Source organism: Acinetobacter sp. ANC_7682 (genome assembly GCF_056779795.1).
The window spans coordinates 1-57671 of the sequence record NZ_JBWYIQ010000019.1; the positions used below are offsets into that span (position 1 = coordinate 1).

Here is a 57671-nt window from a genome sequence, read left to right on the forward strand (position 1 = left end):
TTGGCTAAGGCGGATGTGCGTGAACAACTCAAACAGATTTCGATTCCTGTATTGATTATTACAGGTCAACAAGACCCTGTGACCACTGTGGCAGATGGTCAGTTTATGCAAGCCGCGATTGCGGGTAGTCAACTTGTTGAGATTAATACTTCGCACATTTCGAATGTTGAACAACCACAGGCATTTAACCAAGCTGTCGCTGAATTTATTCAGGCTTAAGTTCAGAACAACTCAAGACTAAACTCAGGAACATCACCTGTCACGGGTGACTCATCTTGACGCTTTGCCAGATTGCTCCACCAGTCTGGCTTTTTTTATGCCCTAGACTTCAATCATTTATTCAGTAAATTTTAAGAAATAAAACCTAATCTCAGCGTAGTTAAATATTAGAACTCATCGTATGCGCTACACATCTATCATTCAGCAATGGAAAAAAACAACGTTAAGCCTAGCACTATTCAATTTAGTACTCTCAGTATGGGTTGGCATTGGTTTAAATATTGCTTTCTACAAACAACTTACTTCACTCACACCTTATCAAGGTTACCCAGCAATTCTTTTTTTAATAGGTTCATCTGTCTTAATCACAGCCGCTTATTTTTTTATTTTCAATCTTATTCATTGGAGATTGAACGTAAAGATATTTGCAAGTATCTGGATTGTATTAGGCGGTATGTCTGCATATTTTGTAAGTAGTTTAGGCATTATTATTAATGCTGATCAGATTCAAAATATGATGCAAACCAATACGATGGTAGCACTTGATCTGATAAATATAAGATTATTTATTTGGGTTGTATTTTTTATTTTAGCGCCTCTTTTTTTTATTTATTGGGTGAATATCAAAAAATCAACGTTTTCTCATACCCTTTGCAGGAAAATGTTACACAGTGCAATCAGTTTAGTTTTAGTGTTAGGTTGCGTTTATTTATATTATGTTGACTATGCAGCTATTTTTAGAGAAAACAGAGAGTTGAAAGGGATGATCAGTCCTCAAAATGTCGTTGCAGCGTCCTTCAGTTATTATAAACATCTTCAACCCCCCAAAAATACGACTATTCACCCCTACGGACGTGATGCACACCAATTTATTCAAACGGCGACCCATCAAACTCCAAAACTGATGGTTTTAGTGATAGGAGAAACAGCACGTGCAGAAAGTTTTCAGTTGAATGGATATGATCGAGCTACAAATCCAGAATTAAGCAAATTAAATATAATCAATTTTCGTAACGTCAGTTCCTGTGGTACTGCAACGGCGGTATCCGTACCTTGTTTATTTTCTGGTATGACTCGACAAGCATATACAGAAGAAGTCGCAAGACAACGGGAGAACTTACTCGATATTATTCAACGTGCGGGCTACAAAGTAACGTGGATCAATAACAATTCAGGATGCAAAGAGGTTTGTAATCGGGTTGAGCGTTATGAAATTCCCGAATCTATTCATAAGCAATGGTGCGATTCTAAGGGTGAATGTAAAGATGAAATATTGATTGATAGCCTTAATGCCTATATTCAAGCCATTCCCAAAAATGATAAAACGCCAAGACTTATCGTACTCCATCAAATGGGAAGTCACGGCCCAGCTTACTATAAACGGTCCACTCATCAATACACACCCTTTCAGCCGACTTGTAACACCAGCGCAATTCAGGGATGTAGTCAACAAGCTCTGATCAATACTTATGATAATTCAATTGTATATACAGACCATATTCTCGCTTCGACAATCAATTTATTAAACAAACAAACTCAATTTCAATCCGCTTTATGGTATTTATCAGATCATGGTGAATCCACGGGTGAACATGGAATGTATTTACACGGCGCGCCTTATCAAATTGCACCATCACAACAAACTCATGTTCCGATGATCATGTGGTTTTCAACAGCATGGCGAAAACATGAAGCGTCAACTGTACGATGCATTGAATCTCAGAAAAATGATGTACTTAGCCAAGACAATCTCTTTCACACCATGCTAAGTTTATTGAATATTCATACTAGAACATTACAACCCGCATTAGACCTCAGCCAACAATGCAAACCTCAATTATAGAACAGAGCCTAATATGAATAAAATCCTGATGATTGAAGATGACTTTATGATTGCAGAGTCATCTCAAAAGTTGCTCCAATATCAATCATTTGAAGTAGTCTGGGTCAATAATGGCATCAATGGCTTCAAACAATTAAATCAACAAGCATTTGATTTAGTGCTGCTCGATCTTGGATTACCTATGATGGATGGCATGCAAGTACTCAAACATCTTCGCTCACTATTTCCTTCAATTCCTGTACTCATTATTTCAGCAAGAGATCAACTTCAGCACCGTATCGATGGATTAAATCAAGGCGCTGATGATTATCTAGTAAAACCATACGAGTTTGAGGAGTTATTAGCGCGTATTCACGCCATACTCAGACGTGCATCTCAACAAAATACACCCCAGATAAAACAAATTTTAGAATTTGGCGGACTCAGGTTAGATCTTGAACAACATATCGCGAGTTTTGAAAATCAGACGGTTGAGTTTTCAAACCGTGAGTGGGCTTTATTAATTCCACTCTTAACTTATCCAAATAAGATTTTTTCGAAGTCTAATCTTGAAGAAAAACTGTATGATATTGAAAATGAAATCAGCAGTAATACCATTGAAGTCTATATTCATCGCATACGCTCAAAATTAGGTAAAAATTTTATTCGTAATGTGCGAGGATTAGGTTATCGGCTAGGTCAGCCTACACCATAAAACAAGAATTGATACATGACGCAACCCTACTCTTTACAAAAGCAACTTGTTGTATTTACATCAATTTTTAGTGTGGTAATGGGATGTATATTGGTTTTTTCAGCCTATAGAACAGCTTTAGAAGAAACAAATGAAATACTTGATGCTCAGCTGAAAAATCTGGCAGAGCGCGTTGCAAAATTTAATCCAGATCCTATAAAGAGTAAATTTTCACATTTAAAACAGTACCATGAAGAAGATTTATTTGTAGATGTTTGGGCCTATGACCAACAATCACATTTACACGAAAAGTTTAAACAGTTGGTTGAGCCAGTTGCTAAGTCAGGTTTTTATCATCACACTAATCATTATGGTAAATGGCATACCTATGTGATTCCATTGAAAACTGTTCAAGTCCAAGTGAGCCAACAAGACTCTGTTCGACAAGCTTTAGCCATAGAGCTCGCAATCAACATGTTTTTACCTTATTTAATCATTATGCCTTTCGCGATTTATGGCTTAGGTTTTATAATTAGAAGAAATTTTGCTCCATTTGAGCAATTTAAATCCGAATTAAGTACACGTAAACCAAATGAGCTGACCGTAATTGACCCTCAACAGTACCCTATTGAGCTAGTACCCAGCATTCAAGCGATCAATCAATTATTTCAAAGGATCTCTGATGCCCAACAAGAACAAAAACAATTTATTGCAGACGCCGCTCACGAATTAAGAACACCAATTACAGCATTAAATCTTCAAACTAAAATTTTACTCAAAGAGCTCCCCCATCACGAATCGTTAATCAAAATGAATAATGGTTTACATCGAACTCAGCATTTGGTCGGACAGCTTTTAAATCTCGCTCAACAAGATTCATTGAATGCCAGTAACGAGAAAAAAATGAGTATTCGGTTAGATGAACGTGCTTATCAATCTATTGAACAATTGATTCATTTAGCCTTAGCCAAAGAAATCGATTTAGGTATGGAACGTTATGAACACGTTCAAATTATAAATTACTCATCTGCTATAGATTCAATATTAACCAACTTAATAGAGAATGCGATTAAATACACGCCTCCCAATGGCATCATTAATGTTTCGACATTTCAAGAGAATGATATAGCTATCATTCAAGTCGAAGATAGTGGCCCAGGAATTTCAGCAGATCTCTATGAACGTATTAAAAAAAGATTTTATCGAGTCGAGCAACATCAAGAAATTGGTAGTGGCTTAGGTTTATCAATTGTTGAAAAAGCGGTAGAACGTATGGGGGGCAATCTTATCTTTGATCGCAGCCCTCAATTAGGTGGTTTATTGGTGAGAGTGGAAATTAAACTACATTAATTGCTTAGGCTAATTTAGCCTTATCTTTTAGACTAAATATTACGACATTGAACATCCAAATCAACCAACCTGTCCAAAGATTATGACTAAAAAAATGTGCACCTCTAAGCATTTGCGTCCATCCCATAAACATTCCCAAGAGAATTGCACTCAATAAGTAAAATTGAGCTAATTGTGTTTTTTTGTTCCTGAACACAAAATACCCACTCAATAATGCAAAACCTGCAGAAGCATGACCTCCAGGAAAACAATGCCCAACTTTACTACTGAGACTCCAGACAATTGTCATTCCCTGAGGTTGAGCTGCATCCCATGGGCACATCAAGTTCGACTGTGATTTGAACAACGCTATTAAAATAATTGAAATTAAAGCAATTGCAAAAATTGTGATGTAATTTTTAGAGGTTTCCAAACGTTGATTTCTCGATTTGGGATGAGCAACCATGACTGCATATATCAGCATACTGCAGTACATCGCGATTAGCACATATTTAACCCATTCATGCCCGACTACACTTGGCCAAAATGCATCTTTTAAATAGAACACTCCTTTTGAATTTAAGCCTAATTGAATCAATTTCATGTCGACTGCACCATGTACTGGAAATAGATTGACCAAAATGAAATAGCTCAAGATTAAGGCGATACATTGCTTGCGATAGAAAAAACTCATACGAATACATCGAATAAAAATGTATTTAAATCAATCAGGCTTAAAATTTTCTGAACGATTTGACATCAAATAGACTTTTATACTGCATAACGATATGCTTAAACCAACCTGAGTTGGGTTTTAAAAATAAAAAAGTGTTAAGGATAACCACGATGCAAACTCAAGAATTACTTATTCCGAATGGCAACTATCAAATCCAAGCGGATTTTTATATGCCAGTGCCGATCACAAAAGATTCTAGTATCATCATTATGGCTCATGGCTTAGGTGGAGAAAAAAGCTGTGGCTTAAACTCTTTCGCTGAAGCTTATGCAGAATTGGGATATAACGTATGCGTATTTGATCATTCTGGTTTTGGATTAAGCAGTGGTCCTGTTCAGCATCTTGTTGATAAAAATAGTCAACTTCAGGATTGGAACGTCGTTATCGACTATATTCAAACCCGATTCTACATCCCGAAAAAAAATATCATTTTATGGGGGTATTCATTCAGTGGTGCGCATGTTCTAACATTAGCAAGTGAACACACCTTTAAAGCAGTGATCTCTAATTTTCCACACGTTGATGGTTTAGCGAGCTTGACACTGTATCCGAAAAAATATTTATTGCCTGCAACCATGATTGCATTACAAGATTTAGCCCTAGCAAAAATAGGTAGAGTCAAAACCATGCCTGTAGTTGCAAAAGATCGGTTTGCCATTTTGGCCGGTGAAGATTGCTACGATGCATATTATCGACTGATCCCAGACGGGATGCATTGGAAAAATGCTGTACCAGCTCGAATCGTTGCAACCATTGGTTTATACCGACCAACGATGATCGTTCATAAAATTCAATGCCCTGTTTTTGTGTCAGGTGCGGAACTAGATTCACTTATTCCTGTCAAAGCAACACGTAAACTCGCACAAAAACTAAAACAAGGTGAATATCGTGAGTTCGTCTGCGGTCACTTCGATCTATTTCATTCGCCAGTTTTTGATCAACTCATCGCAGCGCATCAACATTTTTTGGAAAAACTAAAATAAACTTTCAAAGTTGGTAGTTATATCCCTTACTGCTTAAGTAAAATTCACTGATGAAATGGCATTCTTTTAGAATGTCATCAGTGACTTGTTGATGCTGATAGTAGCTGTGTTTCATTAATGCAAAAACCATTTCAACCAAATACACCGCTTCCTCATTTCTATTCAATTTCAGCGGATGTACTTTCTGCTCAAATACCGCTTGTAAATCATGAGCAATCTTCTCAATGACGATTTCCTGTAAATTAAAACCATCAACATGTACTGGCCCACCCAAAATCAAAATACTTGCAGCAGGATTTGAATTGTAGAACTCTGCCACCTTAGAAATTAGATCAAAACAAATATCACGTGTTGACCAAGTTTGATAGCACTCATTTTTAAACAAAACATAGGCCTGAAGTTCATCTAAATAACGTTTCACCAATATGCTGAACAAATGATTAACTGTTGGAAAGTATTGATAAATCGTAATCTTAGGAAGATCTGACTGTGCTGCAATTTCGGGAATAGTACAGTGATTGATGCCTTGTTCTTCTAATATTTTCTTTGTTGTTTCTAGTACAAGTTCTAACCTTGCTTTACTTCTTTTTTGTACAGGAAGCTTAATTTCATCAAAAAGCATTTAAACAAATCCCCTGTCTTGCTGTTTAAAAATAAATCGATTATAGTCATAAAACCAACTATAGTTGGTTATGAATAAAAAGAACATCATTCAAGGATATGAATATGAACACAGTCTGTATCATTGGTGCAGGTCCGTCAGGAATTACGGCTGCTAAAAATTGTCAACAAAATGGTATTGCATACGATATCTTCGAGAAAAATGACAAAGTCGGTGGGAATTGGGTGTTTAATTCTAAAACTGGTCATTCTTCAGTCTATGAGAATACACACATTATTAGCTCGCGTACAATGTCTGAATATGAAGATTATCCAATGCCAGACAGTTACCCTGATTATCCACGACATGATCATCTACAGCAGTATTTTGAAAATTATGCCAAACATTTTGGTGTATATGACAAGATTAAATTTCATCACACTATTCACCATATTCATAAAAATGAAAATAAAAAATGGGTGGTGGATTACACCGATGATCAAGGTAAAGAACAACAGAAAATATATGACTTTTTAATGGTTGCAAATGGTCATCACTGGAAACCGAAATACCCTGAGTATGAAGGTGAATTTACTGGCAAGTGGATGCATTCACATGATTTTAAAGGTGTAAATGACGACTGGCGTGGAAAGAAAATTTTAGTCATTGGTGCAGGTAATTCAGGCTGTGATGTTGCCGTAGAATCAGCACGTGTCTCAAAAGATGTGTATATATCGATGCGCAGCCCACAATGGTTTGTTCCAAAATTTATGTTTGGACATCCCGCAGACATACTCGTCAAATCAATGGAAAAACTTCCGCCCAAAATGCGCCAAAAAATTCTGACCAAATTGGTAAAAGCATTCAGTGGAAATTACGCAGATTTTGGCTTGCCTGTAAATGACAAACCGATGCTGACACAACATCCAACGGCGAACTCTGACTTCATTGACTATGTGCGTCACGGTAAAATCAAACCAAAACCAGCGATCAAGCGTCTCAATGGTAAAATTGTAGAATTCGTCGATGGTACTCAACAAGAGTTTGATATTATTTGTTGTTGTACTGGTTTCTGGACCGTCTTCCCTTTCTTCGATAAAGATTTTATAGATTTCCAACATGCTGAAAAATTACCGCTTTACCGTAAAATGATGCATGCAGAACATGACAATCTTTATTTCATTGGTTTATTCCAGCCACTAGGTTGTATTTGGCCAATTTCAGATCATCAAGCCAATTTGGCATGTCAGGAAATCTTAGGAAAATATAAACGTCCTGCTGATATGAAAAAAGCGATTCAGCATGAGTTAGATCATCCACATTACAACTTTGAAGGCGGTCAACGTCATGCAGCAGAGGTTGACTATAATGACTTCCGCGCTGAACTCGTGTCAGACCTTAAAACTGCTGGTGTCATCATTCCAGAGCGTAAACCTTTGGTTTCAATCCGTAAATTAGTTGGTTCTTTACTGACTGCATAATTTAGTGTATTTCTAGGTCATCAGTGAGTGTTACGTTAATCGTGAGCACTCACCTTACATAAATATAATCAACTCAAAATAAAAACTTAAATGATCAATAGCAGGAGCTTTGCATGCACGGACGTATGATGTTTCAACCTTTATTAATCAGCAGTTTACTAGAACATGCTGCTGAATTTCATAAAGACACCCTGATCGTTTCAAAAAACACCGATGGCTCACTTTACGAAACCAATTGGGGCGATGTATCGGATAATGCTAAACGTGGTGCAAAGGCATTAAATGAACTTAAACTCATTCACGGCGATTGTATTGCAACATTAGCTTGGAACAATCATCGTCATTTAGAGGCTTGGTATGCTATTTCTGGTAGTGGTTTAATCTGTCACACCATTAACCCAAGATTATTTCCAGAACAACTGATTTTCATTATTAATGATGCACAAGATAAAGCGATTATTTTTGATAAAACATTCCTGCCTTTGATTACAGGAATAAAAGCACATATTCCCCTTGTGCAACATTTCATTTGCTTAGATGCACCTGATGAAAAGATTCGTCAAGCCTTACCCGAAGTCTTGTTCTACGATGACTTAATTGCGGGTCAAACTGCAGAATATACATGGCCTGAATTTGATGAAACCACTGCTAGTTCACTATGTTATACCTCTGGAACAACAGGCAATCCTAAAGGTGCTCTCTATTCTCATCGCTCAACTGTTCTTCACAGTTTAGCGGCCAGCTTACCTGACTCACTCAATCTGTCAGCCAAAGACATTATTTTACCTGTAGTTCCGATGTTTCACGTTCATGCATGGGGAACACCTTATGCCGCAGCGATGGTAGGTGCTTCAATTATATTACCAGGGCCGGGTCTTGATGGTGAGAGTCTAGTTAAACTCATTGATCAATATGAAGTGACTGTTGCACTTGGTGTTCCTACCATTTGGCAAAGCTTGTTGGTCGCTGCAAAAGCAATGAACAGTTCACTGACCTCTTTAAAACGTAATGTCATTGGTGGCTCGGCTTGCCCACCAAGCATGTTAGCCACATTCCGTGATGGATATGATTGTGAAACCATTCATGCATGGGGGATGACTGAAGCTAGTCCACTTGGCACTGCTAATCAATTCAAAGCTAAACATCACCAACTTTCTCAGGATCAACAAGCAAAACTACGTCTTTCCCAAGGTCGCCCGCCGTTTGGAGTCAGGATTCGTTTAGTGTCTGAAGAAAGAGGAACCGATCTTGTTCCACATGATGGTGAGACTATTGGTAATTTACAAATCAAAGGACATTGGATTGTTGACAAATACTTTGGTCAGTCCGACTCACCATTGACCAGCGATGGATGGTTTGATACTGGAGATATTGCGTCTATAGATGCTGATGGTTATCTGCATATTAGTGATCGTGCCAAAGACTTGATTAAATCTGGTGGAGAATGGATATCTTCAGTAGAGCTTGAAAATATCGCAATGGGTCACCCAGAAATTGCGATGGCTGCGGTCATCGCAGCACAACATCCAAAGTGGGATGAAAGACCTGTCTTAATCGCTGTTAAACATCCTGATAGCCAAATCACTGAACAACAACTCATTGATTACTATGCTGATAAAATTGCTAGATGGCAAACTCCAGATAAAGTGATTTTTGTCGATTCCATACCGCTTAGTGGCACTGGAAAAATGCTAAAAAGAAAACTTCGCGAAGAATATGGACATGTATTAATGTGAGTTCAGGTTAATTTCTCAACTCACTCATACTAACTAAATAAAGCTGTAACTGTACATCAGTTACAGCTTTATATTTGAGCCATTACGAATAATTAAATTAGCAGTGTCACGACCTGACAGATATGCACCATGCACAGTGCCTGCATAATCGGTATGACAATGTTCACCTGCAAAATATACTTGCGCTGGATGCTCTTTTTTAAAGATCTCTACATCATCTTTAGTATGTCCGACTTTTGGAAAACTAAATGAACCTAAACTAAACGGATCACTCCCCCAGCGGGTAATTATGATGTTCTGAATTTCATTGGAGTGCATGCAAATCTTCAATATTTTCTTGATATATTCATGCACCTGTTGCTCCGTTGCTTGATCAACCCATTCTGACTTTGTACCTCCAACGAGAAGTAGATAAGTCGGTTTATTATATAAACGACTAAAATCTAAAATACTATACAGCTCACGCTCATCCCAAAAAAATGCCGTATTGTATTTAAGTGCATTCCCATTAAATTCTAGAGCTTTTGAAAATTGTATAAATATTTTATTGAAAGATCCAAAACCCAGCTTTTGAATCGATCGGACTAATCCACTAGGCAAAGGCGGCTCAAACTTAATTTTATCTTGCTTTAAAATACCGAGTGGAACTGTCACCACAACTTGAGAACCTATGTAAAGCTGTCCACATGCTGTTTTTATCTGCACTTGATGAGAGTCATGATCGATTTCAACAATATCTGCATTCGTATGAATCTCTAAATCAGTAGCCAGAACTTTAACAATCTGTTCATAACCTTTTGGAAATATCACTTCATCGCCTGAGAAGTAGCCTTCAAAATCCATAAAATTATGGGCTAATTGCACTAAATCAGTCGCAAAAGGATCATTGGCAAGCCTTGAGTAATACTGATTAATTTTTTGTGTGATGACGTCTCGATCAAAATAATGAAGTTGAAAACGTATCGTTCCTAAAACATTCTCAAGTTGCTCAAAAGCTGAGATATCCTGCTCTATTGATGTATTTTGAAAAACCTTCTGAACATCACGAAGGCATTTTTCAAATTCTAAGCTCTCTTGTTCGGTAAATAGCTGACCATTGGCATGAAAATAATCCACTTGATCATAATTAAAAACTTGAGTACTTATCCGATTGGACTCTGCAATTTTCCATATCGGATTATTATCAATACCATGTATCCATGATGCACCAAGGTCAAAACAATGACCATCAATGTTTTGTGTATGTATTCTCCCACCTATACGATCACGTGCTTCTAAAACAACAACATTAAATCCTGCTGATTTTAAATGCTGAGCACAACTTAATCCTGCAACACCAGCGCCGATAATATAAATAGGATGATTAAAGTCGTTCATTCATTTTTTTATTAGAAAAAATTCGCTTAAAGATATCGCGTTCAAAACTGTGAAAATAGTCGTGTGATGTAATAAATTTAAAATGATTGGTAACTTAAGAAGAGTTAAAAATTGTTTTAATCGAATAAATCACAAAAAAACGGCCATGAAGACCGTTTTTTTAGAATGCTTTGACTTTCTCATTAATCTGCTGATATATCTTCGAATAAAATTGAAGATAAATAGCGCTCTCCAGCATCAGGTAAAATCACCACTATAGTTTTACCTGCATTTTCAGGACGTTGAGCAAGTTCATGAGCGGCCGCTAATGCTGCACCACTTGAAATACCCACAAAAATCCCTTCTTTGATTGCAGATTGACGAGCAAAATCAATTGCTGTTTGATTTTCAACCGCGATAACTTCATCCACCAAATCTAAATCTAGGTTTTTAGGAATAAAGTTTGCACCAATGCCTTGGATTTTATGTGGTCCCGGAGTAAGTGTTTCGCCACGCTTCGCTTGTCCAATAATTGGTGAGTCTGCTGGTTCAACCGCAACTGAGTAAAGGGCTTGATTTTTAACTTTCTCAAAATAACGCGAAATACCAGAGATCGTACCTCCCGTACCTACACCAGCCACTAAAATATCAACCTTACCACCCGTTGCTTCAAAAATTTCAGGTCCAGTTGTAGTTTCATGAATGGCAGGATTTGCTGGGTTTTCAAATTGCTGAGGTAAATAATAAAGCTCTGGGTTCTCAGCAACTAAACGTTCTGCTTCTTGAACAGCACCATTCATACCTTTAGCTGGATCGGTTAATACTAAATGAGCACCCAATGCTTTGAGTACTTTACGGCGCTCGATACTCATACTTGCAGGCATAGTCAGTGTGATGTCATAACCTTTAGCAGCAGCAACAAAAGCTAGCGCAATCCCTGTATTACCACTCGTCGGTTCAACAATATGCATGCCTGCTTTAAGCACACCACGTTGTTCTGCATCTGCAATCAAAGCAGCACCAACACGGCATTTTACTGAAAATGCTGGGTTACGTGCTTCGACTTTGGCAAGAACTGTAGCCCCACCCTGTATTACACGATTAATGCGAATGAGCGGTGTATTACCAATCGCTTCAGCGTTATTACTGTATACCGCGATTCCACGATTAGAAGTTTGTGGAAATTGAGTCTCTGTGGTCATGAACAATCCTTATATTCATAAAACAATACTTTTATCATAATCCTTTTTCATTTTAGATATATAACCATTTGTACGATTTTCATATAAGATAAAATGAATAGGTTATTCTAAATATGAAATTATCACTTTACTGCTTTTAATCCATAAAAATTAGACATTTGACAAAAAGTTCTTAAATTTTGATAACCAGCCTGAAGGTATAGATTCTTAATCTCTTTCACCGTCATTAAATTAAAGTCATCATGTATTCTTTCCAACATGACCTGACTTTGTTTTTCACTTAATCCTATTTTTGTCACCAAATTTTTTAATACTAACTGATCATTTGGTTCTTCGAATTGCATCAGATCGAAACTCAGAACCACACCATCTTGTTTCAAAGCATGGTAAATATCACCTAAAAAACTCTTTTTGTATGCATGTGAAACAAAATGAAAAACCAAAATACTCAATACTGCATCAAAATTTTCAGAATATTTCTGGAGCACCGTCGTGTCACCTTGCAGAATTATGACTCGGTGCATTTGCTGCTTAAACTGAACGATCTGTTTTGTTTTTTCAAGCATCGCTGCCGATGGATCAAACACAACAAACTCTGCCTTTGGAAAATGATCTAATAAATAATTCAGTTCAAATCCAGTTCCGCACCCGACAATGGCAATTTTAGCCTCTTCTTTGAGATGAGTTTCAAGCAGCGCTAATATATGTAGATGCATCAGTTCATATCCTGGTATGAGCTGCCTGATATGTTCATCATAGTTTTCTACGATTTTTGGGTGATCAAAATTCTTTGCCATATCGCTCTTCGACTATTTTTAAAATTAAGCCGAACTTAGTGAACTAAGTTCGGCTTTGTTGTTTTTCTAGCTTGAAGTTAAAAATATTACTCAATGACGATTAAGCACTCTCATCAAAAATATTGAGTTGCTCACGCATATATTCTTGGAGTTTAAACTTCTGAGCCTTACCAGAAGCAGTCATTGGGAACTCTTTAAGAAAATGTACATATCGTGGCACTTTATTATGTGAGATATTGGCTTTGCAGTAATCTTTGATCACTTGTTCAGAACATTCATGTCCTTCATGCAAAATAATACAAGCACATAACTCTTCGCCATATTTCGGGTCAGGAAGTCCAATCACTTGGACATCGCTAACAGCAGGATGTTTATATAAGAAGTCTTCAATCTCTTTAGGGAATAAATTCTCACCTCCCCGAATCACAACATCTTTAATGCGACCTTTGATTTTGATAAAGCCTTCATCATCCATTTCAGCGATATCACCGGTATGCATCCATTTTGCGACATCTACGACTTCTCGTGTTTTTTCTTCTTCATCCCAATAGCCCAGCATGACTGAGTATCCTCGTACACACAACTCTCCGAGTTTGCCACGAGGCACTACTTTACCGTGTTCATCGACTATTTTAATTTCGATATGTGGATGAACTCGACCAACAGTGCTCACTCGTTGTTCTAGCGAATCTGTGATCGAACTTTGTGCACTTACTGGCGCTGTTTCAGTCATGCCATAACAAATCGTGATATCTCGCATATGCATACGCTCAATGACGCGCTTCATGATTTCTTTTGGACATGGACTGCCAGCCATAATGCCAGTACGCAATGTAGTCAAATCAAATTCGTCAAATTGCTCATGATCAAGCATGGCAATAAACATGGTAGGCACACCATATGCCGCGGTACATTTCTCTTGTTCAATCGCTTTAAGACTATCAAGAGGATTAAATACAGCTGATGGATAGATCATGGTTGATCCATGTGTAATACAGGCGAGATTACCCATCACCATACCAAAGCAATGAAATAACGGTACAGAAATACAAACTCGATCTTGAGAAGTCAGTTTGATTGCCTCTCCCACAAAATACCCGTTATTCAGAATATTATTGTGTGTCAGCATGGTCCCTTTGGGGCTACCTGTCGTTCCGGAGGTAAACTGGATATTGATGGTTTCATCGAATTGAAGACCAGATGCTATCTCATTAAGTTGATCTAACTGCTCTGAAGTCGGTTCAGCCAATAAATCACTAAAGCGATAAAACCCAGTATGTTTTTGATCATCTATTTTGATCAAATACTTTAAATGCGGCAATTTTTCAGCATTTAAAACGCCATTGGTCGTATGCAAAATTTCTGGTGCAATTTGCGTCAAAATTTCTTGATAATTGGTCGTCTTAAAGGTCGATGCAATGATCAATCCTTTGCAAGATACTCGATTGAGTACGTATTCTAGCTCGTAGCTTTTATACGCAGGATTTAAGTTGACCAAAATAATTCCAGCCTTGAAGGCTGCAAATTGTGCGATCGTCCATTCCACACAATTAGGGGACCAAATCGCTAGACGATCTCCCTTTTCTAAACCGATTTTTAATAAACTACATGCAAAAGCATTTACTTTCTCTTGTAACTGCTGATAGGTCAAACGTACATTTTGATGCACACTGACCACAGCATCCTGATCGGCATATTGTAGGCATGCTTGATCAAATTTATGGCCTATGGTCATACCCAATAAGGGTTGCTCACTGGTGCCATAGGCATAACTGAGTCGTAATTGCGTCATTGAATCATACTCCTTGATTCTATTTTCTTATATCAATCCAATATTTCGTTATTAATTACGCGATTACTCGTTTAAACATGACATCCTTTTGTGTGAATTAAATTAATTTTCCTCCTTTGCCTTAACTGCATTGACACAAAAGTCTGCAATTTGCTTAACGAAATAACCTTTATAACCGTCATCAAACATCACATTACGCGATGGATTTAAAGGTTCAATCACAACGAATGTCATCGCACCAACCACGCATAATGCAGCTGTATTTAAATCTTCAAATTCGAACACACCATTGACCTTTCCTTCGGCAAGAATCTCCTTAATGGATTGTTTTATCAGTTGCTTACTTCTAAAACGTTCATGCTCAATCGTTGGGTCTACGGGCTCAAACATGAGTGAATATGCAAGTTGAGGGCTATTCAGAGCACGTTTTACGAAAGCAGTGACGGCCTTTGTCAACTTCTCAGTCGAAGTCCAATCATTTTTTGCAATCTGATTCAGAATATCGACCTCACCTTTGATGGCCTGTGAAAGCACTTCAATCAAAATCTGATTTTTGTTCTCAAAATAGCGATAGACCAAACCACTCGAGACACCAGATTTATCTGCAATCGCTTGCACTTGTGCATCTTTAAAACCACCACCCGCAATAAGTTCGCGCGCGGATTGCAATATCGATTGACGATTTTGCTCCATACGCTCTTGCATCAAAGTGGATCTTTTATAACTCATAATTGTTCACCCAATCAACTAAAATGAATTATAAATCATTTTCTGAATCTATATTCACTTTTTTAAAAAATAACTGTATTGTATTTCTCAAGCAAGGACAAAATGCTTCACTGGAAATAAAAATTAAATTTTAGGATGAATGAAAATGAATTTACAGAGTATCGACTTTGGACTAGACGAAACACTAATCGCTTTACGTGATTCTGTAGCTGCATTCTGTGCAAAGGAAATCGCACCTATTGCTCAACAAGTTGATCAAGACAACTTATTTCCAGCTCACTTATGGAAAAAATTTGGTGATATGGGGTTACTTGGACTTACCGTGAGTGAAGAATACGGTGGTGTCAATCTGGGTTATTTGGCTCATATCATTGTCATGCAGGAAATTTCACGAGCATCTGCTTCCATTGGACTTTCATACGGGGCACATTCAAATCTTTGTGTGAATCAAATTAACCGTAATGGTAGCGAAGAACAAAAACAAAAATATCTTCCTAAATTAATTTCTGGCGAATATGTCGGTGCTTTGGCAATGTCTGAACCAAATGCGGGTTCAGATGTCGTTAGTATGAAATTACGTGCTGAAGAGCATGGTGATCACTTTGTACTTAATGGCTCAAAAATGTGGATTACCAATGGTGGAGATGCTGACGTGCTGGTGGTTTACGCCAAAACTGACATCAATGCTGGTGCCAAAGGCATGACTGCTTTCATTATTGAAAAAGGCATGGAAGGCTTTAGTCATGGGAGTCACTTAGACAAACTCGGAATGCGTGGTTCAAATACTTATCCCCTGTTCTTTGACAATGTCAAAGTGCCTAAAGAAAACGTGATGGGTGGTGTGGGTAACGGTACAAAAGTGCTCATGAGTGGATTGGATTACGAGCGTGCAGTTCTCAGTGGTGGACCACTAGGCATTATGGATGCATGTTTAGATGTGGTCATCCCATACATTCATGAACGTAAGCAATTCGGTCAATGTTTAGGTGAATTCCAACTCATGCAAGGCAAAATTGCGGATATGTATTCTACATGGTTGGCGAGCAAGGCTTTGGTTTATGCCGTGGGTGCAGCATGTGATAAAGTTGATCATGATCGTGGTTTACGTAAAGATGCAGCAAGTGCCATTCTCTACTCAGCTGAAAAAGCAACCTGGATGGCTGGTGAAGCAATTCAAACCCTTGGGGGCAATGGTTATATCAATGATTACAACACAGGTCGATTATGGCGTGATGCCAAACTTTATGAAATTGGTGCAGGAACTTCTGAAATTCGACGCATGTTAATTGGTCGTGAGTTATTCAACGAAACCAAATAATTCAAGTTAATACAAGGAAGTCATTGATGAACGAAATTAAAAGCAAAATCAATCCACGTAGTGAAGAGTTTAAAATCAATCAAGCTGCGATGCTTGAATTGGTCGAAGACTTAAAAAAACAAGCTCACACCATTGCCTTAGGCGGTGGAGAAAAAGCACGTCAGAAACATTTAGCACGTGGCAAATTATTACCGCGTGAGCGGATCGATCAACTCATTGATGCAGGAACTGCCTTTCTTGAAATTGGTCAACTCGCTGCTTATCAAGTTTATGCTGACGATGTTCCAGCTGCAGGTGTGGTTGCAGGTATTGGTCAAGTGCATGGTGTGACTTGCATGATCGTTGCCAATGATGCAACGGTTAAAGGGGGGACATATTATCCTTTAACTGTAAAAAAACATTTACGTGCGCAAGAAATTGCTGAACAAAATCATCTTCCTTGTATTTATATGGTCGACTCAGGCGGTGCATTTCTGCCAATGCAGGATGAAGTATTCCCTGATCGCGATCATTTTGGACGAATTTTTTACAACCAAGCACGCATGTCGAGTAAAGGTATTGCACAAATAGCCGTGGTTATGGGGAGTTGTACTGCGGGTGGCGCATATGTCCCTGCCATGTCCGATGAAACAATTATTGTCCGCAATCAAGGTACGATTTTCCTCGGTGGTCCACCTTTGGTAAAAGCTGCAACAGGTGAAGTGGTGACTGCTGAAGACCTTGGTGGTGGCGATGTTCATACCCGTTTATCTGGTGTCGCAGATCATCTTGCAGAAAGTGATGAACATGCTATTCAAATTGCACGCAATATTGTTCAAAACCTAAATATCGAACCGAAAGCATTTAAGACAGAAATTGAAGAACCACTTTATAGTGCTGAGGAACTCTATGGTGTCATTCCGAGTGACTCACGCAAGCCCTTTGACATCCGTGAAGTGATTGCACGTATCGTGGATGGTTCAAGACTTGATGAGTTTAAAGCTCGTTTTGGTACAACCTTAATTACAGGTTTTGCATCTATCTACGGCATGAAGGTCGGAATCATTGCCAATAACGGAATTTTATTTTCAGAGTCTGCACAGAAAGGCGCGCATTTCATCGAATTATGTACGCAACGCAATATTCCACTGCTCTTTATCCAAAACATCACAGGCTTCATGGTCGGTCGCCAATATGAAAATGAAGGTATTGCCAAAAATGGAGCCAAATTGGTCATGGCAGTAGCGACCGCAAATGTTCCTAAAATCACCTTGGTGGTCGGTGGTTCTTTTGGTGCAGGCAACTATGGAATGTGCGGTCGAGCATATTCTCCTCGCTTCTTATGGACTTGGCCGAATTCACGTATTTCCGTGATGGGCGGTGAACAAGCTGCTAGTGTTCTCTCCACGATTAAGCGTGATCAAATTGAGCAACGTGGTGAAACTTGGTCAGCTGAAGAAGAAGATCAATTCAAACAACCTTATCGTGATCAATTTGAAAAGCAAGGACACCCTTATTATGCATCTGCACGGTTGTGGGATGACGGTGTGATTGATCCAGCAGAATCACGTCATGTCTTAGGTCTGAGTTTGGCTGCTGCATTGAATGCACCAATTGAACCAACTCAGTTCGGCGTGTTCCGCATGTAAGGAGAAAATGACATGAGTTATGAATTTTTACAGCTTGAAATTGAACGCCAAGTTGCGACCGTATGGATTAATCGTGCTGAATTACACAATGCATTCAATACACAAGTGATAGAAGAGCTGAATCACTGTTTCACAACTTTAAATGCTAATGATGACGTTCGTGTTGTCGTTTTGGCAGGTCGTGGTAAAAGCTTTTCTGCAGGTGCGGACCTTAATTGGATGAAGCAAGCAGGTCAAGCATCAAAAGTGGAAAATGAAGAGGATGCTTTGAAACTTGCCAAAATGTTACAAAGTTTAGCCACGCTGAAACAACCGACTATTGCACGTGTCCATGGTATTGCATTTGGCGGCGGCATGGGGCTTGCTTCAGCATGCGATATTTGTGTGGCTTCCACTGATGCTAAGTTTGCCACTTCAGAAGTGAGATTAGGTTTAGCACCTTCAACGATTAGTCCATACGTGATCCGTGCCATCGGTGCTCGTCAAGCATCTCGATATTTTCTCACTGCTGAACGTATTTCTGCAGAACAAGCAAAGCATATTGGTCTCGTCCATGAAGTTTGTCAGCCAGAACAGTTGGATGCCACCGTATCGGAAATCATTGATGCAATTTTGCTTGGTGGTCCTGAAGCTCAAGCTGCATCAAAGTCTTTGATTCGTTTAGTTGATCATCAAGAAGTCACAGAAGATTTACTGATTCAAACCGCTCAACACATTGCGCACGTACGTCAAGGTGATGAAGCCAAAAATGGCTTAACTGCTTTTTTAAATAAACAAAGCCCAGCATGGATTCAAGCAACGGCAGAACAATAAAAAGGGATTCTATATGTTTAAAAAAATTCTCATTGCAAACCGTGGCGAAATTGCATGTCGTGTGATTCGTAGTGCACAAAAATTAGGTATCGCAACGGTTGCAGTTTACTCAGATGCAGATACCCAAGCGCAGCATGTCAAATTAGCGGATGAAGCTATTTATATTGGTGAATCCCCTGCTGCACAAAGTTATTTACAAGCAGATCGTATTATTCAAGCTGCACTCAAAACAGGGGCTGAAGCCATCCATCCAGGTTATGGTTTCCTATCTGAAAATGATCAATTTGCGGAAGCTTGTGAAAAAAACAACATCACCTTTATAGGGCCTCCAGTGGCTGCCATCTTAGCCATGGGTTTAAAGGCAACATCTAAAGCATTAATGGAAAAAGCAGGTGTACCTCTCACCCCCGGGTATCATGGTAGCAATCAAGATGCAGATTTCTTAAAACAACAAGCTGATCAGATTGGCTATCCTGTACTGATTAAAGCCAGTGCAGGTGGTGGTGGTAAAGGCATGCGCTTAGTTGAGCGTGCTGAAGACTTTCTTCCTGCACTGAACTCATGCAAAAGTGAAGCGAAATCAAGCTTTGGCAATGATGACGTTCTAATTGAACGTTATGTTGTCAATCCTCGTCATATTGAAGTGCAAGTTTTTGGTGACAAACATGGCAATTATGTTCACCTCTTTGAACGTGATTGCTCTGTGCAGCGCCGTCACCAAAAAGTCCTAGAGGAAGCCCCAGCCCCTAAAATGGCCGAAGTTAAACTCGAAGCGATGCGTGAAGCTGCGATTAATGCTGCCCGAGCAGTAGACTATGTCGGTGCTGGAACGGTTGAGTTCATTGTTGAGCAAGATGGTACAGCTTACTTCATGGAAATGAACACTCGCCTTCAAGTTGAACACCCTGTGACGGAAATGATCACAGGACAAGATTTGGTTGAATGGCAATTACGTGTTGCTTATGGTGAACCTTTGCCAAAACAACAGTCTGAATTAAAAATTCATGGCCATGCACTTGAAGCTCGTGTTTATGCAGAAGAGCCAGAGAAAGGATTTCTCCCAGCAATTGGAAAAATTAATTATCTTCATTATCCGACTCAAAATGAATGTGTCCGTGTTGATAGTGGCATTGTGCAAGGTGATGAGATCACAACGTTCTATGATCCAATGATTGCTAAACTCATCGTATGGGGAGAAAATCGTGAAGCAGCACTCGTCCAGATGCATCATGCTTTGAGCCACTTTCATGTCGAAGGCTTAGGCAACAATATTGCATTTTTAGTTCGCTTAGTGGCATGTGACTCTTTCAAAAATGCCAATCTTGATACTAATTTAATTCAGCGTGAAGATAAGTTCCTATTTAAAACCACTACTCCTTCTTCGGCTGAAACAATTGTCACAGCAGCATTTATTGAACTGCATTCTCAGTTAAATGAATCCAAGTGTACAAGCAATCCAGTTTGGAAAGCAAAACCCCTGTGGAGAAGTAATGTTGATGCGCGTACACCGATAAAACTTGAACATCTCGGACAAACGTATCAAGTTGAATTTATCTCAACTTCACAAGGGTTCGAAGCACAGCTTGATGGCGAAAGCTACGCTATCTCAGGTCAGTTGCTCAATGAAAATCTCATGGCGATCTATACCTCTTTCGGTCAAGAGAAAATCAGTTTTAAAAAAACCAATGATGCGGTCACCCTATTTAAAAATGGGCAGACTTTTAAATTTGAACTCATCAAACCTAATTTTAATACAAATGATCAATCTTCATCTGACTCAAATCTAAAAGCACCAATGCCGGGTGCAGTGACACAAGTATTTGTTTCAGCAAATCAACGTGTAAAAAAAGATGAAGTGTTATTAACGTTAGAAGCAATGAAAATGGAATACGCTATACGTGCACCATTTGATGGTGTCGTAATCGCAGCTTATTTCCAACAAGGTGATCAAGTGAAAGCTGGTGATGAGCTGGTTGAGTTTCAAGCTGCTAAGGAGAATGCGGCATGATGAAAACAACCAATCAAACCACACCAAATCACGATAATTTTGTGAAAATCGTTGAGGTTGGACCTCGTGACGGTCTTCAGAATGAAAAAACACCCTTAACATTCGAAGACAGACGCAATCTTATTCTTGATTTGATGAAAACTGGTTTGAAGAATATCGAAGTCGGTTCTTGTGTATCTGCAAAGTGGGTACCTCAAATGGCAGAAAGTGATCAACTCTATGCTAGCCTACCACATGATGAAGATATCCAGTTCAGCTTACTGACACCAAACCTTAAGGGATTCGAGTCAGCTTTAGCTGTAGGCTGTAAAGAAGTTGCGGTTTTCACCGCTGCTTCTGAAAGCTTCACTCAAAAGAATATAAATTGTTCAATTGAGGAAAGTTTTGAGAAGTTTGCTGATGTATTACAGTTTGCTCAACAACATGATATTAAAGTACGCGGATACGTTTCATGTATCGTCGACTGCCCTTATGAAGGTCCAATTGATCCATCTAAGGTTGCTGAAGTCAGTGCAAAGTTAATTGATCTAGGTTGCTACGAAGTATCCTTGGGTGAAACCATCGGCACAGCTACACCTGATCGTGTTTCCAAAGTTTGGAATGCATGTTTGGAACGAATTGAACCACAACTTTTAGCTGGTCATTTTCACAATACCTACGGCATGGCAATTGCCAATATCTATCAATCACTGACACAAGGCATCCGCATATTTGACTCATCGATTGCAGGACTTGGCGGTTGTCCTTATGCCAAAGGTGCTTCGGGTAATGTATCCACTGAAGACTTATTTTATCTCTTGTCCAATATGGGCTATGAAACTGGCATTGACCTAGATGCCCTGATGCTTGCGAGTCGTAACATTAGTCAAGTTTTGCAACGAAACAATCCATCTAACTATGCCAATGCGTATTGGCAAAAAAAATGTGCTTAGTACGTATCAGCATTATGAAATGATGAAGATCGGAAGCTGATTCAGGATGAACAAAATAAAAATACAATGAGGTGTTCAATGACGAACAAAGTGTATGAAAGTGTTGAAAGTGCACTGAACGATATCATTCAAGATGGTCAAACCTTAGCTGTTGGTGGTTTTGGCTTATGTGGTATTCCTGAGGCTTTGATTGCTGCCCTGAAACAAACAGGAGCTAAAAAGCTGACTTGTATTTCAAACAATGCAGGTGTAGATGGTTTTGGTTTGGGATTACTACTCGAAACAAAACAAATTAAAAAAATGATCTCGTCCTATGTCGGAGAAAATAAAGAATTTGAGCGACAATACTTAAATGGTGAACTTGAAGTCGAGCTAACCCCTCAAGGCACTTTGGCTGAAAAACTCCGTGCTGGTGGAGCTGGGATTCCTGCATTTTTTACCCAAACAGGCGTAGGTACGTTGATTGCAGAAGGTAAAGAAGTACGTGAGTTCAATGGTAAAGAATATATTTTAGAACCCTCTTTAACTGCAGATGTCGCTTTGGTCAAAGCGTATAAAGCAGATAAGGCAGGTAACCTAATCTTTAGGAAAACAGCTCAAAATTTTAATCCCGTTTGTGCGATGGCTGGGAAAATCACAGTCGCTGAAGTTGAGGAAATTGTAGAGATCGGTGAGCTCGATCCCGATTCGATACATTTGCCCGGCATTTATGTAAATCGTATCGTTCTTAACACTACACCAGAAAAAAGAATCGAACAAATGACCTTAAAGGCGGAGGCATAAGTTATGGCATGGACGCGTAATGAAATGGCACAACGAGCTGCCTTGGAACTCGAAGATGGATTTTATGTCAATTTAGGGATTGGATTGCCTACATTGGTTGCGAATTATATTCCTGAAAATATCAATGTTTGGCTCCAATCTGAAAATGGTTTGCTGGGAATTGGCGAATTTCCAACAAAAGAAACCGTAGATGCTGACCTGATTAATGCGGGTAAGCAAACTGTTACGGCGCGAGCAGGCGCTGCATTTTTTTCCAGTGCTGATTCATTTGCCATGATCCGTGGTGGGCACGTGAATATAGCTATACTTGGCGCTATGGAAGTCTCTGAGCAAGGTGATCTTGCGAATTGGATGATTCCAGGGAAAAAAGTCAAAGGTATGGGTGGAGCAATGGATTTGGTGGCTGGCGTACAAAAAGTCGTCGTGCTAATGGAACATTGTGCCAAAGATGGCACCCCAAAAATTGTTCCGCAATGTTCACTGCCCCTTACAGGTAAAGCAGTCGTTCATCGCGTGATTACAGATCTAGGGGTTTTGGATATCACGCCTCAAGGGGTAAAACTGATAGAACTGGCTCAAGGCGTCAACTTTGATGAGATACAGAAAGTGACTGGAGTTCCCCTAATTCAATCGCAATAAGATCGCTAAAAAACCACGCCTAAGCGTGGTTTTTTTTAGAAAGCATTCATTAAAGAGACGCCAATACCCGCATAGGTAGCACGATGATTATAATCAATCAAACTCTCACCATACCCATCGAATAATTGAAAATGACCTCTAAGTTTGCCACTGATTGGAAATGCCCAATCAAATTGAACAGCTCCTCGAGAATCATCCCCACCCTTAAGTGAATGTCTTAACATCAAACTAAAATCATGATCATTCCAACGGTAAAAAGTCGTTAAATCACCACGACCAATATAGTTTTTAATGTCAGGATTGTTATCATCATTGAAATCTTCTTCGATTCGATACCAAGGTCGAATCATCATAGCGAAATTATCACGCTCAAATCCTAAGTTCAGCATCACACGGTTCCAACTACGTGATAAAGGATCCGAACGTCCATTTGATTGATGATTCAGCGTTAAACCGAGTAAGCGACCATTTAAACCTAAAAATTCATAGTTGGTTCTAAACACAATACTTGCTTCAGGTTCATAATTCGTTTCACGAAATGGTCGTGATTCTTCAGAGTTGTAAACCTGCCAACGAGAGGACTGGGTATAACCCAACCAAATATCGCCATTATTCCCGATTAAGTTTTCAACAGCTTTAGTTTTGAGTGAAATTTGAAACTTGGACTCTAAAGACTTTAAATTTTGATCATCTTCTACAGTGTTTTGAGGATTTGGGCTCGATGGAAATTCGTTCTTATCAGACGTCCAAAATGCAGGAAGTAAATATACAGGTTGATGTGCACGTATATTCCATGTACCTAATTTACTGTCTTCAGCCAATTCCCATCGTTTATCAAGCAACGATGAATTCGGTGTAATTACAGGACCTTCCACCGAAAACAAGTTTTCAACTTTTTGTTCGATTTTAGACTTTAAATCCTCTGGTTCAACCTGCGGTGCTGGTATTTCACGCGCAGCCTGACGCTCAGAAACATAAGCAGGTTGCTCAAGTTCAGGGGCTTTGAACAATGCATCATAACAGGCTAAACGCTCTGCATTTGAATCAAGTGCAACGCACGCTTGTGGTGACGCTGGATTCGCTGGTACCACATCTGTTGCCCAAACTGTCTGTATAGGCAAACACATAAACGACGACACACCCAACCATATTGGTGAACGTTTTATTCTATTTCGCATTGGCTAAGCCCCATTTTTAATTTTAATTCACTTGTTTTATTGAAAACCCAAGTTCTGCAAGTTGCTCTTTTTTAGCCATTGGTGCTACAACAGCCTTCGTTGGTTTTTGATTCACTAAATACGTTTCTGCTACACGCTTTAGATCATCTAACGTTACATTGAGCAAACGCTCTCGTAAAGTTTTTCTGAATTGAGGCGTGCGTCCATGCAATAATGCATAACATGCAGTAATTGCTTCACCTGCTGGAGAACCTGGCTTATCCATGCTCGATACAAGACCCAGAATCGCCTCTTCAAGTTGGTGTGGTTTTTGTTCAGTATTCAATAACCAATCAATACTTGCTTCAAAATCTTGGAAAGTTTCTGCTAAACGTGGATCACGATAACTATAGAATCTAAATGCACAAGCATTGCCATCATAGCTTGCACCACCACCATAAGCGCCTCCTTTTTCACGGATTGCACTGTGTAGGAAACCATTTCGTAGATAAGCCGCAAGCACCATTAACGGTGCTGCATCCGGATGAGAAACTTCAACTGCTGGATAAGCAGAAGCACAGAATTGGACATTGGATTGAATCAGCCATGCTTCGTCATTTTGCGTTTGTTCAAAATTAACTTCAGCAAGATGCACTGGCTCACGCTTCACTTCAAGTTTATCCCAAACATTTTGAATTTCTTCCATTAAACGTTCAGACTGTTGCTCTTCACAGACCAGTAGGAACTGTTTAGGCGCGAGTAACAACAAACGGTGAATATTTTGCAACTCTTGAATGAGGTTCGCATATGCTTGTTCATCTGTTTCAATGCTTTGAACAAGCTCGCTCAGCCAATTAAGCGCACCTAAGCCGGTATTATTATAATCACGTAATGCCAATGCACTCATATTACGAGAAGCAATCTGCATGGCATAGCTATGTCCAGAACCAGACAAACGGGATGCCCAACGCGTCTTACGCTGTTGTAAAAGTTCAATAATACGGTCCTTTTCATCAAAACGCAGTTTCTCAAATGCCAGTTTTAACAATTGAATCGTATCTAGTTTGTGGGCAAGCGATTTGGTTGTCAGCGTTAAAAATGCGCTAATTTTACCTTTATCATCAACTTTACTACGTAGAGATGCCCCCATACCAAGGCCACCACTTACCGCTGTTTGTAATTGCTGTAATTCTAAATAATTATATTGACCTGCACCAACCTCCCCCATGAGCACGGAGAGTAAGTTAAAGTAAGGTGATTTCACGACTTGATCAGGAATTTGAATAATCACTTGTTGATAATAAATTCCGTTAGTACCAGCATGGTATAAGTTCAAGGGTGTATCTAAGTTATTAGAAATGATTTCTCTCAATTGACCTTGAACGACTGGAAGTTCGGCAGGAATATCTTCTAAACCAACTTTCGGCAATAAATCTAAGTTATCAGGAGTTGCCTGTCTTTCATTTAATGCTTCAGTCTGGCGTACAATTTCCGCTTTTTCATCATCTGTTAAGCGTGCGCCTATATCAGCTAAACGCTGTTTTTCTGCTTTAGCCTCTAATTTCGACTTATTCGCATCTGGTACAAGTGTCATCTGTACACGATGTGGATTATCAATCAAGTGGGTCTTGATCAGATTAGGCAACCACATCGGGTCTTTCAACTGCTCTTTCACTTGCTCAATGGTCGAATCTACGTCCCAAACATGTATTGGATCATTATGATGAATTGCACTGCTTAAACCATTGAGGATGAGGCTTAGACCATAAGGCGTGCCATCTCCACCAATTTCTCGTTGGTGTAATTCAATTTGATGCAAAATCGCATCAACCAATGACTGATCTACAGGCTTCGAGGCAACCTCGTTCAGCACATTCAACACACCGTTTTTGAATGTTTCTGCATGTTCAGGATTTGAACCTTGAATACCACAGTAGAAAGTCATTTCATAGTTAGAATCATCAAGACCTAAAATTGGTCCTGTAGATTGAGCATAACCACACGTTTCTAAATAGTGACGTAATGGTGAAGCAGAATCTTCCAATAAGATCCCTTCAGCCAAACGTAAGCCTAAACGAAGTTGAATATCACTAGATTCAGGAAGTAACCATGCCAGTACATGGTAGGTTTTATCTTTCAAATCTTCAGCATCTACCGCGTAAGTCTCTGTCACCTCAATAGGTGCTTCTAGACGCTCTTCTGGTGTCGAATATAAGGTTTGACCTTTCTTAAACTTAGATAACGCTAAAGTTTCAAACTGCTCTTGTAACTCATAGGCAGATTGATTACCAAAAGTCATGAAAATAGCGTTACTTGGATGATAATGTGACTTATAGAAACTGACTAACTCTTCGTAAGTTAAATCAGGAATATCCTTAGGATCACCACCTGAATTATAGTGGTAAGTCGTTTTAGGGAATAAATGATGAGCAAGTTGGTGATATAACTGATCTGAAGGCGAACTCATTGCACCTTTCATTTCATTAAAAACCACACCCTTGTAAACAGGCTCACCATTTTCCAACTCAATTCGGATACCTTCTTGAGCGAAATCCAAAGGGTTTAAATTGGCTGCAAATGCTGCATCCAAATAGACGGAAAGTAAGTTTTGGAAATCTTTTTTATTCTGTGTCGCAAATGGATAAGCTGTCCAATCGGCAGCTGTAAATGCGTTCATAAACGTATTTAGAGAACGACGGATCATTAAAAAGAATGGATCACGTACAGGAAATTTTTCAGAACCACATAATGCAGTATGCTCAAGAATGTGTGCTTCGCCTTTTGAATCCATCGGTTGTGTACGGAAAGCAACTAAAAAAACATTTTCATCATGTTCAGTTGCTAGATGAAAATGCACAGCGTCAGTTTCTTTATGACGGTATTCTGAAACTAATATATCGAGTGCGGCTACATGATGTTGACGTACCAACTGAAACGCGGGATGAACGGTGTTTTGAATGGTTTCAGTAACATCTACGGTCATGTGTGCTCCTTAATTTACATAAATTTTAACAAAGATCATTATACTGATAGTTCAATACAATTCATCATTTATACAACAAACTCTAACTATTTTCCGAGTAAAATAGTCAGATTAAAACTAAATCAATAGAACTATATCGGAATTAAATAATTCATTTCGATTAAATGCGGGTTAAAGCTTGAAAATCAAGCAATACGCTACTGAATTCAATCGCATTGGTGTAAAATCGTTTTCTTTTTTCGTGATGTGAATTTAGACATGGCTAAAGTTGACCTTTTTGCGATTGGCAATGCCCTCATTGACCAAGAATTCAAAGTATCTGATGAATTTCTTTTAGAGCAAAATTTGCAAAAAGGTACTATGCAGCTTACAGATGGGGAAACTCAAGCCCGTCTATTTCAAAACTTAAAAAATTCTCAAGAATATAAAGGTCAAGCCTCTGGGGGATCTGCAGCTAACTCAACAGTGGCTTTTAGTGCCTTAGGTGGTCAAGCGTTTTATGGATGCCGTGTCGGCAATGATGATCTTGGAGCGTTGTACTTAAAAGGTCTAAATGATGCAGGAATACAAACCTCTGAACGTTCGATCAGTGAAGGCGTAACTGGGACTTGCATGGTTTTGGTCAGTCCTGATTCAGAACGTACCATGCATACTTTCTTAGGTATTACAGCTGAACTCAGTAATGAACAAATTGATTTTGAAGCGCTAAAAACCGCTAAATGGTTATATATAGAGGGTTACCTTTCTACGAGTGATACAGCACGAGCTGCCGTAAAGCAAGCGCGTGCAATTGCGAAAGCAAATAATGTCAAAATTGCGTTAACGCTCTCTGATCCTGCTATGGTGCAGTATGCGCGTACAGGCTTGGACGAATTATTAGATGATGGTGTAGATGTTCTATTCTGTAATGAACAAGAAGCATTGATGTATACACAAACTGATGGCTTACAAAATGCTCTTGCTGCACTTAAAAAATTAAGCTCTACCGTCATTATTACGCTTGGAGCAGACGGCGCTCTTGTAGCAACGGAATCAACTGAACTTCAAGTGAAAGGACGTAAAGTTGTTGCTTTAGACACGAACGGTGCTGGTGATGCTTTCTCTGGTGCATTTTTATATGCATTAAATGCTGGTAAAGATTTACAAACAGCGACTGAATTGGCTATTTTAATCTCAAGCCAAGTGGTTGCTCAATTTGGTCCACGTTTAGACGTAGCTGATTACGCTAAACTTCTTAAAGAATTTCAAATAGAAGTCGCATAAAATGAATAAAATTTGCATGACTGAAGACATTCCTGAAAGAGAATCTCGATCTTTTGAAACTGAAAATGGCGACAACATTTTCATTACGCAACGAGATGGTTGCTTCTATGCGTATCAAAATGTATGCCCACATTTGCAAGTTGAGCTCGAGTTTCTTGAAAATCAATTCTTAGATCGTGATCAAGAGTTCATTGAATGCTCTACTCATGGTGCGTTATTTGATGTAGAAACTGGTGTGTGCATTTCAGGCCCCTGCCAAGGTGAATCTTTAGAAAAAGTCGAGATTAAAGTTCATTCTGATGGTGGAATTTACTTAGAATCTTAAGTCATGAGGTGAATGACATGCTGGCATTTTTAATGGAAATTGATTTAATGCCATTTCATATGTGCGTGTTTGCATTGCTAATGCTCAGCATGGCTGAAACCTTAGGCTATTTTGTTGGCTTAAGACCTAGTCAATTTATAAAAAAATTAACACCTTATTGGCTTATTCGCCTTCCTTTGCTTCAAGTTAAATTTTCCAAAGTTCTCATTCTTGTTTTTTTTCTGATCAATTTTAGTTTTGCTGGATATTTTCTTCAGCTCATTGTATTTGCAAGCCAGAAAACCTTTCTAGCTTGGTACTATGTTTTATTACCCGCTTTAATTATCGCAATCTTCTTTACGGTATTTATGATTCATTGTTTGGATCAAGTAATCAAACCCAAATACAAATCAGAGCACTCAAATTTGCTTGGTCGACTAGCAACTGTTTCTAGTGGTAATGCACGACCTGGTTTCTCTGCTCAAGCACGCGTTCGCGATGAATTCGGTCAATTACATTATGTACAAGTTGAACCAGAGTTTGGGGAACTTGAATTTCAATCTCAAATCCTCCTGATCCGTGCAAAAAGATCTCATTTTATTGCTAAAAAAATTGCAAAAACAAATCAACTTTTCAATGTTGATCAGCATTAATTAGCTATTACCCCCACTTCAATTATATGCATTTGATTTGAAAATAGTTCATTCAAGGTATTTTTGACGCCTATTAAATTTAAATCCAATCAACTCAACGATTATATAAAATTGGCTTTGTTGCACAAACCTATCTGTAAAGGGTTTTTCAGCGATATAATTTTCAAATGAAGAAGCCTACACACAAAATCTACCGCACAACCAATTGGCCCGCATATAACCGAGCACTCATGAGTCGCGGAAATATTGCCATTTGGTTTGATCCTGCTACGCAATGGTATGCTCCATCAAAAGGCAAACAAGGGCGAAATCAAACCTACTCCGACGCAGCTATCCAATGCTGCTTAATGATTAAATCCTTATTCCGTCTATCTTTACGTATGGTCACTGGCTTTGTGCAAAGTCTGATTAAACTTTGCGGATTAAATTGGACCGCACCAGATTACAGTACGCTTTGTAGAAGACAAAAGCATATTGATATTGCAATCAGCTACCAAAAAAGTAGCGATGGGCTGCATCTACTCATAGACTCTACAGGCATGAAGTTTCTAGGTGAGGGCGAATGGAAACACAAGAAACATGGACCTGAATATCGTCGCCAATGGCGTAAACTTCATATTGGTATAGATGCTGAAACTCTTCAAATACGTGCTATTCAGCTCACAACCAATAATATCAGTGATTCACAGGTAATAGGTGATTTACTTGATCAGATTCCACAAGATGAGCAGATTGACTCTGTTTATACCGATGGAGCTTATGACACCAAGCAATGCCGTCAGGCCATTGCAGATCGGCAAGCGCATGCGGTGATTCCACCTAGAAAAAATGCGAAACCATGGAAAGATACAAAGAGTAGCTCGCTAGAGCGAAATGAATTACTTCGAACAATTAAACGTTTAGGCAGGACACTATGGAAAAAATGGTCAGGCTATCATCGGCGAAGTTTGGTTGAAACTAAGATGCATTGCATCAAATTATTAGGAGATAAACTCAGTGCAAGGAGTTTTGATAGCCAAGTGAATGAGATCCATGCACGTGTAGCAGTCCTTAACAGATTTACGGAATTAGGTCGACCACTTACCCAAGTTACGCCTTAAATTTGGCTCAATTAGGGGCGCTTTGCATTTCAAATCTTTGTGCAACAAAGCCTATAAAATTAATAAAATCTTTATAACCAACTATTTTAATCAGATTTAAAACCGACCAATTTAATAAGCTTTGAAACAACAATCCTATTATTTTAGTTGGAATTAAAATATTAATACCAAGTAATTTAGTCTATTTTATTTTTAAATATAACCATTTTAGTCGGATTTAATATCATTAAAAACTAAAACCACAAGCTATTGTTTTTATTATATTTTTTTATATTAAAAATATTTATGACTATGAAGTATTTATTTTAAATGAAAAAAAGATAATAATATTTAGAATAGATTTAAATAATGCATTTAAATATGATGATTAAACCTTCAAGTTTAAATAAAAATTTAATCAAAGAGATTACTTTGATTCTTATTATCAAAGTAATCATTCTTATCGTGATTAAAAATATCTGGTTTGATGCACCTACCATTCCCAAAAACTTTGACCATCAAGTCGCTGAACGAATTACGGGCAGCGAACTTAAAATGAAGGAGACACGTTGATGATTTCTGAAAGCGTGGTCGATCTATCGCGGTTTCAATTTGCAATGACCGCAATGTATCACTTTATATTTGTACCCCTCACTCTAGGTTTGGCATTTATCCTTGCCATCATGGAGACCACCTACGTCATTACAGGTAAAGAGATTTACCGAGACATGACCAAGTTTTGGGGTAAGTTATTCGGGATCAACTTTGCTTTAGGGGTAACCACTGGACTAACGATGGAATTCCAGTTTGGTACAAACTGGGCTTACTACTCACATTATGTAGGTGACATTTTCGGAGCGCCATTAGCAATCGAAGGATTAATGGCCTTCTTTTTAGAATCTACTTTTATTGGTTTATTCTTTTTCGGCTGGGAACGTCTTTCTAAAGTCCAACATTTATGTGTGACATGGTTAGTGGCTTTAGGCTCTAATATGTCAGCACTTTGGATCTTGGTTGCAAATGGTTGGATGCAAAACCCTGTCGGGGCCGCATTTAACTATGAAACCATGCGTATGGAACTGGTAGATTTTGCCGCACTAATATTTAACCCAGTGGCACAAGTTAAATTTGTCCATACTGTTTCTGCGGGTTATGTGACTGGTGCAATTTTTGTATTGGCAATTTCAAGTTATTACCTACTTAAAAAACGTGATTTGGCCTTTGCCCGTCGTTCATTTGCCATTGCTGCTATTTTCGGTCTTGCTTCGACATTATCCGTAATTTTACTGGGTGATGAATCAGGATATGAATTAGGTGATGTTCAGAAAACCAAACTCGCTGCAATTGAAGCAGAATGGGATACACATCCAGCACCAGCTGCATTCACATTATTTGGTATCCCCAATCCCGAGACGCAAACAACAGACTATGCTGTGAAAATTCCATATGTCATGGGTTTAATTGCGACTCGCTCTACAACTGAACAAGTCACAGGGATCAAAGATTTAATCGCACAACATGAGCAACGTATCCGTAATGGTATGGTCGCTTATGCACAGCTTGAACTACTTCGTGCTGGAGATCAATCACCAGAACTCAAAGCTGCATTTGACGAGACTCAAAAAGATTTGGGTTATGGTCTATTGTTGAAGAAATACACACCAACTGTAGTTGATGCTACTGAACAACAAATTAAGTCTGCAGCTTTAGATACTATCCCTCATGTTCCAAGTTTATTTTGGGCATTTAGAGCGATGGTGGCGTCAGGTTTCTTAATGCTCTTGTTGTTCATTCTTGCAACGTATGCCGTCATGAAACGTAATGCTGAAAATAAAACTTGGTTGCTCAAGTTTGCACTGATCGCCATTCCACTTCCATGGATTGCAGCTCAAACAGGTTGGTACGTTGCTGAAGTTGGTCGTCAACCATGGACTATTGGTGAAGTTTTACCAACTCACCTATCTGCATCAAGTATTAGTTCAGCGGATGTATGGGGTTCAATTTTAGCACTCGCTGCTTTCTATACAGTGCTGCTCATCATAGAAATGTATTTAATGATCAAATTCTCAAGACTAGGACCAAGCTCTTTACATACTGGAAAGTATCATTTCGAAAAACTAGCAGCAGCCAATAAGTCAACTGAGGAGATTTAACATGATTGAATATGAACTTCTCAAAATCATTTGGTGGGTATTGGTCGGCGTCCTCCTTATTGGGTTTGCTTTGACTGATGGATTTGATATGGGCTCTATGGCACTGATGCCGTTCGTCGGTAAAGATGATGAAGAGCGTCGTGCTGCTATCAACACGATTGCACCACATTGGGATGGAAACCAAGTTTGGTTTATTACGGCGGGTGGTGCACTTTTCGCAGCTTGGCCAATGGTATATGCAACAGCTTTCTCGGGTATGTACTGGGCGCTGTTACTCGTATTATTTGCTTTATTCCTTAGACCTGTTGGTTTTGACTATCGCTCTAAGCTCGAAAATACTAAATGGCGTAATGCTTGGGATTGGGGCTTATGTATTGGAGGAGCAGTACCAGCACTCGTTTTTGGTGTTGCATTTGGCAATATGTTCCTTGGCGTCCCCTTTACACTTGATGAAACTGTTCGTTCAACTTACACAGGAAGCTTCTTTGCACTTTTAAATCCATTTTCCTTGGTCTGTGGATTGGTCAGTTTGACGATGCTTGCCGCGCATGGTGGTGCATGGTTAATGTTACGCACTGAAGGGGCATTAAGAACACGCTCTGCTCAAGCTACACGATATATGGGTATTCTTTTTCTCATCTGTTTTATTGGTGCTGGTGCTTGGTTATATTTCGGCAATATCGAAGGCTACACGCTTGTAACACCTTATGATACGAATGGTGTAGCTAATCCACTTGCTAAAGAAGTACTCACTAATGCCAATCATGGCTGGATGAACAATTATTCTATTTATCCAATCACAATATTGGCACCGGTAATGGCGATTATCGGAGGAATAATTGTGGTTTTAGCATCGTCTAAAAATAAAGCGGGACTTAGTTTTCTGGGTACATCGTTCGCTGTGATTGGCACAATTCTCACTGCTGGTTTTGCCCTATTCCCATTCCTGATGCCATCTAGTATTCATCCAAACATTAGCTTGACGATGTGGGATGCAGTATCTAGCCAAATGACGCTTTCAGTAATGACTGTTGCTGCGTGTATTTTTGTTCCGCTGATCTTGGCATACACCACTTGGTGTTACTACAAAATGTGGGGTGTGATCACCAAGAAACATATTCAAGACCACACGCATAGTCTGTATTAAAACCGAATCACTGTTAGGAGATAATTATGTGGTACTTCGCATGGATACTAGGTGTGTTGATGGCATGTTTCGCGAGTGTACTTGCAGCCATTTACATGGAACAACATCAAGACTTAGATGGTGAATGAAATGAGTGAGCTTGCAATGTCAAATTCTGAAAAACGTAAATACTCATTCGCAATGATCATTTCATTTCTGATGGCATTGCCTCTCGCTACCATATTACTCATCCACCCAAGTCTGATGTTGGATGCAAGTGGTAATTACAGTCATCGTGCCATGATGCTGATTATGATTGGAATATCTGGTGGATTTATCCATGGCGTAGGGTTTATACCACGTTATTGGATATGGAAGTATTTATTTAGTCCATTTGTAGCATGGCCATTGATGATTTATGGTTACTATACTTGGCTGTTCACTTAATTTATAAAAAAGCCCTCTATGAGGGCTTTTTTATATCTGTTTATGAAATATTAAATGTTTTATTGCGTTGCAAGCCAAGTCATAAATTTTTGACGTTCCTGCTTTGAAGAATTTTTCCATACTTCAATCAACGTCTGACCAACATGAGTATTTGAATTTGTATTTTTAATGTCAGCTTGTTCCACTGTTTGAGTATTTATTGATGATGAACTTGACTTAGTCATTGGGCTAGCTTGTGGCTCATTATGCAATATCTGATTGATCGTACCGCCTAGCAAACTTTGCGAGGTCATTTGAACAATCAGATTATTTGAAATGAGTTGATTATTTTGATTATAAATTGCCAATTGAGGATTTTTGGCGAATGTTTTTGCTTGGTCCAAATCTCGTGGTGGATGAATTAAATCCAATTTGTATGACTTATTATCCTCTAGGGCTGGCAATTTCAAAGTAAGAATATCCGACTTTACGATCTCATGATTATTTAAAGGTAGTTCAAAGTATTGATTATATCGAACATTCACCAAAGGTTGATTCACATCAATTTGGTATTGTTTTTTTGATTTAAATAGTCCTGATTTAACCTCTTGATTATTCACTGAAATTACGACCAGTTCCTCTGGAACCACCAAGGTCGCCGCTGCAAAAATTTGACTGCTCAAACCCGTAAATATCAATGCAGACGCAATTTTTAATTTCATAAATAACTCAATATTAGATTGTTAGATATGACTACTATGCTACCAAGCGATGACAATTTAATGACAGAACTCGTCATAAAAAAAGGCACCGAAGTGCCTTGATATGATTTGGATTAATTAAAAGTTTTAAAACGAATCTCGTCATCAATAAACGTTTTATCTCCAGCAGGCGCTTCGATTGAACCGAGCACAAGCTGAGCACGAAGTTTCCAAGAAGCTGGAATTTCAAATGTTGAAGCCACTTCTTCATCCACAATTGGATTGTAATGTTGTAATGATGCTCCAATATTTTTTTCTGACAATGCAGTCCAAACCGCAAATTGAGCAATAGCTGTTGAATGTTCAGACCAGATTGGGAAATTCTCAGCATAAAGTGGGAATTGCTCTTGTAAACCTTTCACCGTATCTTGATCTTCATAAAACAATACAGTTGCATGACCCGCTTTAAAGCTATTGATCTTATTTTGAGTTCCCTCAAATGCTTCTGCAGGAACAATTTTACGTAAAGTTTCTAAAACGATATTCCAAAATTTGTCATGTGACTCACCAAAAAGTGTTACAACACGTGATGTCTGTGAGTTAAATGACGATGGACTTTGACGTACCGCTTCTTTAATGGTTTCTTCAATCTGAGTATTGTCTAAAGAAACATTCTTACCAATTGCATAGATGGTACGGCGATTTTTAATTTGATTTAGAAAAGACATAACTTATTCCTTATTTTTAACATTCATTGTGTGCTAACGATGATGCTATCTTATTCATATTACGAAACCTTTTCAGCCTTATCTTTATAACAAAGTGTTCTATTTTTGGAACAAATTGCATATTTAATGTATTGAGTCAAAAAATTCGGCTTTCTCATATTTGAATAACTTTATGAATTTTAAGTATTTATAAAAAAAGCTCCGTATAAGGAGCTTTTTAAATTAACCCAAGAATAATTATTTTTCGTTATCGAATAATGCAGCGACAAATGATTTTGCTGAGAACGGTCTCAAATCATCAATCTTTTCACCTACACCAATAAATCGGATTGGCACATGTGTACGGCTCGCAATATTAAATAGCACACCACCCTTTGCCGTACCATCCAATTTAGTAATAGTAAGACCCGTTAAACCTACAGCTTCATCAAACATTTCAACTTGGTTAATCGCGTTCTGTCCTGTGCCAGCATCCACAACAAGCATCACTTCGTGCGGTGCAGTCGCATCAATTTTTTGCATAACGCGTTTTACTTTTTTGAGCTCTTCCATCAAGTGACCTTTGTTATGCAAACGCCCTGCGGTATCTGCAATCAATACATCGATCCCTTTCGCTCGTGCACTTTCAAAAGCATCAAAAATTACAGAAGCACTGTCTGCACCATGACCTTGTGCAACGACATGAATATCGTTACGTTCACCCCAAATTTGTAGCTGTTCAGTCGCCGCAGCACGGAAAGTATCGCCTGCCGCGAGCATGACTTTTTTACCTTCGCCTTGCAATCGTTTTGCGAGTTTACCAATCGTGGTTGTCTTACCTACACCATTTACACCTACAACCAAAATCACATAGGGATTTTTATTCGGATCGATATGTAACGGTTTGACACGTGGTGCTAATAAAGCAACTAATTCTTCTTGAAGAGCTTTATAGAGAGAATGAGAGTAGATCAAATCGCCACGCGCAGTTCTTTCAGTCAAATTGGCAATAATTGTTTTCGTCGCCTCTACCCCAATATCTGCGACCAATAATTGCTCTTCAACTTCTTCGAGCAGCTCATCATCAATCTCTTTACCACCGACTAGAATATTCATCATTCCATCAGCTAAATTTTTACGAGATTTTGATAAGCCTTCTTTCATACGACTGAAGAAACCACCTTTCGGTTTTGTTTCTTCAACGGCCGGCACCGTTTCCAGCTTTTCTACTTCATTGTTTTCGATAATAGGCACATTAACGGCCGGGAGGCTCGGTAAGGTGACATCGTCATCACCAATATCCGCATCAATCAAGAATTTATTTTGCTGTTCTTGCATGCCGATTCCTTGAAAAGCATTGCGATTAAAAGAATGGAGTTTAGCATAGATTGCTTTAAATTCACGATCTGCAATTACTTTTAAAACGATCAACCAAATTGCAACAGTTCAATCTTGAATAAATATACGACATCATCAAGAATAATTTTAAAGTCATTATTCGGATTAATTGTGTCTCTCAGCCGGCTCAAATTCTCTCTGCAACTCATTTTAAAACAGACAATCATCATTGCTGCGATTACATCAGCACCGATGATGACATTTGCAAATCAGCAAACTGCTCAACTCTCTCGAAACACCGTCGAAACAACACTGGATAATGGTTTAAGAGTCATTATTAGAGAAGATCACCGCGCACCTGTAGTAATTAGCCAAATTTGGTATGCCGTCGGCAGTAGTGACGAGTCAGGGAATTTACTCGGCATTTCACACGTACTAGAACATATGATGTTCAAAGGCACTAAAAAAGTACCGAATGATGAATTTACACGCCTTAGTCGAATTTATGGTGGTAGTGTCAATGCATTCACATCCACAAATTACACCAATTACTATCAATTCTATCCTAAAAAATATCTTCCACTGGCATTAGAGTTAGAAGCGGATCGAATGCAAAATTTAGTTCTGCGCCAAGAAGATTTCGAACCCGAAATTAAAGTCGTGATGGCTGAACGACGGCAACGAACAGAGGATAATCCTCGAAACCTTGCTTTTGAAAGATTTAAATGGATTGCATATCCGACCAGTCACTATCGCCAACCAGTGATTGGCTTAATGAAAAATCTGAATAACATTCAATTGAATGATTTAAAACAATGGTACGAAACTTGGTACGCACCGAATAATGCAACCTTAGTCATTATTGGGGATGTTGATCCTGAACAAACCATTCGAGATGTCAAAAAATATTTTAATAAGATTCCCAAAAAATCAGTTCCTGAACGAAATGATGTGCTTGAATTTTCAAGAATTGGATATCGCTTCATGGAGCAATATCAGGCTGTACACGTACCCAACTTATTTATGTCTTGGAATGTCAATTCCATTAAAACAGCAAAAAATCCTCAAGACGCCTACGCTCTAACCATTATTCAAAATCTATTGGACGGCGGAATTTCAGCACGCTTACAAGAGAGACTGATCCGAGATAAGCGAATTCTGACCTCAATTAATGTGAGTTATGATCCATATAATCGTGGGGATAGCCTATTTTTAATCTCTGCCATACCAGCTGAAGGTATCAGTCTAGAGCAAGCGCAAAAACGCATACAGCAGGAACTTGATTTATTCAAATCAGAATTAGTGAATGAAAAAGAACTCAATCGGGTCAAGGCGAATTTCGTTTCCAATTTAGTGTATAGCCAAGATGATATTATTGGGCAAGCTCGACTCATTGGTTTGCTCAGCATTAATGATCTAGACTATCGCATGATTGATCAACTCCCTGATTACTTCGATAAAGTCACACCGCATGATTTACAACGCATTGCCAATATTTATTTTAATCGTGACAATTTGAGCGTTTTACATCTTTATCCTGAACAGAAAAACAATAACTAGGCGTTTTATGAATTATTTGTCTTCTCTATTTTTAACGAGTGTGTTATTTAGTGCCATGTTGAGTTCACTGTCGCATGCAGAGGAACTTATAGAAGCGGAACCAATTGAACAGATCATTGAAGAAGATCCCAGTGGTCTAAGCTCGATTAAAAACTTGTTAAGCTTAAAAGAGATCACAAAATCTTCCCAAAATTATAAAGCGCCTTTTGTTCAAGAACTTAAAAACTCTTTAAATGTACGAACCTTATTTGTCGAAACGAATGATCTGCCAATGGTCGACATTCAAATTACATTCAATGCTGGTTCTGCACGAGATGAAGTCATTGGTCAAGGACTTTACGGTATATCCAATATGGCAGCTCGCCTTATGCTTGAAGGAACAGATCAGCTCAGTGCAAAACAGATTACCACCACATTTGAGGGATTAGGCGCCAAATATTCTTTCAATGCCTATCGCGATATGTTTGTTGTCCGACTAAGAGTGTTAAATGATCCTGAAAAATTTGACCCTGCATTGAACTTACTACTGCATTTAATCAAACATGCCACCTTCAAACAATCAGGCATTAATCTCGCGCTCAGTAATACTCAAATTGGGCAAAAACAACTTCAAGAGAATCCATCCAGACTAATGTCAATACAACTGTACCGTATGCTGTATGGGGATCATCCATATGCTCAACCAACAGCTGGGACAGTAGGTAGTTTAAAAAAAATTACGCCCGAATTACTCAAAGAATTTAGAGATCGATTGCTTGTCGCTCAAAATTCCAATATAGCAATTACAGGACAACTCACTCAAGATCAAGCTCAACAGATCTCAGAACTGATCAGTATCAATTTACCGCAAGGGCAAAGACAACCTGACCTTCCAACTCCCGTTAGTGAATCAGGTTTTAAAATTTCAATACTAAAACGCGAAAGCCTACAAGCACATGCATTATTGGGTCATTTATCTTTAGAACGAGCACATCCAGATCGTGCCGCTTTGGAAGTTGCCAACAGAATGTTTGGTGGTGGGAGTTTTAATTCAATCTTATCAAAAGAGTTACGAGTTAAACGAGGACTCACCTATAGCGCATCGAGTACGCTGACTACACCACAGGTACCTGGCGTTTTTAGTTTTGGATATGCGACACAACAAGACCAATTGCTCGAAAGCTTAAAGCTCGCACATCAAGTATTCATTGACTTCAAAAAACAGCCTATTACTGACTCTTTGCTTAAAGAAAATAAAGAAAGTATTCTTCGGTATTTTCCAATGACCTTAAATAGTAATGCAAATATTAATGCCCAAATCGCATCAATTGGTTTTTACGGACTTAATTCCAATTATCTGAATGAGTATCAGGAGCAGATTCGAAAATTAACTCGCCAAGATATTCAAAATGCAATACAAAAACATTTACACCCCGATCAAATGACTGTTATTGCTGTCTCTGACCGTGTCACTGCCAAGGAGATCGAAGAAATACTGAATCAAAATCTTGGGCTCAATCTGAATAAGATTGAAAACTAATCCAACTTTTCAATCGCTGGATAAATTTTTATATGAGCATTCTCGATATGATAAGCATTCAGCAAACGATAAAATTCAATATTTTTAATCTTAGGTTTTGCAAGTAACAAATTTGCCATTTCATGCGTTCGCTCTAAACGATTTTGAGCCGCGAGCGCTTGAACTTGTTCAAAGTGGGCTGAATTAATTGGACGATTCAGTGCAATACTAGAGACAATAAGAATAAAAAGTACAATGCCTATGATGAAAGCATTTTGAATCTGCTCAATATTTAATTGTGAGAAAAGATCAGACGAAATTTTTTTTAAATGGAGCATGTACAACCTCGGATTAGCTTAAGTGTAATCCGAGATGCTTTAAAAATATAGTGTTAACGTTGATTTAAAGAAGAACCATTATGCAAAAAATGGCGCTTATTCACCTTTAAGAGACTACATTCTGCACAACACCAAAATATAAGATAGCAGCGATCACCGCGAGTACGATAAAAATAGTGAAAACACTTAAACCACCTTCAGCATCATCAGGGTGTTCTTCGTCAATGACGGCGATACGTTTTAATTCGCCGTCATAGTAGCGATAAAATTCAGCTTTCGCTGCAGGATCAAGCGTCTGCGTATAATCATGCACACGTTTACGCTGCTCTAAACAGTAGTGACCTAAATGGATTTCTTGATGAAAAATTGCTTCATCAAGTTGTTTTTTATGATGATGTGCAAGCGCAATAATATCGGATGGCTCTGGTGGATTGCCAAATGTGAAACCATCAATGGTATTAGTCATAAGTCATTCTCCTTTATAGTTATTTACAGTTTTATCATAAACCCAATATAAAATGATTAAAGTTTAATCATGTAAGTATTTTTTAAAAGATTTATCTTGAAAATTTATTTGACAATTAACGCAAATTGTAATATTAGTTTAATATTACTTTGTTATATTCCATTTTGACCTAATTTAGGTCTTTATAACTGTAGTACTAATCATAATTAGAATAAGGAGTTTTATATGATTAAACAATTCTCTCAACAAGACCTCGAACATATGTATTCAAATGCTGTAAATACCATTCAATTTGAAATGAATTTTACAGACGCAGTTTCAGAACTTGAGAATGCAGCACGTGCGGGTCATGGTAAAGCAGCGATGTTTCTAGCTGAACTCTATCTTCAAGGTTTCCGTGTAGAACGTGATTCTTTGAAAGCACAGTATTGGCAAAACATGGCCACAATGCAAGCATAAATAAACGTCACATTAGTGGCGTTTTTTTAGCTCTTTTATTTACATATTTGCTTACCAAACTTTAAATTAATGCAACTAAACTTTAAGAAAAAATCATTAGACTGAACTTATCATCATTGGTAATGAATCATCGAACGATCATGAACACCTTTGTACAGTTGCAACCAAATTCAAAGCATTTTTTACTCAAAGTTAATATCCTTAAAACCATGATGTATTGTGGAGTACTGTGGGGACTGTACAATCCAGAACATCAAGGTTGGGCCATTCGATCAATCAATCAAGAATACATATTCCCCTTCTGGCTCAACTCAGTCCAGGCTTTACATTATGCAAAAATTCACTGGCCGCACTATCAGCCTCGAAAAATAACGTCTGATGATTTTAAAAATTCACTACTCCCAACCCTAACGCGACTAAAAGTCACACCTGCCCTGTGCAATCATCGAGATCGCCACTTTAAGCTTACTATTCCACACATGCAGATGCTATTTTTTCAAAATCACTTGAGCCCATCTATTTAGCAGAAAATTCTACTAAAACAATTGTAAAGATTTAAGATTTCAGTTATTAACTTATACATGGACGAATAACCAACAAGAGGAACCTTTATGACAACAGTAGCTCAAGTCCTACAAAATAAAAACAATTCAGAAATCTCTACCATCACACCTGATGCTACGGTTTTAGAAGCAATCACACTAATGGCAACAAAAGGTATTGGTGCCGTTGTTGTCGTACAGGATGAAAGACTTGTTGGAATTTTATCTGAACGGGATTACACGCGTAAAATTGCACTTATGCAACGTACATCAGACTTAACTACAGTCTCAGAAATTATGACTGGTACAGTTTTATCTGTAAGTAAAAGCAACACCGTAGATGAGTGTTTAGATTTAATGACAGAACGTCATATTCGCCATCTGCCAGTATTAGAAGACGATAGACTCGTCGGAATTGTATCAATTGGTGACTTGGTTAAAGCCGCGATGGAAGACCAAAAAGTATTAATTGAACAACTTCAACAGTATATTTCAGGATAAAAATAAGCTCCCATCTCGGGGGCTTTTTTTGATAACTCCATCATGATCTCAATTTTGGACAATTGATTGAAATTAGTCATCTTTTACAATGATTTTCTTTTATTGAGTCATTGAACTATTTAAACAGCATCAGTAAAGTCATTACATTATGGAATTTTTTGCCTAAGGACTGATGATGTATAAAAAGTTATTGTGTTACACCGCTTTATTTGTAACTGCTTCCACTTATGCATCTGAACTTGAACCAACGATAAAGAATCAAATAGAGCTGCTAAAAAAAGCAAAAACATATCAAAAAAAGACGCTCATCACCCCTGCATGTAATACCTATAAAAAAGCCTACATGATGGGATATTTAGGGGCTGATCAAGATATGAAAAATCCAAGAAAAAACAAAGAATTTGTTGAAGCAGCCCTGCAAACTTCTGCCTGTTATACAAATTTGAGTTATACAGAGCAACCTCAAAAATGGCTCGAAGGCACTGTAACACTATTTAAGTTAAAAAATTATTTTGCAGTCCCAAATTTAGATGGCCGACTTAAAGAAATTCAAGATGAAATGATGTCGATCGCAGAAGTGCTATATTTCAAAAAAAATGCTGACTATCGCAATCCCTCTTCTGAAGTGACCAATGCTTGTGCTGCATCTGAAATTGGCTTCAAGATTGGTTATTTAGGTGATCCTGATAAAGCTAAAGATCCTGCATTCAATGCAACATACGTACAACATGGTTTATTTCATGCCGCTTGCGTTTCTCTACTTCCATCCAAGGCTAAATCTGAGAATCCAGCATTTACGAGTTATTTGTCTTACGCAATTTTAAAAGAACTTGCCACCAAATATGACAGCAAAAAAGCACACGAACTAAGTGCACCAGCTGATGAAATAATGAAAACCATGGTTCAAGCTCAACAAGCTCAACAAGCTCAACAAGCTCAACAAGCTCAACAAGCTCAACAAGCTCAACAAGCTCAACAAGCGACTGAAACACCTGTTCAAGATCTTTCAATCGAAACGCCGCTCATTCCAATTGAAATTTCCTCCTTTGAAAATATTCTTACGCCTTTGAATGAAGAACCACCAGAAATGTAATTAAAAAAACCAGCCTAAGCTGGTTTTTTTATGTGTTAATTTAAACCTAATTTTTCTGCCACATAGTCCGAGTCTTTATCACCTCGACCTGATAAATTCACAACAACAATGGTATCTTTGGACAATTGTGGAGCTTCGCGTATCGCCCAAGCAACAGCATGTGAACTTTCTAATGCAGGCACAATCCCTTCAACTCGAGATAGAGTCATGAATGCATTCAGACATTCTTCATCAGTTGCTGTTGAGTACTCAACACGACCAATATCTTTTAAGAAACTGTGTTGAGGCCCCACACCAGGATAATCTAATCCAGAAGCAATTGAATGCACAGGTAATGGCTCGCCATTTTCATCTTCCAGTACATAACACGCCATACCATGAAGTTGACTTGGTTTACCTAAAGTTAGTGTTGCCGAATGTTGATCAGTATCTAAACCATGTCCTGCTGGTTCAACACCAATCAATTTCACACTACCATCATTAAGGAATGCACTGAATGCTCCCATTGCATTTGAGCCACCGCCAACACAAGCAACTATATAATCAGGATATTTGTTAAATCTGTCTCGTGATTGAACTTTAATTTCATCACCGATAATTGCTTGGAAATCACGCACCATTTTAGGAAATGGATGTGGACCAACGACTGATCCGATGGCATAAATAAAGCTATCAGGGTCTTTCAAATACTCTTCGAAAGCACTATCAACAGCATCTTTTAATGTTGCTGTTCCACGAGTGACTGAGATTAGATTCGCACCCAAAATTTTCATTTTCACGACATTTGGATGTTCTTTTTCAATATCAACTTGACCCATATGAATTTCACATGGGATACCAACCAAGGCACAAGCGGTGGCTAATGCGACACCATGTTGACCTGCCCCAGTTTTAGCAATGACTTTTTTCTTGCCCATGTATTTAGCAAGTAAAGCTTCACCCAAACAATGGTTAATTTTATGTGCACCTGTATGGTTCAAATCTTCACGCTTCAGATAAATTTGAGCACCGCCCAATTGTTCTGAAAGTCGTTTGGCATGAAATAAAGGACTTGGACGACCTACATAATGCGCAAAGAGCTCTAAAAGCTCATTTTGAAATTCAGGTGTTTTACGAATTTCTTCATAAGCAACATTGATTTCATCCATTGCTGCTTTTAAATGAGGTGGAATTCATTGACCACCATATTCACCAAAAAAACCTTCTTCATTTGGCAATGCCACACCATTGATTTGATAGCTCATATCAAGATCCTTTAGATGAATATAATTTAAAAAAGTTAGCGCGAGAGGAATTTAGTCATATCTTCAATGCCTTTTAAAGTCATTGGATACATATGATCTTCAAATAATTCTTTGATCATTCCTATCGTTTGAGTGTAATGCCAGTAATTCTCAGTTTCAGGATTCAACCAAGCCGTCTTTTCATAATGCTGGCGCAAACGACGCAGCCAAATTTCACCCGACTCTTCATTCATGTATTCGACAGAACCACCAGCAGATTTTAATTCGTATGGCGCCATACTTGCATCACCAACAACAATCACTCGATAATCTTTACCATAGGTATTAAATAAATCTAAGGTATTCATTTTTGTCGAAGTACGGCGATGATTGTCTTTCCACACGTAATCATAAAGACAGTTATGGAAATAGAAATATTCTAAAGTCTTAAATTCTGTTTTGGCTGCACTAAACAGTTTTTCACATTGTGCAATATAGGCATCCATAGAACCGCCTACATCGAACAACATTAAAACTTTAATTCGATTACGACGCTCTGGCACCATCTGTACATCAAGAATTCCCTGCTTAGCCGTTTCGCGAATCGTTTGATCTATATCAAGCTCTTCTTCAGCACCTTGACGCGCAAATTTTCTCAGACGACGCAACGCCATTTGCATATGACGTGTTCCCAAAATTTGATCATCATCAAGATTTTGGTATTTACGTTGTTCCCACACTTTCACCGCAGATTTTTTACGTCCCGGCCCTCCAATTCTCACCCCCTCTGGGTGATCACCAAAAGCTCCAAACGGTGAAGTGCCACCAGTGCCAATCATACGATTACCACCTTGGTGTTTTTTATGTTGCTCACGCAAACGCTCTTCCAGCATTTTCATGAGCTCTTCTAAAGAACCTGCTCTTTGTAGTGCTTCACGTTGCTCTGGCGTTAAGTGTTTTTCAAGGAGTTCTAAATCAAACCATTCTTTAGGAAGTTGATTAACTTTACTGAGTAAATCATCTACATCAAAGGTTTGAATGCCCTGAAAATAATCCTTCATAGCACGATCATACTTATCGAAGTAACGCTCATCCTTGACCATGACTGTCTTCACAAGCTGATAAAAATCATCTTGATCTGCAAAAACCAAACCTAGACTAATTGCTTGATTTAAATCAATCAGCTCGCGCGTCGTTACGGGGATTCCGTATTTTCGCAAGGTGTAAAACAGTCTTACGAACATAGTATCACCTATCGACGAGTCATAAATGCGAGGCGCTCAAGTAGCTGCACATCTTGCTCATTTTTGATGAGCGCACCATACAGCGGTGGAATTGCTTTTGACTTATCATGGTTTCTTAAAATATCTTCAGGCATATCATCAGCCATCAATAAGCTTAACCAATCAATTAATTCAGAAGTTGAAGGTGGCTTCTTAAGACCAGGTATTTGGCGAAGCTTAAAGAAGACCTGAAGTGCCTCACTGACCAATGTCGTTGAAATTCTTGGAAAATGAACTGCAATAATTTCACGCATGGTCTGTTCATCTGGGAATTCAATATAATGAAAGAAACAACGGCGTAAAAAAGCATCAGGAAGTTCTTTTTCATTATTTGAAGTGATGATCACAATTGGACGCTGTGTTGCAGTAATTGTTTCACCAGTTTCATAAACAAAGAATGACATTTTGTCTAGTTCATGAAGCAAATCATTTGGGAACTCGATATCTGCTTTATCAATCTCATCAATTAATAAAACGCAACGCTCTTCAGAGGTAAATGCTTCCCACAATTTACCTGGTTTAATATAGTTTTTAATATCATAAACACGCTCATCGCCCAATTGACTATCGCGTAATCTTGAAACGGCATCGTATTCATAAAGACCTTGTTGAGCCTTCGTCGTTGATTTGATATGCCAAGTAATCAGTTTTAAACCCAGGCTATCAGCAACTTGTTCAGCCAATAATGTTTTACCTGTACCTGGCTCACCCTTCACTAGAAGAGGCTTTTGCAACGCTCGAGCGGCCTTCACAGCAAGCTTGAGACTATCTGTGGCGATATATTGATCTGTACCCGTAAATTGATGTGCATCAACAGACATAATGAAACCTTATTTTTTTATTTGGATAATTAAAGTGGTGGTGTCTTCACTGACGATGTGTGTCTCGGATTCTTTTGTTTAGAAGCGTACTTAGACCAGAAATAACCTGCCAATAACCCTAAAGCAATAACAAAGGCAATCAATGAGAAATTGGACCAGATCAACGGTGAATCTTTTGTTAAAACCCCAAAGATCAAACCAAAAGTTGCAGGTGCTAAGGCGGAATTAGGACCTTCAGAAATCGTTGGTGTTGCCAAAATAGCAAACACAAAAATCCAAGTCACTCCACCTAAAGGTGAAGGTAGGCGTTTCGCTATGCCGTACCAACACCACAGAATAATCAAAGTTCCGAGAATATAGACGGTAATTGCAATGTTATATTCTGGAATTGAATCCAACATTGAAACAAACTGATCCCATCCTCCAACTTGATTATCACGCACCGCGTAGTCCCTCTGGCTCTACCGCATTAGGATTGATCAATCCTTCAGGCGGCAATTGTAAAAAGAATCCTTTCGTCTGAATAGAATCCATCACATGTAAAACATTTGCACGCGCTAATTTGCGTTCTGCATGTAATTCCAGTGACATCACAAATGTCGCTCGGCCAAATGCATTTTTCATTGCTTCAGATAATACTGATAACGGATCAACAGCTTCTTGGTTTTCCGCTTGTTCAGGACGCGCAACGTAAATATACATTTCGTCTTTCTTACTAGATTTGTAGATTTCACACCACATGATTCAAACAACACCTTTTAAACTCAAAGCAAAGCATACATCAAAAAAAACGGCGAAACATTAGCGTTTGTTAACGCATCAGTCTAGTTTAGGATGACTGGTAATTCTTTAATCAAATTTTGAGAGAAGTCATTCATTGACTTTCATTTGCATACTCAAATATTGTGCATCTTTATGAAGCAACTCAATTAATGGCTTCGTCAGTAAATCATAACGCCAACCGAGTAAATATTGAGGTAAATCTTGTTCATCGCCATGAAAAACAACATGCTGATATAAAGCCCCGAGCCATTTTTTTCGCATTAACACTTCTTTAGGAATCACCAATTCTTCTGCAAGATTACTAATCATGTTATCAACATCATGGGTAATATCTTTGGATGAATGTTTAATTGGTCGAGCAATTCGTAATGGCCATTCTTCCATTGGGGGCAGCAACGCAATAATATCCAAAATCGTTTTACCGTGCTCACGAACCACATTCGGACGAATATTTTTAACTTGGGATAATTGGAAGGTATTTTTTGGATTTTTTTCCACCAAATCAATCATAGTGGCATTTTTCAGAATAAAACTTCGAGGCTGATTTAAAGCCTTCACCATTTCTTCACGCCAAACACTGAGCAATTGTAGCTGCATTAACTGCTTTCGAGAGTGTCTATAATTTCCGACATCTTCGTATAGTTTCTCTTTCGGCGTTTCTGTCGCAATCTCGAGCGTGAGGCTCTTACAGTCCTCTAGTACATACTGATAATGCCCTTTTTTCTCTAATTCATTTTTTAGCGCATCGGCTAAATCCATAATATATAAGACATCATTTGCTGCGTATGCTTTTTGCTCTTCAGTTAAAGGACGTGCAAGCCAATCTGAACGTGTTTGATCTTTATCAATTTCTATATTTAAAATTTCTTTAAGCGCATTTTGATAACTGACCTGTAATCCGTGTCCGAGAAAAGACAAAGCCACCTGAGTATCAAATACATTATTAAGATGATTACCTTTTGAATAATGGTAAATCAGATCAATATCTTCACCACAAGCATGGAAAATATTTTGCTTTGCAGCAAAAACTTTAGGCCAGAAACTCGAAAAATCTAGACGTGTACCGTCTAATAAAAACACCTGATCTGCGACATTGATTTGCAAGACACCCAATTTTGGCCATAGTGTATCAACTTTGATAAATTCAGTATCTAAACCATAAACATCTTGTTGACTCATTAGTGTCAAAACATGCTCGAGTTCTTTTTGCTCTTGAATAAATTGAAACATCATAAAAAACAATGTGCTAGATTGGTATCGAGATGTATTTTAGCTTAAATTATCAATTTTAAATATAAATTTTCAATTAAAGCGTCAAGCAAATCTATGTATACGCTGTAAATAGTTATAAAACATGAAAAATTTAATATTTTTTTCGACTAAAAAACAATTCAGAAAAGTGAGATTTCTCTAATCAAAAAAATAAGCACAATTTGTGCTTATTTCATTTGCATACGATTATGAACTGCTTGGCTTAAGGTGTGACTATCGACATACTCAAGCTCACCCCCTTGTGGTACACCTTGAGCAATACGCGTCATTTTAAGATTCAAATGACGTGTGGCTTCTACCAAATAATGTGCCGTAGCCTGCCCTTCAACCGTTGCATTGGTAGCGAGAATAACCTCTGCTACCTGACCTTCAGCTAAGCGTTGAACCAACGCAGGTATGCCAACCTCTTCAGGCCCTATACCGTCTAAAGGAGATAAATGCCCACCCAATACATGATATTTGCCTCTGAAACTTCCACTTTGCTCAATTGCCATCACATCTGCAGGAGACTCAACCACACAAAGCAAGGCATCATCACGGTCTTGCGACAGACAAATGTCACACACCTCATTCTCAGTCAATGAGTGGCAAATAGAACATTCATGGATATGATCAGCGGCATCGCTAAGTGCTTCAGATAATGCCAAAGCACCTTGCTTATTCTTCATGATCAAATGCAACGCCATGCGCTGAGCCGATTTAGGCCCAACGCTTGGTAAAATTCGCAGTGCTTGGACGAGCTGGTCAAACCGTTCGCTGAACACTCGGCAATATCCTTAAAATAAGCCTGACAAGCCAGGAGGTAATCCCATACCACTATTTGCTGACTTCATTGTTTCTTCTGAAATCGCTTCGGCTTGGCGTGCAGCGTCATTCATAGCAGCTGCAATCAAATCCTCAATCATATCTGGATCGTCTTGAAGTAATTCTGGATTGATTTCAATGCGTTTTACCACATTACGGCAAGTCATTGTCACTTTTACCAAACCACCACCAGCTTCAGCATGCACTTCTTTCTGTGCAAGCTCTTCTTTCGCTTTCTTGATGTTGGACTCTACTTCCTTTTGCATGCGCTGTGCTTGTTGCATAAGCATGTTAATGTTCATTTGTATACTCCGAACAAATTTAAATTAGACTAAATCAAGACCACGTTGAATGTCTGCAATAATATCATCAACGTCTTCCAAACCTACTGAAAGACGAATTAAACCTTCTGCAATGCCAGCTGCAGCCTTCGCTTCATCAGACAATTTACCATGAGTAGTCGTTGCAGGATGAGTAATCGTTGATTTTGCATCCCCAAGATTTCCAGTAATAGAAATAAATTGAGTGTGATCAATCACTTTCCAAGCAGCTTCTCGCCCACCTTTTACCACGAATGAGACGATACCACCAAAACCTTTTTGTTGCTGTTTAGCCAAATCATGACCTACATGATCCGCTAAGCCAGCAAAGAATACTTTTTCGATTTTATCGTGCTGATGAAGCCACTCAGCAATCTTTTGTGCACTTTCAGAATGAGCCTTCATACGTAGACGAAGCGTTTCCAAACCCTTTAGGAAAACCCAAGCATTGAACGGACTCATAGAAGGACCAGTTGTACGAACGTAGCCAAAAACTTCTTCAAGTAATTGATGACTACCTACGACAGCACCACCCAATGCACGACCTTGACCATCTAGATATTTTGTCGCTGAATAGACAACTAGATCCGCGCCCAATTTTAATGGTTGTTGTAGCACTGGCGTACAGAAACTATTATCAATTGCGAGTAAGGCATCATTTTCATGCGCGATATCTGCTAATGCGCGAATATCAGCAATTTCCGATAATGGATTTGACGGAGATTCTACAAATAGTAGTTTAGTTTCTGGTTTGATCGCAGCTTTCCAAGCATCTAAATCTGTTAAATCAACAAAATTGACAGTCACACCAAACTTAGAAATGTATTTTTCAAATAAGGCCACGGTTGAACCAAATACTGCGCGAGAACATACAACATGATCACCGGCCTTTAAGAATGACATCGCCACCGCCATGATCGCAGCCATACCCGTACTTGTTGCCACTGCACGTTCAGCACCTTCCATTGCAGCCAATCTTTTTTCAAACATTGCAACTGTTGGGTTTGTAAAGCGAGAATAAATATTACCGGGCTCTTTCCCAGAGAATTTAGCTGCTGCCTCTGCTGCATTTGCATATACAAATGAAGAAGTTAGAAACATCGGTTCAGCATGCTCACCTTCAAAACTGCGCGTATGACCTGTACGAAGTGCTAATGTATCAAGTTGGTATTCAATGTCGTCTTGCTGGCTCATTGCTCTAAATCAGTCCTAAAAACTGCCTTTGTGAATAATTGCCAACATTTTGAGCGCCCAAAGCATTTAAGGTCAAGGTAAAATATATAAATATCGCTTAGACTTCGTTCAAATCACATGCTTATGAGATCTTCAACCTTCATGGAACATTTAAAAACTAACTGGCGTTCTAAACAAAGCAAGTTAAAAAATTTAGGGACTCGCATTTTTTACGGTAAATCTTTGGTTTTATCTCAAGCAACGCCGTATGAAGTGATAGGTACTCATAAATCGAGTAAAATTCGATATTACGCATCTGAAAATAAAAAATATGTTGAGCCATTGGTCTTTGTCGCGCCTTTAGCGATCAAGATGGATATTTATGATCTTTATCCATACCGTTCTCTTATCAAATATTATACAGAGCAAGGTTTTGATGTGTATTTATTGGATTGGGGACACTTTAGCTATAAGGATCGCGATCTCAACTTTTTAGGTTTTATTGATGATGCAATCCCGAATTGTATCGATCAAATACGCACACACGCTAAATCTGATCAAATTTCTTTACATGGCTGGAGTATGGCGGGAATATTTGTTCTGTTGTACACAGCGCTCAGACAGCCGAACCATGTAAAAAATCTAATCGTTTTAGGTAGTCCAATTGATAGCTTTGCTTCAGGCAGTATCGGAAAGCTATATGCTAAGATGAATCGCTATCTTGAAAGAACTCGTCTACTCAAACATAAAGTTTATAACGGTCGTATTCCTAAGCGCCTCATTCACTCCCCAGGTATTTTAAATGCAATTGGATTTAAAATTTTAGATCCAAAAGGTTGGTATGAAGGCCATAAACAATTATTACTGAATCTTGATGATAAAAAACTTTTGCATGAACATGCCACTTTAGGTTATTTCCTCAATCATATGATTGATTATCCTGCTGGGGTAAACCAAGATATGTTATTCAATGTCTGGTTAAGAAATCCGCTAAAAAATGGTTATATCGAACTTCAAGATAAGAAAATCGAATTAAAAAATATAGACTGCTCTCTTATGATTGGCGCGGGTTCAAGCGATCAAATGGTCACAGCTGATGCTGTTAGACCATTGACTGAATTGACAAATAGTCGTGATGTCACGTTTACTCTTATTCCTGGTGGGCATTTAGGTTTAATGTCGAGTCAAAAAAGTGCCGATCAATTTTGGCCTGAACTTGCTCACTGGTTAGCAGAGCGTTCAACACAAATAGAGTAAAGAAAATGACGACAGTTGCATTTATTGGATTAGGCGCAATGGGTTACCGTATGGCAGCTCATTTACCCAAACACTATGAATCAGTTTTGGTATGGAATCGAAATTTCGAGAAAGCCAAACAACATGCAACTGAATATCAAACACAAGCTGTATCACTTCAAGAAGCTGCCCACGCTGATATCATTTTTAGTTGCTTACCAACGAGTCAGCAAGTCAATGAGATCATTCATCAAGTCGACATTAAACCTGGATCAATTTGGGTAGACTGCACCAGTGGCGTGCCTGATGCAGCTAAAGCACAACAAGCTTTTTTAAAATCAAAAGGTGTATTTTTTCTAGATGCGCCAGTTAGCGGACAAACTATTGGTGCTGAAAATGCGACTTTAACCTTCATGGTAGGTGGTGAAAAAGCGGCTTTTGAAGCAGCATTACCAGCAATGCAAGCCATGGGTAAACTGATTAAGCATGTAGGAGACTCAGGATCTGGTTTTGCTGTGAAAACAGTGAACAACATGCTCTTGGCTGTTCACTTATGTGCCGCTGCTGAAGGTTTTACTGCACTTAAGGCACATGGTGTGGATTTAAATGAAGCTTTAGAGTGCATCAATGCTTCAAGTGGTAAAAGTGGTGTGACTGAAAATGTATTGCCTCAACGGGTATTAAATCGAAGTTTTCCAAATACTTTTGCCTTACCGTTACTGAGCAAAGACACTGGTATCGCAGTAGACCTCATTCATCAAGCAAAATTATCCTCACCTGTCATTACGCTTACTCAAAGTCTAATTGGTGCTGCTAATGCAATAGCTGAACCTAATAGTGATTTTTCGACAGCAGTTAAAATGTACGAATCATGGAGCAAAATTACCTTAGAATAAATTTTCGCCATTGAATTCACATATAAAGCCCATATAATTGAAATGTGACAATATCAAATGTCCATTTCTAAATGAGGATACTCATGAATAAGTTTTTATTAGGTTTAATTACTGCTGTATCTGTTTCAGCTGGGGTTAATGCTTTTGCCGATACTACAAAAGAGTGTGAAAAACTTAAAGATGATTACAACATCATCTATGCATCAAAAGGCTTCTGTTTTAAAGATCCAGATACTAAGGCAAAGTTCGGCAATGAAAATTGCAATACAACTAAACCTAAGTTCTCAGAAAAAGAGCAACAAAAGCTTGACTCCATTAAGCAACGTCAGAAAGAATTGAACTGTAAATAATTCAATCTAATTACATTCTGGGAATAGTTATGGCTTACGATGATCAAAATATTTTTGCAAGAATTTTACGTGGTGAACTTCCTGCAATTAAAGTGTATGAGGATGAGCAAGTTCTTGCATTTATGGACATTATGCCTCAGGCAGATGGTCATACTTTAGTCATCCCTAAATCACCTGCCATAACTTTACTCGACTTGGACCCAAACACTGCAGCATACACAATTCAAATCGTTCAAAAAATTGCAAAAGCGATTGAAACAGCACTAGATGCAAAAGGTATAGTGTTGATGCAGTTATCTGGTGCTGCAGCTGGGCAAACCGTGCCTCACGTACACTTTCATCTTATTCCAAGTTCAATTCATGAACTGGGTAAACACGCAGCACAAATGGGTGATCAAGAGCGTATCAAGGCTTTTGCTGAGAAGATTAAAGCTGCTTTATAACAGATCCTCATAAAAAAAGGAGCTTTGGCTCCTTTTTTTTGTTTTATGCCTTTTGATTACTGTAAATTGTTTCTATCCATTTTCATGATAATGAAATAAATTCTTAATATTACTGACTTATTTGTAATGAATACTTAGCACCAATAGAGAACAGTAGTTACAAAAAAACTACTGATCATGATTATTAGGACAATAAATCAGTCTTTACTGGAGCTAGAAATGAAAAAAACACTTTGTGCATTAGCAGTTGGGGCAACACTAATTACACCAGCAATCGCAATGGCAGCCGACGTTAAAATTTATGGTCGTGCGCATGTTTCATTAGATTACCTTGATGATGGTGCTGAATACGGAGATGTTAATATTTCTTCAAACTCTTCACGCCTTGGTTTTAAAGCTGAACAAAAATTAGAAAATGGTATGACCGTATTTGGTCAAATCGAACAAGAAATTAATTTCTCATCAGGTAAAGATGGCGGTGGTACAGAGTTTGCCACACGAGATACTTTCGTTGGTTTGAAAGGTAATTTTGGTCAAGTTAAAGTTGGTCGTTTTGACAGTCCATTTAAAGTAGCTCGTGGTCCAGTCAACTACTTTGGCGATATGGTTGGTGATGTACGTAACGTAACTCGTGTTGGCGATGCAAAATTTGATGAACGTAATGCAAACACGATTGAATATAAATCTCCAAAATTAGGAAATGGTTTCAATATTTTAGCTGCTGTCTCTATGCACGACAAAACAGCTGTTGGAAAAGAGACCGATCTCTCTGATAAAGATGATAACAAAGCTTACGATCTTGCCTTAACATACAAAGAAGGTCCTATTGACTTTGCTGTTGCTTATGAACTTTTTGAAGACAATGCTTCTAATACGATTAACTCGACTAAAAAATTAGGTCGTGATGCTTTTCGTGTTGCTGGCTCATATAACATAACAGAAGACTTCAAGCTTGGTGCTTTATATCAATTCGCTCAATTTGATGACGAAACATTTGGTAAAGATTCTTCAGTTTACGGTGTTGCTGGAGAATACAAGCTAAGCCCAAAGACATCAGTTCGTGGTGAGTATTTCTACCGTGATTCGGATGCTACTGATGAAAATTCAAGCCTAATTGCTCTAGGTGTAGAACATCGTTTAGATAAAGCGGTTCGTGTCTACGCAAACGTTGCAACAATGCTTAATGATGATCAGATCAATCTAACACCTTGGAAAGAGGGTCGCAGTGCACAAGTTGCGGGTGTAGATGGTGAAAACTCTACAGCTCTTTCACTTGGTTTCCGTTACGACTTCTAAGTTCTACTTGAACCCCAAAAAGCACACTTTAAGTGTGCTTTTTTTATTAATTTAAATAAATCTATATATTTAAGTTTATTTAGTTTGATCAACATTATGTAATATTACTGTCACACATCAAACGTACCATCGCTGCAAGGTCTTTCCTGACGGCTCAAAAAGCAATAATTGGTACTATGCACTCTCTTGAAAACTTTCAACACAATTCAGACACTTACATAAATCGCGAACTTTCATTATTAGAATTCCATAAACGAGTTTTAGCTCAAGCTAAAGACCCTCACCACCCCTTATTAGAGCGACTAAATTTTTTAATCATCTTTTCTCGGAATTTAGATGAGTTTTTTGAAATACGCGTTGCTGGACTTCTAAAGCAGATCGAATTAAATCAAATAACAACCGCGCCAGACGCTATTCCCAATGAAATTATTTTAGAACAAATATCTAAAACAACGCATCATGCGGTTCAAGAACAATATCAGATACTTAATAAGGAGCTCATTCCTCAGCTTAAATCTTATGGTATCGAATTTATCCAATATCATGGAATTTTAGATAAATATACTGAATGGATTCAAAACTACTTCAGTAAATTTATTCAACCAGTAATCACGCCCATCAGTTTAGACCCTGCCCATCCTTTTCCCCGTTTAGTCAATAAGAGCCTTAATTTTATTGTCACACTTGAAGGTAAAGATGCTTTTGGTCGTCAGATTGAGCTCGCGATCGTACCTGCACCGAGAACTTTGCCAAGGGCGGTCAAAATTCCTGATGACTTATGCGAAGGTAAGCAACATTACATCCTGTTGTCGGCTATTCTGCAACAACATATCAATGACTTATTTCCAGGAATGAAGGCGACAGGATGCTACCAATTCCGTGTTACACGCAATGCTGACTTAAATTTAGCTGACGATGTAGACGATCTGGCAGTTGCTCTTAAAGATGAACTTTCTTCGCGAAGATTTGGACGTGAAGTTCGACTTGAAATTGATCACAATTGCCCAGAAACGATTAACCAATATCTACTTGAACAATTTTCTTTAGAACCTTCACAACTCTATCGTGTTCAAGGTCCTGTAAATTTAGCTCGATTATTTTCAGATTTTGATTGTCCAGATTTGAAGTTTAAACCCTATCAACCCGTGATACCGAAGATATTGAGACAATCAAAAAGTATATTTGATGTATTAAAACAACGTGATGTCCTTTTACATCATCCTTTTGACTCATTTTCACCCGTCATCAACCTGTTAAAAGAGGCTGCAAAAGACCCTAATGTCTTGGCAATCAAGCAAACTCTTTATCGCAGCGGACCAGATTCAGAGATCGTTCAGGTCTTAGCAGAAGCAGCACGAAATGGTAAAGAAGTTACTGCGATTATTGAATTACGTGCTAGATTCGATGAAGAATCCAATATCATGGTCGCCAACCTCCTACAAGAAGCTGGAGCTGTTGTTGTGTATGGCATCGTGGGCTATAAAACTCACGCTAAAATGATTCTGGTTGTTCGTAGAGAAGCAGATCATCTGAAACGGTATGTTCATTTGGGAACTGGCAATTATCATGCTGGTAATGCAAAAATGTATACCGATTACGGTCTTCTGACCACTGATGATGACATTTGTGAAGATGTCCATAAAATCTTTCAAGAATTGACAGGTATGGGAAAAATGGCAAAGCCTAAAAAGCTGTTCCATGCACCTTTTACCTTGCATGAACAGCTTTTAAAACTCATTGCCAATGAAATCCACCATGCTAAGTCTGGTCATAAAGCGCATATTATTATCAAAGTTAACGCGTTAACTGAACCTAAATTAATCGCG

57 protein-coding genes and 1 pseudogene (1 of these 58 running past the window's edge) are annotated in these 57671 nt (G+C 38.5%); 35 read left to right on the plus strand and 23 right to left on the minus strand.

The features are described from left to right. The 4 genes from AC1M9D_RS08795 to AC1M9D_RS08810 form a co-directional block, all read left to right on the plus strand. Nucleotides 1–219 (plus strand): alpha/beta fold hydrolase (locus AC1M9D_RS08795; RefSeq protein ID WP_481611957.1); only part of this gene is annotated, 219 nt, incomplete at its 5' end. A 181-nt stretch (nucleotides 220–400) separates the two neighbouring features. Continuing rightward, nucleotides 401–2062 (plus strand): phosphoethanolamine transferase, encoded by a 1662-nt coding sequence (locus AC1M9D_RS08800; RefSeq protein WP_481611958.1) that lies wholly within the window; start codon nucleotides 401–403, stop codon nucleotides 2060–2062. A 13-nt stretch (nucleotides 2063–2075) separates the two neighbouring features. Beyond that, entirely contained in the window at nucleotides 2076–2756 is a 681-nt protein-coding gene (locus tag AC1M9D_RS08805; RefSeq protein ID WP_481611959.1) for a response regulator transcription factor, read from the plus strand. 15 nt (nucleotides 2757–2771) lie between these two features. Beyond that, nucleotides 2772–4085 carry an ATP-binding protein gene (locus AC1M9D_RS08810; RefSeq protein WP_481610357.1) on the plus strand — a complete coding sequence of 438 codons (1314 nt, stop codon included), beginning with the start codon at nucleotides 2772–2774 and terminating at the stop codon, nucleotides 4083–4085. A gap of 4 nt (nucleotides 4086–4089) precedes the next feature. Here AC1M9D_RS08810 and AC1M9D_RS08815 read toward each other — a convergent pair whose 3' ends face one another. Further along, nucleotides 4090–4758, minus strand: a complete 669-nt coding sequence (locus AC1M9D_RS08815) for a phosphatase PAP2 family protein (protein WP_481611960.1) — start codon at nucleotides 4756–4758, stop codon at nucleotides 4090–4092. A gap of 152 nt (nucleotides 4759–4910) precedes the next feature. On the opposite strand from AC1M9D_RS08815, the gene AC1M9D_RS08820 reads away from it, so the two are divergent. After that, nucleotides 4911–5783, plus strand: coding sequence for an alpha/beta hydrolase (locus AC1M9D_RS08820; RefSeq protein WP_481611961.1), 873 nt, complete (start codon nucleotides 4911–4913; stop codon nucleotides 5781–5783). A 4-nt stretch (nucleotides 5784–5787) separates the two neighbouring features. Here the strand turns inward: AC1M9D_RS08820 and AC1M9D_RS08825 are convergent, their stop codons facing one another. Then, nucleotides 5788–6405, minus strand: coding sequence for a TetR/AcrR family transcriptional regulator (locus tag AC1M9D_RS08825; RefSeq protein ID WP_481611962.1), 618 nt, complete (start codon nucleotides 6403–6405; stop codon nucleotides 5788–5790). A 104-nt stretch (nucleotides 6406–6509) separates the two neighbouring features. On the opposite strand from AC1M9D_RS08825, the gene AC1M9D_RS08830 reads away from it, so the two are divergent. Together AC1M9D_RS08830 and AC1M9D_RS08835 are read left to right on the plus strand one after the other, a co-directional pair. Further along, nucleotides 6510–7865, plus strand: coding sequence for a flavin-containing monooxygenase (locus AC1M9D_RS08830; RefSeq protein ID WP_481611963.1), 1356 nt, complete (start codon nucleotides 6510–6512; stop codon nucleotides 7863–7865). A 113-nt stretch (nucleotides 7866–7978) separates the two neighbouring features. Beyond that, nucleotides 7979–9601: a long-chain-fatty-acid--CoA ligase gene (locus AC1M9D_RS08835; RefSeq protein WP_481611964.1), complete on the plus strand. Its 1623-nt coding sequence runs from the start codon at nucleotides 7979–7981 to the stop codon at nucleotides 9599–9601. A gap of 60 nt (nucleotides 9602–9661) precedes the next feature. Here the strand turns inward: AC1M9D_RS08835 and AC1M9D_RS08840 are convergent, their stop codons facing one another. The 5 genes from AC1M9D_RS08840 to AC1M9D_RS08860 form a co-directional block, all read right to left on the minus strand. Continuing rightward, nucleotides 9662–10978 carry a flavin monoamine oxidase family protein gene (locus AC1M9D_RS08840; protein ID WP_481611965.1) on the minus strand — a complete coding sequence of 439 codons (1317 nt, stop codon included), beginning with the start codon at nucleotides 10976–10978 and terminating at the stop codon, nucleotides 9662–9664. A 182-nt stretch (nucleotides 10979–11160) separates the two neighbouring features. After that, nucleotides 11161–12159, minus strand: coding sequence for a cysteine synthase A (gene cysK, locus AC1M9D_RS08845; RefSeq protein ID WP_481611966.1), 999 nt, complete (start codon nucleotides 12157–12159; stop codon nucleotides 11161–11163). A gap of 122 nt (nucleotides 12160–12281) precedes the next feature. Next, a complete protein-coding gene (locus AC1M9D_RS08850; RefSeq protein WP_481592301.1) occupies nucleotides 12282–12956 on the minus strand; it encodes a class I SAM-dependent methyltransferase in 675 nt (224 codons plus the stop codon). A gap of 100 nt (nucleotides 12957–13056) precedes the next feature. After that, entirely contained in the window at nucleotides 13057–14748 is a 1692-nt protein-coding gene (locus AC1M9D_RS08855; RefSeq protein ID WP_481611967.1) for an AMP-binding protein, read from the minus strand. Nucleotides 14749–14850: 102 nt separating this feature from the next. After that, nucleotides 14851–15477, minus strand: a complete 627-nt coding sequence (locus AC1M9D_RS08860) for a TetR/AcrR family transcriptional regulator (protein WP_481611968.1) — start codon at nucleotides 15475–15477, stop codon at nucleotides 14851–14853. A gap of 145 nt (nucleotides 15478–15622) precedes the next feature. Here AC1M9D_RS08860 and AC1M9D_RS08865 point away from each other — a divergent pair, with 145 nt between their 5' ends. The 7 genes from AC1M9D_RS08865 (at nucleotide 15623) to AC1M9D_RS08895 (ending at nucleotide 23598) form a co-directional block, all read left to right on the plus strand. After that, nucleotides 15623–16795 carry an isovaleryl-CoA dehydrogenase gene (locus AC1M9D_RS08865; RefSeq protein ID WP_481611969.1) on the plus strand — a complete coding sequence of 391 codons (1173 nt, stop codon included), beginning with the start codon at nucleotides 15623–15625 and terminating at the stop codon, nucleotides 16793–16795. 26 nt (nucleotides 16796–16821) lie between these two features. Continuing rightward, nucleotides 16822–18423, plus strand: a complete 1602-nt coding sequence (locus AC1M9D_RS08870) for a carboxyl transferase domain-containing protein (protein ID WP_481611970.1) — start codon at nucleotides 16822–16824, stop codon at nucleotides 18421–18423. A gap of 12 nt (nucleotides 18424–18435) precedes the next feature. Next, entirely contained in the window at nucleotides 18436–19236 is an 801-nt protein-coding gene (locus tag AC1M9D_RS08875; RefSeq protein WP_481592297.1) for an enoyl-CoA hydratase/isomerase family protein, read from the plus strand. Between the two features lie 13 nt (nucleotides 19237–19249). Beyond that, the gene (locus AC1M9D_RS08880) at nucleotides 19250–21244 is read left to right on the plus strand and encodes an acetyl/propionyl/methylcrotonyl-CoA carboxylase subunit alpha (RefSeq protein WP_481611971.1); all 1995 of its coding nucleotides are present in this window, start codon (nucleotides 19250–19252) and stop codon (nucleotides 21242–21244) included. Continuing rightward, nucleotides 21244–22176, plus strand: a complete 933-nt coding sequence (locus AC1M9D_RS08885) for a hydroxymethylglutaryl-CoA lyase (protein ID WP_092768465.1) — start codon at nucleotides 21244–21246, stop codon at nucleotides 22174–22176. Before AC1M9D_RS08880 ends, AC1M9D_RS08885 begins: the two co-directional genes overlap by 1 nt. 78 nt (nucleotides 22177–22254) lie before the next feature. Then, entirely contained in the window at nucleotides 22255–22959 is a 705-nt protein-coding gene (locus AC1M9D_RS08890) for a CoA transferase subunit A (RefSeq protein ID WP_481611972.1), read from the plus strand. Between the two features lie 3 nt (nucleotides 22960–22962). Beyond that, nucleotides 22963–23598, plus strand: a complete 636-nt coding sequence (locus tag AC1M9D_RS08895; protein WP_481611973.1) for a CoA transferase subunit B — start codon at nucleotides 22963–22965, stop codon at nucleotides 23596–23598. Nucleotides 23599–23633: 35 nt separating this feature from the next. Here AC1M9D_RS08895 and AC1M9D_RS08900 read toward each other — a convergent pair whose 3' ends face one another. Both AC1M9D_RS08900 and AC1M9D_RS08905 read right to left on the minus strand, forming a co-directional pair. Next, on the minus strand, nucleotides 23634–24725 hold the full coding sequence (locus AC1M9D_RS08900) for a phospholipase A (protein ID WP_481611974.1): 1092 nt from the start codon (nucleotides 24723–24725) through the stop codon (nucleotides 23634–23636). A 73-nt stretch (nucleotides 24726–24798) separates the two neighbouring features. Next, nucleotides 24799–27738 (minus strand): insulinase family protein, encoded by a 2940-nt coding sequence (locus AC1M9D_RS08905; protein ID WP_481611975.1) that lies wholly within the window; start codon nucleotides 27736–27738, stop codon nucleotides 24799–24801. A 258-nt stretch (nucleotides 27739–27996) separates the two neighbouring features. On the opposite strand from AC1M9D_RS08905, the gene AC1M9D_RS08910 reads away from it, so the two are divergent. From AC1M9D_RS08910 to AC1M9D_RS08950, 9 genes are all read left to right on the plus strand, one after another. Then, on the plus strand, nucleotides 27997–29001 hold the full coding sequence (locus AC1M9D_RS08910) for an adenosine kinase (RefSeq protein WP_092768421.1): 1005 nt from the start codon (nucleotides 27997–27999) through the stop codon (nucleotides 28999–29001). A 16-nt stretch (nucleotides 29002–29017) separates the two neighbouring features. Beyond that, nucleotides 29018–29326 (plus strand): Rieske (2Fe-2S) protein, encoded by a 309-nt coding sequence (locus AC1M9D_RS08915; protein WP_171076765.1) that lies wholly within the window; start codon nucleotides 29018–29020, stop codon nucleotides 29324–29326. A 17-nt stretch (nucleotides 29327–29343) separates the two neighbouring features. Further along, the gene (locus tag AC1M9D_RS08920; RefSeq protein ID WP_035266601.1) at nucleotides 29344–29958 is read left to right on the plus strand and encodes an OB-fold-containig protein; all 615 of its coding nucleotides are present in this window, start codon (nucleotides 29344–29346) and stop codon (nucleotides 29956–29958) included. Between the two features lie 167 nt (nucleotides 29959–30125). After that, nucleotides 30126–31058, plus strand: coding sequence for an IS5 family transposase (locus tag AC1M9D_RS08925; protein ID WP_481611976.1), 933 nt, complete (start codon nucleotides 30126–30128; stop codon nucleotides 31056–31058). A gap of 360 nt (nucleotides 31059–31418) precedes the next feature. Continuing rightward, a complete protein-coding gene (gene cydP / locus AC1M9D_RS08930) occupies nucleotides 31419–31610 on the plus strand; it encodes a cytochrome oxidase putative small subunit CydP (protein WP_481587955.1) in 192 nt (63 codons plus the stop codon). Beyond that, nucleotides 31610–33190, plus strand: coding sequence for a cytochrome ubiquinol oxidase subunit I (locus AC1M9D_RS08935; RefSeq protein ID WP_481611977.1), 1581 nt, complete (start codon nucleotides 31610–31612; stop codon nucleotides 33188–33190). Before cydP ends, AC1M9D_RS08935 begins: the two co-directional genes overlap by 1 nt. Nucleotide 33191: 1 nt before the next feature. After that, nucleotides 33192–34337 (plus strand): cytochrome d ubiquinol oxidase subunit II, encoded by a 1146-nt coding sequence (gene cydB, locus AC1M9D_RS08940; protein WP_481611978.1) that lies wholly within the window; start codon nucleotides 33192–33194, stop codon nucleotides 34335–34337. A 26-nt stretch (nucleotides 34338–34363) separates the two neighbouring features. After that, the gene (cydX, locus tag AC1M9D_RS08945; protein ID WP_035266590.1) at nucleotides 34364–34465 is read left to right on the plus strand and encodes a cytochrome bd-I oxidase subunit CydX; all 102 of its coding nucleotides are present in this window, start codon (nucleotides 34364–34366) and stop codon (nucleotides 34463–34465) included. A gap of 1 nt (nucleotide 34466) precedes the next feature. After that, complete coding sequence (locus AC1M9D_RS08950) at nucleotides 34467–34763, plus strand: cyd operon YbgE family protein (RefSeq protein ID WP_092768427.1); 297 nt, start codon at nucleotides 34467–34469, stop codon at nucleotides 34761–34763. Between the two features lie 59 nt (nucleotides 34764–34822). On the opposite strand, the gene AC1M9D_RS08955 is transcribed toward AC1M9D_RS08950, so the two are convergent. The 3 genes from AC1M9D_RS08955 to ftsY all read right to left on the minus strand — a co-directional run bounded on the left by AC1M9D_RS08955 (nucleotide 34823) and on the right by ftsY (nucleotide 37488). Continuing rightward, complete coding sequence (locus AC1M9D_RS08955; protein WP_481611979.1) at nucleotides 34823–35464, minus strand: DUF2057 family protein; 642 nt, start codon at nucleotides 35462–35464, stop codon at nucleotides 34823–34825. Between the two features lie 113 nt (nucleotides 35465–35577). Continuing rightward, on the minus strand, nucleotides 35578–36171 hold the full coding sequence (locus AC1M9D_RS08960; RefSeq protein WP_035266583.1) for a nitroreductase family protein: 594 nt from the start codon (nucleotides 36169–36171) through the stop codon (nucleotides 35578–35580). Between the two features lie 237 nt (nucleotides 36172–36408). Further along, nucleotides 36409–37488 carry a signal recognition particle-docking protein FtsY gene (ftsY, locus tag AC1M9D_RS08965; RefSeq protein WP_035266635.1) on the minus strand — a complete coding sequence of 360 codons (1080 nt, stop codon included), beginning with the start codon at nucleotides 37486–37488 and terminating at the stop codon, nucleotides 36409–36411. A 252-nt stretch (nucleotides 37489–37740) separates the two neighbouring features. Between ftsY and AC1M9D_RS08970 the strand changes: the two genes are divergently transcribed. Continuing rightward, complete coding sequence (locus AC1M9D_RS08970) at nucleotides 37741–39048, plus strand: M16 family metallopeptidase (RefSeq protein ID WP_481611988.1); 1308 nt, start codon at nucleotides 37741–37743, stop codon at nucleotides 39046–39048. 7 nt (nucleotides 39049–39055) lie between these two features. After that, on the plus strand, nucleotides 39056–40567 hold the full coding sequence (locus AC1M9D_RS08975; protein WP_481611980.1) for a M16 family metallopeptidase: 1512 nt from the start codon (nucleotides 39056–39058) through the stop codon (nucleotides 40565–40567). On the opposite strand, the gene AC1M9D_RS08980 is transcribed toward AC1M9D_RS08975, so the two are convergent. Both AC1M9D_RS08980 and AC1M9D_RS08985 read right to left on the minus strand, forming a co-directional pair. Next, nucleotides 40564–40884: a hypothetical protein gene (locus tag AC1M9D_RS08980; RefSeq protein WP_481593956.1), complete on the minus strand. Its 321-nt coding sequence runs from the start codon at nucleotides 40882–40884 to the stop codon at nucleotides 40564–40566. The two genes, AC1M9D_RS08975 and AC1M9D_RS08980, sit on opposite strands and share 4 nt — an antisense overlap. Nucleotides 40885–40990: 106 nt before the next feature. Further along, nucleotides 40991–41350: a hypothetical protein gene (locus AC1M9D_RS08985; protein WP_481587962.1), complete on the minus strand. Its 360-nt coding sequence runs from the start codon at nucleotides 41348–41350 to the stop codon at nucleotides 40991–40993. Between the two features lie 225 nt (nucleotides 41351–41575). Between AC1M9D_RS08985 and AC1M9D_RS08990 the strand changes: the two genes are divergently transcribed. The 4 genes from AC1M9D_RS08990 (at nucleotide 41576) to AC1M9D_RS09005 (ending at nucleotide 43945) form a co-directional block, all read left to right on the plus strand. Next, nucleotides 41576–41809, plus strand: coding sequence for an SEL1-like repeat protein (locus AC1M9D_RS08990; RefSeq protein ID WP_035266572.1), 234 nt, complete (start codon nucleotides 41576–41578; stop codon nucleotides 41807–41809). 140 nt (nucleotides 41810–41949) lie between these two features. After that, nucleotides 41950–42333 carry a DUF2750 domain-containing protein gene (locus AC1M9D_RS08995; protein WP_481597989.1) on the plus strand — a complete coding sequence of 128 codons (384 nt, stop codon included), beginning with the start codon at nucleotides 41950–41952 and terminating at the stop codon, nucleotides 42331–42333. 87 nt (nucleotides 42334–42420) lie between these two features. Next, nucleotides 42421–42852: a CBS domain-containing protein gene (locus AC1M9D_RS09000; RefSeq protein WP_035266567.1), complete on the plus strand. Its 432-nt coding sequence runs from the start codon at nucleotides 42421–42423 to the stop codon at nucleotides 42850–42852. A gap of 175 nt (nucleotides 42853–43027) precedes the next feature. Continuing rightward, entirely contained in the window at nucleotides 43028–43945 is a 918-nt protein-coding gene (locus tag AC1M9D_RS09005) for a hypothetical protein (protein WP_481611981.1), read from the plus strand. A 35-nt stretch (nucleotides 43946–43980) separates the two neighbouring features. Here the strand turns inward: AC1M9D_RS09005 and trpB are convergent. The 9 genes and pseudogenes from trpB to AC1M9D_RS09050 form a co-directional block, all read right to left on the minus strand. Beyond that, a pseudogene (gene trpB, locus AC1M9D_RS09010) lies at nucleotides 43981–45189 on the minus strand (tryptophan synthase subunit beta). A gap of 35 nt (nucleotides 45190–45224) precedes the next feature. Next, nucleotides 45225–46412 (minus strand): vWA domain-containing protein, encoded by a 1188-nt coding sequence (locus tag AC1M9D_RS09015; protein ID WP_481593959.1) that lies wholly within the window; start codon nucleotides 46410–46412, stop codon nucleotides 45225–45227. An 8-nt stretch (nucleotides 46413–46420) separates the two neighbouring features. Then, a complete protein-coding gene (locus AC1M9D_RS09020) occupies nucleotides 46421–47272 on the minus strand; it encodes an AAA family ATPase (RefSeq protein ID WP_092768445.1) in 852 nt (283 codons plus the stop codon). A 29-nt stretch (nucleotides 47273–47301) separates the two neighbouring features. Beyond that, nucleotides 47302–47673 (minus strand): hypothetical protein, encoded by a 372-nt coding sequence (locus AC1M9D_RS09025; RefSeq protein WP_035266633.1) that lies wholly within the window; start codon nucleotides 47671–47673, stop codon nucleotides 47302–47304. Between the two features lie 34 nt (nucleotides 47674–47707). Beyond that, entirely contained in the window at nucleotides 47708–48013 is a 306-nt protein-coding gene (locus tag AC1M9D_RS09030; protein WP_481611982.1) for a YcgL domain-containing protein, read from the minus strand. A gap of 129 nt (nucleotides 48014–48142) precedes the next feature. Further along, the gene (locus AC1M9D_RS09035; RefSeq protein WP_481611989.1) at nucleotides 48143–49285 is read right to left on the minus strand and encodes a ribonuclease D; all 1143 of its coding nucleotides are present in this window, start codon (nucleotides 49283–49285) and stop codon (nucleotides 48143–48145) included. A 209-nt stretch (nucleotides 49286–49494) separates the two neighbouring features. Further along, complete coding sequence (gene recR / locus AC1M9D_RS09040; protein WP_481611983.1) at nucleotides 49495–50091, minus strand: recombination mediator RecR; 597 nt, start codon at nucleotides 50089–50091, stop codon at nucleotides 49495–49497. A 12-nt stretch (nucleotides 50092–50103) separates the two neighbouring features. After that, nucleotides 50104–50433, minus strand: a complete 330-nt coding sequence (locus AC1M9D_RS09045) for a YbaB/EbfC family nucleoid-associated protein (protein WP_035266548.1) — start codon at nucleotides 50431–50433, stop codon at nucleotides 50104–50106. A 24-nt stretch (nucleotides 50434–50457) separates the two neighbouring features. Then, nucleotides 50458–51645: an O-succinylhomoserine sulfhydrylase gene (locus tag AC1M9D_RS09050; protein ID WP_092768449.1), complete on the minus strand. Its 1188-nt coding sequence runs from the start codon at nucleotides 51643–51645 to the stop codon at nucleotides 50458–50460. Between the two features lie 141 nt (nucleotides 51646–51786). Here AC1M9D_RS09050 and AC1M9D_RS09055 point away from each other — a divergent pair, with 141 nt between their 5' ends. The 6 genes from AC1M9D_RS09055 to ppk1 all read left to right on the plus strand — a co-directional run. After that, a complete protein-coding gene (locus AC1M9D_RS09055) occupies nucleotides 51787–52881 on the plus strand; it encodes an alpha/beta fold hydrolase (RefSeq protein ID WP_092768451.1) in 1095 nt (364 codons plus the stop codon). Nucleotides 52882–52886: 5 nt separating this feature from the next. After that, nucleotides 52887–53756 carry an NAD(P)-dependent oxidoreductase gene (locus AC1M9D_RS09060; protein ID WP_481611984.1) on the plus strand — a complete coding sequence of 290 codons (870 nt, stop codon included), beginning with the start codon at nucleotides 52887–52889 and terminating at the stop codon, nucleotides 53754–53756. A gap of 83 nt (nucleotides 53757–53839) precedes the next feature. Then, nucleotides 53840–54106, plus strand: a complete 267-nt coding sequence (locus AC1M9D_RS09065) for a YARHG domain-containing protein (protein WP_035266544.1) — start codon at nucleotides 53840–53842, stop codon at nucleotides 54104–54106. Between the two features lie 29 nt (nucleotides 54107–54135). Next, nucleotides 54136–54549, plus strand: a complete 414-nt coding sequence (locus AC1M9D_RS09070) for an HIT family protein (protein WP_481611985.1) — start codon at nucleotides 54136–54138, stop codon at nucleotides 54547–54549. Nucleotides 54550–54768: 219 nt separating this feature from the next. Further along, nucleotides 54769–55845, plus strand: coding sequence for a porin (locus tag AC1M9D_RS09075; protein ID WP_481611986.1), 1077 nt, complete (start codon nucleotides 54769–54771; stop codon nucleotides 55843–55845). 176 nt (nucleotides 55846–56021) lie between these two features. Further along, nucleotides 56022–57671, plus strand: partial view of a polyphosphate kinase 1 gene (ppk1, locus tag AC1M9D_RS09080; RefSeq protein WP_481611987.1) — the 5' portion only. It continues 417 nt past the right edge of the window; only the first 1650 of its 2067 coding nucleotides appear in the window; the start codon lies at nucleotides 56022–56024; its stop codon lies beyond the right edge, outside the window.

Bases quoted from the DNA above. Each gene is read 5' to 3' on its own strand.
- AC1M9D_RS08985 (WP_481587962.1), bottom strand. From the start codon at position 41,350: ATGACTAATACCATTGATGGTTTCACATTTGGCAATCCACCAGAGCCA.
- AC1M9D_RS08935 (WP_481611977.1), top strand. From the start codon at position 31,610: ATGATTTCTGAAAGCGTGGTCGATCTATCGCGGTTTCAATTTGCAATG.
- AC1M9D_RS08805 (WP_481611959.1), top strand. From the start codon at position 2,076: ATGAATAAAATCCTGATGATTGAAGATGACTTTATGATTGCAGAGTCA.
- AC1M9D_RS08885 (WP_092768465.1), top strand. From the start codon at position 21,244: ATGAAAACAACCAATCAAACCACACCAAATCACGATAATTTTGTGAAA.
- AC1M9D_RS09050 (WP_092768449.1), bottom strand. From the start codon at position 51,645: ATGAGCCAGCAAGACGACATTGAATACCAACTTGATACATTAGCACTT.
- AC1M9D_RS08800 (WP_481611958.1), top strand. From the start codon at position 401: ATGCGCTACACATCTATCATTCAGCAATGGAAAAAAACAACGTTAAGC.
- AC1M9D_RS08925 (WP_481611976.1), top strand. From the start codon at position 30,126: ATGAAGAAGCCTACACACAAAATCTACCGCACAACCAATTGGCCCGCA.
- cydB (WP_481611978.1), top strand. From the start codon at position 33,192: ATGATTGAATATGAACTTCTCAAAATCATTTGGTGGGTATTGGTCGGC.
- AC1M9D_RS09030 (WP_481611982.1), bottom strand. From the start codon at position 48,013: ATGTGGTGTGAAATCTACAAATCTAGTAAGAAAGACGAAATGTATATT.
- AC1M9D_RS09015 (WP_481593959.1), bottom strand. From the start codon at position 46,412: ATGTTCGTAAGACTGTTTTACACCTTGCGAAAATACGGAATCCCCGTA.
- AC1M9D_RS08915 (WP_171076765.1), top strand. From the start codon at position 29,018: ATGACTGAAGACATTCCTGAAAGAGAATCTCGATCTTTTGAAACTGAA.
- AC1M9D_RS08955 (WP_481611979.1), bottom strand. From the start codon at position 35,464: ATGAAATTAAAAATTGCGTCTGCATTGATATTTACGGGTTTGAGCAGT.
- AC1M9D_RS08950 (WP_092768427.1), top strand. From the start codon at position 34,467: ATGAGTGAGCTTGCAATGTCAAATTCTGAAAAACGTAAATACTCATTC.
- AC1M9D_RS08990 (WP_035266572.1), top strand. From the start codon at position 41,576: ATGATTAAACAATTCTCTCAACAAGACCTCGAACATATGTATTCAAAT.
- AC1M9D_RS08825 (WP_481611962.1), bottom strand. From the start codon at position 6,405: ATGCTTTTTGATGAAATTAAGCTTCCTGTACAAAAAAGAAGTAAAGCA.
- AC1M9D_RS08905 (WP_481611975.1), bottom strand. From the start codon at position 27,738: ATGACCGTAGATGTTACTGAAACCATTCAAAACACCGTTCATCCCGCG.
- cydP (WP_481587955.1), top strand. From the start codon at position 31,419: ATGATGATTAAACCTTCAAGTTTAAATAAAAATTTAATCAAAGAGATT.
- AC1M9D_RS08870 (WP_481611970.1), top strand. From the start codon at position 16,822: ATGAACGAAATTAAAAGCAAAATCAATCCACGTAGTGAAGAGTTTAAA.
- ftsY (WP_035266635.1), bottom strand. From the start codon at position 37,488: ATGCAAGAACAGCAAAATAAATTCTTGATTGATGCGGATATTGGTGAT.
- AC1M9D_RS08920 (WP_035266601.1), top strand. From the start codon at position 29,344: ATGCTGGCATTTTTAATGGAAATTGATTTAATGCCATTTCATATGTGC.
- cysK (WP_481611966.1), bottom strand. From the start codon at position 12,159: ATGACCACAGAGACTCAATTTCCACAAACTTCTAATCGTGGAATCGCG.
- AC1M9D_RS09070 (WP_481611985.1), top strand. From the start codon at position 54,136: ATGGCTTACGATGATCAAAATATTTTTGCAAGAATTTTACGTGGTGAA.
- AC1M9D_RS09020 (WP_092768445.1), bottom strand. From the start codon at position 47,272: ATGTCTGTTGATGCACATCAATTTACGGGTACAGATCAATATATCGCC.
- AC1M9D_RS09000 (WP_035266567.1), top strand. From the start codon at position 42,421: ATGACAACAGTAGCTCAAGTCCTACAAAATAAAAACAATTCAGAAATC.
- AC1M9D_RS08970 (WP_481611988.1), top strand. From the start codon at position 37,741: ATGATGACATTTGCAAATCAGCAAACTGCTCAACTCTCTCGAAACACC.
- AC1M9D_RS09045 (WP_035266548.1), bottom strand. From the start codon at position 50,433: ATGAACATTAACATGCTTATGCAACAAGCACAGCGCATGCAAAAGGAA.
- AC1M9D_RS08875 (WP_481592297.1), top strand. From the start codon at position 18,436: ATGAGTTATGAATTTTTACAGCTTGAAATTGAACGCCAAGTTGCGACC.
- AC1M9D_RS08900 (WP_481611974.1), bottom strand. From the start codon at position 24,725: ATGTGTTTGCCTATACAGACAGTTTGGGCAACAGATGTGGTACCAGCG.
- AC1M9D_RS08895 (WP_481611973.1), top strand. From the start codon at position 22,963: ATGGCATGGACGCGTAATGAAATGGCACAACGAGCTGCCTTGGAACTC.
- AC1M9D_RS08850 (WP_481592301.1), bottom strand. From the start codon at position 12,956: ATGGCAAAGAATTTTGATCACCCAAAAATCGTAGAAAACTATGATGAA.
- AC1M9D_RS09035 (WP_481611989.1), bottom strand. From the start codon at position 49,285: ATGTTTCAATTTATTCAAGAGCAAAAAGAACTCGAGCATGTTTTGACA.
- AC1M9D_RS08890 (WP_481611972.1), top strand. From the start codon at position 22,255: ATGACGAACAAAGTGTATGAAAGTGTTGAAAGTGCACTGAACGATATC.
- AC1M9D_RS08975 (WP_481611980.1), top strand. From the start codon at position 39,056: ATGAATTATTTGTCTTCTCTATTTTTAACGAGTGTGTTATTTAGTGCC.
- AC1M9D_RS08995 (WP_481597989.1), top strand. From the start codon at position 41,950: ATGAACACCTTTGTACAGTTGCAACCAAATTCAAAGCATTTTTTACTC.
- AC1M9D_RS08835 (WP_481611964.1), top strand. From the start codon at position 7,979: ATGCACGGACGTATGATGTTTCAACCTTTATTAATCAGCAGTTTACTA.
- AC1M9D_RS08880 (WP_481611971.1), top strand. From the start codon at position 19,250: ATGTTTAAAAAAATTCTCATTGCAAACCGTGGCGAAATTGCATGTCGT.
- AC1M9D_RS08820 (WP_481611961.1), top strand. From the start codon at position 4,911: ATGCAAACTCAAGAATTACTTATTCCGAATGGCAACTATCAAATCCAA.
- AC1M9D_RS09055 (WP_092768451.1), top strand. From the start codon at position 51,787: ATGGAACATTTAAAAACTAACTGGCGTTCTAAACAAAGCAAGTTAAAA.
- AC1M9D_RS08855 (WP_481611967.1), bottom strand. From the start codon at position 14,748: ATGACGCAATTACGACTCAGTTATGCCTATGGCACCAGTGAGCAACCC.
- AC1M9D_RS09075 (WP_481611986.1), top strand. From the start codon at position 54,769: ATGAAAAAAACACTTTGTGCATTAGCAGTTGGGGCAACACTAATTACA.
- AC1M9D_RS08840 (WP_481611965.1), bottom strand. From the start codon at position 10,978: ATGAACGACTTTAATCATCCTATTTATATTATCGGCGCTGGTGTTGCA.
- AC1M9D_RS08865 (WP_481611969.1), top strand. From the start codon at position 15,623: ATGAATTTACAGAGTATCGACTTTGGACTAGACGAAACACTAATCGCT.
- cydX (WP_035266590.1), top strand. From the start codon at position 34,364: ATGTGGTACTTCGCATGGATACTAGGTGTGTTGATGGCATGTTTCGCG.
- AC1M9D_RS09060 (WP_481611984.1), top strand. From the start codon at position 52,887: ATGACGACAGTTGCATTTATTGGATTAGGCGCAATGGGTTACCGTATG.
- AC1M9D_RS09025 (WP_035266633.1), bottom strand. From the start codon at position 47,673: ATGTTGGATTCAATTCCAGAATATAACATTGCAATTACCGTCTATATT.
- AC1M9D_RS08980 (WP_481593956.1), bottom strand. From the start codon at position 40,884: ATGCTCCATTTAAAAAAAATTTCGTCTGATCTTTTCTCACAATTAAAT.
- AC1M9D_RS08860 (WP_481611968.1), bottom strand. From the start codon at position 15,477: ATGAGTTATAAAAGATCCACTTTGATGCAAGAGCGTATGGAGCAAAAT.
- AC1M9D_RS08815 (WP_481611960.1), bottom strand. From the start codon at position 4,758: ATGAGTTTTTTCTATCGCAAGCAATGTATCGCCTTAATCTTGAGCTAT.
- AC1M9D_RS09005 (WP_481611981.1), top strand. From the start codon at position 43,028: ATGTATAAAAAGTTATTGTGTTACACCGCTTTATTTGTAACTGCTTCC.
- AC1M9D_RS09065 (WP_035266544.1), top strand. From the start codon at position 53,840: ATGAATAAGTTTTTATTAGGTTTAATTACTGCTGTATCTGTTTCAGCT.
- AC1M9D_RS08910 (WP_092768421.1), top strand. From the start codon at position 27,997: ATGGCTAAAGTTGACCTTTTTGCGATTGGCAATGCCCTCATTGACCAA.
- AC1M9D_RS08830 (WP_481611963.1), top strand. From the start codon at position 6,510: ATGAACACAGTCTGTATCATTGGTGCAGGTCCGTCAGGAATTACGGCT.
- AC1M9D_RS08810 (WP_481610357.1), top strand. From the start codon at position 2,772: ATGACGCAACCCTACTCTTTACAAAAGCAACTTGTTGTATTTACATCA.
- AC1M9D_RS08960 (WP_035266583.1), bottom strand. From the start codon at position 36,171: ATGTCTTTTCTAAATCAAATTAAAAATCGCCGTACCATCTATGCAATT.